Genomic DNA, 57,435 nt, shown 5'->3' with positions numbered 1-57,435 from the left:
TCGATGATGTCGCCTTCCTCGACCAGGCCGATCAGGCCGCCTTCGGCGGCTTCCGGCGAGACGTGGCCGATCGACAGGCCGGACGATCCGCCGGAGAAGCGGCCGTCGGTGATCAGCGCGCAGGCTTTTCCGAGGCCCTTCGACTTCAGATAGCTGGTCGGATAGAGCATCTCCTGCATGCCGGGGCCCCCGCGCGGACCTTCATAGCGGATCAGCACGACATCGCCGGCCTTCACCTTGTTGCCCAGGATGGCTTCGACCGAAGCATCCTGGCTCTCGAAGATGCGGGCCGGGCCGGAGAACTTCAGGATGCTCTGATCGACGCCGGCGGTCTTCACGATGCAGCCGTCCTCGGCGAGGTTGCCGAACAGCACGGCGAGGCCGCCGTCCTTGGAGTAGGCGTGCTCGGCGTTGCGGATGACGCCCTTGGCGCGATCGACATCGACGTCGTCGAAGCGGCGGTCCTGGCTGAAGGCTTCCTGGGTCGGCACACCGCCCGGCGCGGCGCGGTAGAAATTGCGCACCTTGTCGCTCGTGGTCCGCACCACGTCCCAGCGGTTCAGGGCGTCCTCGAGCGTCGCGGCGTGCACGGTCGGTCCATCCGTCGTGAGCAGCCTGGCGCGATCAAGCTCGCCGAGGATCGCCATGATGCCGCCGGCGTGATGCACGTCCTCCATGTGGACGTCCTGCACCGACGGCGCCACCTTGCACAGCACCGGGACCTTGCGCGACAGCCGGTCGATGTCGGCCATGGTGAACGGCACCTCGCCCTCGCGCGCCGCGGCGAGCAGATGCAGCACGGTGTTGGTGGAGCCGCCCATCGCGATGTCGAGCGTCATCGCGTTCTCGAACGACTTGAAGTTCGCGATGTTGCGCGGCAGCACCTTGGCGTCATCCTGCTCGTAATAGCGGCGGGCGAGATCGACGATCAGATGGCCGGCCTCGACGAACAGGCTCTTGCGGTCGGCATGCGTCGCCAGCACCGAGCCGTTGCCGGGCAGCGCGAGGCCAAGCGCCTCGGTGAGGCAGTTCATCGAATTCGCGGTGAACATGCCGGAGCAGGAACCGCAGGTCGGGCAGGCCGAGCGCTCGATCACCTCGACCTCTTCGTCCGACACGTTCGAATCGGCGGCCGCGACCATCGCATCGATCAGGTCGACGGCGCGCTTCTTGCCCTTGAGCAGGATCTTGCCCGATTCCATCGGGCCGCCCGAGACGAACACGGTCGGAATGTTGAGGCGCAGCGTCGCCATCAGCATGCCGGGGGTGATCTTGTCGCAGTTGGAGATGCAGACCATCGCGTCGGCGCAATGCGCATTGACCATGTATTCGACGCTGTCGGCGATCAGTTCGCGCGAGGGCAGGCTGTAGAGCATGCCGTCATGGCCCATCGCGATGCCGTCATCGACCGCAATGGTGTTGAATTCCTTGGCGACGCCGCCGGCCTTCTCGATCTCGCGCGCGACGAGCTGGCCGAGGTTCTGCAGATGCACATGTCCCGGCACGAACTGGGTGAAGGAATTGACCACCGCGATGATCGGCTTGCCAAAATCCTCATTCTTCATGCCGGTGGCGCGCCACAGGCCGCGTGCACCCGCCATGTTGCGGCCGTGGGTGGTTGTGCGGGAGCGATAGGCGGGCATCGTAAATCCTTCTCAAATCCTTGGGCTATGGGCGCTTTTTAAGGAGATGGCAGCCCTTATGCCCGCCCGCAGCAGCCGATTCAAGCGCGGAACCGCATGGCTGAACCCCGCAATTCGGGCAATGCCGGGTGGTCGGCTTGATATCGGTTAGCCCAGTGCATTAGGTGGACGCACGAACAGCAAGAACAACGAACAAGGGAGAGACGCGTGGCAAGGCTGCCTCTGATTGATCCGGATACCACGAGCGGCGACATCCGCGCGGCGTTCGACCGCATGCCGGTCAAGCTCAACATCTTCCGCATGATGGCCCATGCGGAGGCCAATGCGATGCCCCTGATGCGGCTCGGCAATTCGATTCTGCACAAGCAGAAGCTGTCGGCGGTCAACCGCGAGCTCCTGATCCTGCAGGCCGCGCAGCTCGAGGGCGGCGCCTATGAGTGGCGGCAGCATGTGCCGATCGCGCTCGGCGTCGGCGTTACGCAAGCGCAGATCGATGCCGTCGAGCGCGGCAGGTACGACGATGCCGCGCTCAATGCGGCCGAGCGCGCGCTGCTCGGCTTCGGCCGCGAGGTGGTCGAGAAGGTCCGCGTCGGCGATGCAGCCTTTGCCGCTATGCGCGAGCATTTCAGCGATCAGGAGATCGTCGAGGCGATCGTCACGCTCGGGTTCTACATGATGATGGCGCGGCTGACGGAGGCGACCGAGACCGATCTCGATCCGGCCGCCGGCATGGCTGTCTATGAGGGTGGCAAGAAGCGGGGTTGATGGGATGTCCGAGACTTCGCAAGAGGCCAAGCAAGACACGAAGCCGGAGCGCTATGTCCGTCCGCTGAGCGCTGAGTCCTCGGGCATGGCGCCGGGCAGGGGACGCCTCAACGGCCGCCGCGTTCTGGTGGTCGGCGGCGGCCAGCGTGTGTTCGATGCCGCGACCGATCCGATCGGCAATGGCCGCGCCATGAGCCTGCTGTTCGCGCGCGAAGGCGCCCATGTCGCGGTCGCCGACCTCAACCGTGGCTCCGCCGAGGATACGGTCGCGCGTATCGCGGCTGACGGCGGTCGCGCATCCGCAATCGCCGCCGACGTTACCAAAGAGATGGATGTCATCAGGATGATCGACGAGGCGCATCACGCCATGGGCGGGCTCGACGGCATGGTGCTCAACATCGGCACCTTCGGCAAGACCGGGCTCGACAATGTCAGCGCGGAGGAATGGAACAGGATCTACGACGTCAATGTCCGCGGCCCGATGCTGTGCTGCCGCGCGGCTCTGCCGAAATTCGAAGATGGGGGCTCGATCGTCTTCATCTCCTCGATCGCGGCGCTGAAGGCGGGATCGCAGATGGCGGTCTACGATTCCTCCAAGGCCGCGCTCGGCGGTTTGATGCGCAACATCGCCCATACCGGCGCGCGGCGCGGCATCCGCGCCAACCTGGTCTATCCCGGCTTGGTCGACACTCCGAACGGCCGCGAGGCCGGTGCGGGCCGGCCATCGCGCGGCAAGAGCCATGTCCCATTCGGCCGCCAGGCGACGGCGTGGGAGATCGCCTATGCGGTGCTGTTCTTCATGTCCGATGAGAGCGTCTACGTCACCGCACAGACGCTCGCGGTCGATAGCGGACTGAGTGGGATGTAGCGCATGATGAAGTCAGGTTGAATACCGGCCACGACGGCGCTGCGCTCCCTCGCCCCGTTCTTACGGGGAGAGGGGTGGGGTGAGGGGCTGCTGCCGCATACTTCGGTAACAGCTGGATTTGCGGAGGCTCCCCTTCGCCCGGAACGCATCTAACGATGCGTTCCGCCCTCTCCCCGCAGGCGGGGCGAGGTGAAGTGCGGTCCGCTGAGCGCTTCGGAGCAAATTCGATGCGGCGCTCCGCTATTCCGCGGCGAGGCCGGTCGGCACCGGAATGCTTACCTTCGGCCGCGCCTTGGCCGCACGCCGGTTCTTCTTGCTGAAGCGGCTGCCGGCGAGCAACGCCGCGGCGGCGCGCAGCTGCTCGCGCAGCCATTGATTGGTGGTGTCGCCCTCGGCGGTGGCATGCCAATAGAGATAGTTGACGTGCGGGCTGATCGGGAACGGGCAGGGGAAGCACTGCAACAGCCCGGGATTCTCCAGCACGGAGGCGGCGCTCTCCGATGCCGTCAGCAGCATGTTGCTGCGGCTCACCACATGGCAGGCAGTCGCGAAGTTCTGGCAGGTCAGGCGCACGGTGCGCGTCAGGCCGAGCCGCTGGAACTGGAAGTCCTCGAACGACAGGCCGCTGCGCCGCGACGTCACGCAGACATGTTCCATGCGCAGGTAAGCCTTCTTGTCGAGCCGTGTGCCGAGCTCGGGATGGCCGCGCCGGGCGAACACCGCGATATGCTCGGTCAGGATCTGCTCGCGCCGCACCTCGGTGGAGAGCGGCAGCAGCGTATCGATCGCGACGTCCAGCGTGCCGGCGGCAAGCTCCCGCTCCAGATTGTTGCGCTCGCTGCGCACTGTGGCGATCTCGACCAGCGGCGCGACGGCGCTGATCCGGTTGATCAGCGCGCTCAGCATCGGCGCCTCGAGATTGTTGCGCAGGCCGATCACGAAGCGCTTCGGCGTCCTGGCCGGATCGAAGCGGTTGGTGTGGGTCAGCGTCGTCTCCAGGCCGTTGAGGGCCTGGCGCACGGTGGTGATGATCTGGCGTGCCAGCGGGGTCGGCGTCATCACGTGATGGCGGCGCACGAACAGCGGATCGTTGAACATCGCGCGCAGCCGGCTCAGCGCATGGCTGACCGCGGGCTGGGTCAGATTGAGGCGGAAGCAGGCGCGGCTGACGCCGCCCTCGGTGTAAATCGCGTCGAACACGACGAACAGGTTCAGATCGATATCGCGCACATGCATGGAAATAATCAATCCGTATCCGCCGAATGCATTTGACGAATATGAGTTGGCGCTCTTAAAGTCTCAAGCAAAATAATACCTGGAGGAAACGATGAGCGTGCAATCGCCATCGCGCGGCGTTGCTGTCCCTGCGGCATCATCTCGCTCGGGCACAATGTTCGCAAAGCCGAGTCAGGAGCAGATCGTGCTCCTGATCACGATCGCGCTTCTGGTCGTGTTCGGCCTGACCCTGAACGGCTTTGCCAGCGTTTCCAATCTCCTGAATCTGTTGCGCAGTATCTCCATCCTTGGCGTGCTCGGCCTCGGCATGGGGCTGATCGTAATCAGCCGCGGCATCGACCTCTCCGAGGTCGCGATCATGGCGGGTTCCTGGGCGATCGCCCTGATCTACATGCAGAACGGCATGCCTGTGTTCACGGCAGTGCTGCTGGCGCTGGCCATTGCCGTGCTGATCGGCGTCGTCAACGGCGTCATGGTCGCCTTCGTCGAGGCGCCGGCGCTGTTCGTGACGCTGGCCGCCGGCTTCGTGATCTATGGCCTCGCGTTCTGGATCGCGCCGGCCTGGGTGGTCTACGCGCCGAAGGACGCGCCGGGCCTGATGTATCTCGGCGCCGGGCGGCTGTTCGGCATCCCGGTTCCGATCCTGGTGTTCGCGGTCTGCGCGATCGCGATGCACCTGTTCCTGTCGCGCACCTCGATCGGCCGCTTCATCTATTCGCAGGGCGACAATCCGGAGGCCGCGCGGCTGACCGGCATTCCCTTGCGTCCGTTGATCGTGCTGGAGCACGTCTTGGTTGCGCTGCTCGCCTGGATTGCAGGCCTGGTCTGGGTCGGCACCACGGGCAGCATGCAGATGGCGATCACGCAAGGGACCATGATCTTCGACGTCGTGCTGGTCGTTGTGATCGGCGGCATCAGCCTGATCGGCGGCCGCGGCAGCGTGTTCAGCGTCGTGGTCGGCTGCGTCCTGATCGGCACGCTGCTCAACGCCTTCACCATCATGGACGTCAACAGCGAGGTGCAGAACATCATCAAGGGCGTGGTGCTGCTGGCCGCGATCGTGCTCGACAACTGGCTGCATCCCCGCGACGAGGAGACCGCGCGGCAAGGAGACTGATACAAGGCGCCGAGCGCGCTGCGCCAATGCAAAGAATTCCAAATCAATCAAAAGAATTTTGTGTGGAGGAGACGATGAAGACGACCAAGTTCTGGACGATCCTGCTCGCCGGGGTGACGCTTGCCGCGATGCCGCTTGCGGCATCGGCGCAGGAGGAAGGCACCAAGGCCGGGCGCGAATTGCGCGCCGCCTACGACAAGTCGCTGCAGGGCAAGACCATCGCCTATCTGCCGATCGCGCTCGGCGTGCCGCTGTCCGATGAGTGGGGCCGCGTGGTGCAGGAAGAGGCCGAGTGGCGCGGCATGAAGTACATCGTGCGCGATCCCAACAACAATCCATCCGCCATGCAGCAGGCGCTGACCGCGCTGGTCGACCAGAAGCCCGACGTCCTGATCGTGCAGAATCCGAGCGTGACGCTCCTGATGAAGGACCTGAAGCGCGCCGAAAGCCAGGGCACGCATGTGATCCAGGTCAATATGGCCTCGAACTACAAGTCTGGCGCCTTCGTCGGCGTCGACTGGCGCGAGATCGGCAGGATGCTCGCGAACGAAGCCGTCAAGGCCTGCGGCACCGGCTCCGGCAAGTCGGGCAAGGTGCAGATCGTGCAGGGCGAATTGACCGCGGCCGCCAGCGTCGATCAGGTCGGCGCCATCATGGAGGTTCTGAACAAGGATCCCAACATCAAGGTGGTGTCGAACCAGGCGGCGAACTGGGATGCCAACACCGCGCTCAACATCACCGCCACCGTGATCCAGCAGCATCCCGATCTCTGCGCCTCGATCGGCTTCTGGGGCATCATGGAGTCGGGCGCCGCGCAGGCGATCCGCAATGCCGGCAAGATCGACGACGTGAAGGTGTTCGCCTCGGGCGAGGGCTCGCAGCTCGATTGCGACCAGGTCACATCAGGCAACTTCAGCAAGTTCCTCAGCTACAAGGCGACCGAGCAGGGCCACGACCTGATGTTCGCGGCCGAGACGCTGCTGATGTCCGGCGACAAGCCCGGCACGAAAAACCTGTCCTATTACACGCGGCCGATCTGGATCGATAAGTCGAACGCCTCGCTCGGCGGCACCTGCTTCGCGCTACCCAAGAAAAACTAACAAGGCGCGAGACAGCCGGCGCGGGGGGCATTCCCGCGCCGGCTGTATCACGGGTCAGAATCCGGAAACGTTGAAACCGGATCAGGAGTGCTTTGACGATGTCGATGGCAGTTGATTCCTTTGCCGCATCGGTGCGGCGGTTTTCACCCCGGCTCCTGCTGTCGGAGCTGTTGCTGAAGCAGTGGTTCGAGCCGGTCGTTCCCTTCACCGTGATGATCGGGCTGTGGGCCTATTTCGCGCTCACCATTCCTGACTACGCCTCGGTGCAGAACTCGGTGTCGCTGCTGCGGCTGTTCGCCGAATTCGGCTTCGTCGCGCTCGCGATGGGCTTCTGCCTCGTCACCGGCGGCATCGACCTGTCGGTCGGCGCGATCTTCGCGCTGTGCAATTTCGCGGCGCTCTATTTCCTCCTGGTGCGCGAATGGCCGGTCGGCCTTGCCGTGCCGGCGACGCTGCTGGTCGGCGCGGTGCTCGGCAGCATCAACGGCTTCCTGATCGGCTTCCTCAAGACGCGGCCGTTCCTGACCACGCTGGTGACGCTGATCATCCTGCGCGCCTCGGTCAATCTGCTCAACACCAGCTATGCCCAGGTGTTCGCGACCAACTCGGTCGAGAGCGACGCCTGGGATTTCATCGGCGGCGGCAGCGTGCTCGGCATTCCCGTCAATGCGGCGACGCTGTTCGTGGTGCTGCTGATCTGCCACATCTTCCTGTCGCGCTCGCGCTATGGCTGGCATCTCACCGCGATCGGCGCCAGCCGCAAGGCGGCGCGTCACGCCGGCATCCGCGTCCGTCTGATGCTGTTCATGACCTATGTTCTGTCGGGCACGCTGTGCGCGGCGAGCGGCATCTTCTATGCCGCACGTCAGGCCTCGACGGATTCCACCACCGGCGTCGGGTGGGAGTTCCAGGCGCTGACCGCCGTGGTGCTCGGCGGCGTCTCGCTGGCCGGCGGCAAGGGCACGGTGTGGCGGGCGATGATCGGCGCGCTGATCATCTTCCTCTTGATCAACGGCCTCGTGCGGATGGGCATCCCGGGCTACGTCACCTCGGCGGTGACCGGCATGATCCTGCTCGCTGCGGTCGGCATCGACGTCAAATGGTCGAAGAACCGCGGCAAGGCGATCCAGAAGATCTATGTCAATCCCGCTTATGTGGCGTTGGCGCCAGCGCCGTCGGTGCAGCGCGGCTCCGGTTCGCCATTTGCCCAGAACGACCGGCTGATCAACGCGCAGGCAATCGGCGTCGACCAGGTCGAAGGGCCCGAGGACGTCATTCTCGATCGCCAGGGCCGGGTCTACGGCTCGACCCGCGACGGCAACGTGATTCGCTTCTCGGGACCGAACTTCGAGACCCGTGAGGTGTTCGCCCATATCGGCGGCCGGCCGCTTGGCATGCAGTTCGACCACGACGAGAACCTGATTGTCGCGGTGGCCGGCATGGGTGTCTACGGCATCGCGCCTGATGGCAAGGTGTTCAAGGTCACCGATGAGACCAACCGTACCTGGTACAAGCTGAACGACGACAGCCGCCTGCGCATGGCCGACGATCTCGACATCGCGCCGGACGGCAAGATCTATTTCAGCGACTGCACTACGCGCTACGAGATGACGACCAACACCCTCGATATCCTCGAGGCGCGGCCGAATGGCCGCCTGGTCTGCTATGATCCCAAGACCAAAACAACCCGCACTGTCATCAACCATTTCTATTTTCCGAACGGCGTCTGTGTCTCGCATGACGGCCAATCCGTGCTGATCGCAAGCACCTCGCTGTGCAAGATCTTCCGTTACTGGATCGCGGGGCCGAAGAAGGGCCGCACCGAAGTCCTGATCGACCAGCTGCCGGGCAACCCTGACAACATCAATCGTGCCTCCGACGGCAATTATTGGCTCGCCCTGGTCGGCATCCGTACGCCGACCTTCGATCTCTCCGTGCGCAAGCCCGGCTTCCGGCTGCGCATGGTGAAACAGGTGCCGACCGACGAATGGCTGGCGCCGGGGCTGAACCACGGCTGCGTGCTGAAGTTCAACGAGAGGGGCGAAGCGCTGGAGTCCTGGTGGGACCCGACCGGGACCTCGCATTCGGTGCTGACGTCGATGCGCGAGCATGAGGGCTATCTTTATCTCGGCGGGCTCGAGAACAACCGGATCGGCCGCATCAAGCTCGACGGCGTCGACGAGAGCTGGACCGGATACGATGCTTATTGGGGCGCCAAAAGCAGGGTGATCAGCTAATGGGACTGTTCGACCATCTGTTGCGCGATATCAGAAGCGTCGTTGATCGCGATGGCGTCGAGAAGTCGATCCCGCCGCTCGACGGTGCGATGAGCCCGAACGACCGGCTCGACACCGCCGTGCCGATCGGCGCGCCGCTGCCGGGCGTCGACGACGTCATCGCCGCCGGCGACGGTGCGATCTTCGTTTCCGCCGGCCGCCAGGTGCTGAAGCTCAGCGGCGCGGATTTTGCGACCCGCGCGGTCGTCGCCGAGTTCGAGGATGATGCCGGCGGGCTCGCGCTGGATCCGGACGGCCGCTTGCTCGTCTGCGTTGCGGGCAGGGGACTTGCAGCGATCGATCCCGCCAAACCCGCGCCGCGCTGGCTGGAAGCCGCCGGCGGCAGCGCGCTCACGGGGCTGCTGTCGGTGACGGCGTCGCCCGATGGCCGCATCTATGCGGTCGAAGGCAGCGCCGGCCGCCGTCCGAGCGAGTGGCGGCACGATCTGATGGAAAAGCGCGCCGGTGGGCGCCTGATCAGCTGCGGTGCCGGTCTCGACAATCCGCAGGTGCTGCTGCGCGATCTGCCACATCCCTATGGCGTGATGGTCTCGGCCGACGGCAACAGCCTGTGGCTCACCGAAAGCTGGGCGCATCGCCTCAGCCGGTTCGCGCTCACTGCCAACGGGCTCGGCCCGCGCGAGACGATCACCGCTAACATGCCCGGCTATCCGGCGCGGCTGCATCCGGACGGCCATGGCGGGGTGCTGCTCGGTATCTTCGCCCGCCGCACCCATCTGATCGAGTTCGTGCTCAAGGAAGACGATTTCCGCGAGGAGATGATGGCGACGATGCCGCCCGACTACTGGGTGGCGCCGGCGCTCGCCGGCGGCAGCGATTGCCTGGAGCCGATGCAGATCGGCAGCGTCAAGGCGCTTGGCATCCAGAAGCCGTGGGCGCCGCCGCGCTCCTATGGCCTGCTGGTGCATCTCGATGACGAGGGCGAGGCCAGCGACAGCCTGCACAGCCGCGCCGGCGGCCGCTTCCACGGTATCACCGCCGCCTGTGCGACGCCCTCCGGCATCGTGATCGCGGCGCGCGGCGCCGGGCGGCTGCTGCGCTACACGGGAGAGCTGCGATGAATGACGGCGTGACGCAGGCGGCACCCGCCACCCAGTCCGCAACCCGCGAGCCGGTGCTGCGGATCAGCAACGGCTCCAAGGTCTATGGCGGCGTCCACGCCATCGAGGGCGTCAATTTCGATCTCTATCCCGGCGAGGTGCATGCGCTGGTCGGCGAGAACGGCGCCGGCAAGTCGACGCTGTGCAAGGCGATCGCGGGTGCGATCAATCTCACCTCCGGCGACTATCTGCTCGACGGCAAGCCCGCCAATTTCGAGCAGCCGCGCGACGCGCTCGATGCCGGGATCTGCATGGTCTATCAGGAGACCAGCCTGGTGCCGACCATGACCGCGGCGCAGAACATCGAGCTCGGCAACGAGAAGCTGCTGACGCGTTTCCGCACGCTGAACATCCAGGCCCAGCAGCTGCTGCAGTCGCTCAACTTCCACGTCGATCCGGCGACGCCGGTGGCGCTGCTCGGCACCGCCAAGAAGCAGATGGTGGAGATCGCGCGCGCGATCTACAACAAGGCGCGCATCATCATCTTCGACGAGCCGACCGCGTCGCTGACGCCGGAGGAGATCGTCCACTTCTTCCATCTGGTGCGCGATCTGCGCGCCCGCGGCGTCTCGATCATCTACATCTCGCATGCGCTGGAGGAATCGCTCCAGATCGCCGACCGCATCACGGTGCTGCGCGACGGCAAGCTGGTGATCACGGCGCCCGCCAAGCAGCTCACCCGCGATGCGCTGGTGCAGCACATGGTCGGGCGCGAGGTAGCGCAAGCGGTCTATGGCGGCAAAGCGAAGACCCATCAGCGCCGCGAGAAGGTGCTGACGGTCGAGAACGTCACCATGGGCATGGCGGTCAAGAACATGTCGTTCTCGGTCTATGCCGGCGAGGTGGTCGGCATCGCCGGCCTGATCGGCTCCGGCCGCACCGAGATCGCCAAGATCGTCTACGGCGCGTTGAAGCGCAACCTGGTCAATGGCGGCACCATCCGGCTGCGCGGCAAGCCGATCCGTTATCGCGTGCCGCGGCAGGCGATCAATGACGGCATCGCCTACATCACCGAGGACCGCAAGGCCAACGGCTTCTTCGAGACCATGGTGGTCGACGACAACGTCTATATCGGCAGCCTCGCCACGCGGAAGGGCTGGAGCTTCCTGCTGTCGCGCGCAAGGCGCAGCAAGCTCGCCAACTACTGGGTCGAGCGGCTCAAGATCAGCGCGTTGCAGCGCAAGGCCAAGATCATCGAGCTGTCCGGCGGCAACCAGCAGAAGGTGGTGCTGGCCAAGACCCTCGTGCAGGAACCGTCGATCATCTTCTTCGACGAGCCGACGCGCGGCGTCGACGTCGGCACCATCCCGCACATCCACGGCGAAATCCGCCGTCTCGCCGACGAGGGCAAGGCGGTGGTGGTGATCTCGTCCTATCTGCCGGAGATCCTCGCCGTCTCCGACCGCATCCTGGTCGCCCGGACCGGCCGCATCGTCGCCGAGTTCGATGCCGCGGACGCCACGCAGGACAAGATCCTGTACGCCGCGGTGCATTGAGGACGCACGGCGCTCCACAAACTCACTGGCGTCCCTGCGGAAGCAAGGACCCATAGTCACCTATTGCTGTTGGTTACAGCGCTGGGGCCACATCCCATTTCAGCAACGCGATCCTTTGGTTATGGGTGGGTCCACGCCGCCCTTGACAATTATTTTAAGTATAAAATATTATCCCTCATCGGCTCCCTGGGGAAAGCGACCCCTGCCGAAGCCAACGGGAGAACGCCATGCGCATCGTTTGCATTGGAGGCGGGCCGGCCGGGCTCTACTTCGGCATCCTGATGAAGATGCTTGATCCCGCGCACCAGATCTCCGTGGTCGAGCGCAACCGGCCCTATGACACGTTCGGCTTCGGCGTGGTGTTTTCAGATGCGACCATGGACAACATGCGCAAATGGGACCCGGTCACCGCTGACACGATCGAGCAGGCCTTCAACCACTGGGACGACATCGAGGTCCTGATCAAGGGCCGCCGGATGCGCACCACCGGCCACGGCTTCGTCGGCATCGGCCGCAAGCGGCTGCTCAACATCCTGCAGGCGCGGGCCGAGGACCTCGGCGTCGAATTGATCTTCGAGCGCGAGGTCAATTCCGATCTCGAGTTTCCGGATGCCGATCTGATCGTGGCGTGCGACGGCGTGAACTCGAAGGTCCGCGCCAAATACGCCGAGACCTTCCAGCCCGACATGCTGATGCGGCCGAACCGCTATATCTGGCTCGGCACCAACCGCCCGTTCGATGCCTTCACCTTCGACTTCCGCAAGACCGAGCATGGCTGGTTCCAGTCGCATATCTACAAGTTCGAGGAGGGCGCGGCGACCTTCATCGTCGAGACCACCGAGGAGGCCTATCTCGCCCACGGCCTCGACAGGATGGATCAGGCCGAATCCATCGCGTTCTGCGAGAAGGTGTTCGCGGAAATCCTCGAGGGGCATCATCTGGTCTCCAACGCGCGGCATCTGCGCGGCTCGGCCTGGCTGTCGTTCCCGCGGCTGATCTGCGGCAAGTGGACCGCGTTCAACGGCAACAGCCATGTCGTGCTGATGGGCGATGCCGCCCACACCGCGCATTTCGCGATCGGCTCAGGGACCAAGCTCGCGCTGGAAGATGCGATCGAGCTGACCAACCAGTTCAAGACCCACGGCGCGACCAAGGACAGCATTCCCGCCGTGCTGAAGGCTTACGAGGAGCTGCGCCGGGTCGACGTGGCTCGGATCCAGAATGCCGCGCGCAATGCGATGGAATGGTTCGAGGTGGTCGGCTCGCGCTACGCCGACACGCTGGAGCCCGAGCAGTTCATGTATTCGCTGCTGACCCGCTCGCAGCGCATCAGCCACGAGAATTTGCGGCTGCGCGACAGAACGTGGCTCGAGGGCTATGAGCGCTGGTTCGCCGAGCGCAGCGGCGTGCCCGCGACCAACGACCGCGTCACGCCGCCGATGCTGACGCCGTTCCAGATCCGCGGCCTGTCGCTGCACAACCGGATCATCGTCTCGCCGATGGCGATGTATTCGGCGGAAGAGGGCGTGCCGAACGACTTCCACCTCGTGCATTTCGGCTCCCGCGCGCTCGGCGGCGCCGGCCTGCTGTTCACCGAGATGACCTGCGTCTCGCCGGAGGCGCGGATCACGCCCGGCTGCTGCGGCCTGTGGAACGACGAACAGGCCGTGGCCTACAAGCGGATCGTCGAATTCGTGCATCGCAATTCGCAAGCCCGGATCGGCATCCAGCTCGGCCATGCCGGCCGCAAGGGCTCGACGCGCGTTGCCTGGGAAGGCATGGACGAGCCGCTGCCCGACCATAACTGGCCGCTGGTGTCGGCCTCGCCGGTGCCTTATCTGCCCGACGGACAGATCCCGGAGCCGATGAGCCGCGCCGAGATGGACGAGGTGCGCGACCAGTTCGTTGCCGCCGCCAGGCGCGCCGCCGCCGCGGGCTTCGATATTCTGGAACTGCACTGCGCCCACGGCTATCTGCTGTCGAGCTTCCTCTCGCCGCTGACCAATCGCCGCAGCGACGCCTATGGCGGATCGATCGAGAACCGCGCGCGTTATCCGCTGGAAGTGTTCCGCGCCATCCGCGCGGTGTGGCCGGAGGACAAGCCGATGTCGGTCCGCCTGTCCTGTCACGACTGGGCCGAGGGCGGCAACACGCCCGAGGATGCGCTCGCCTTCGCAAGACTGTTCAAGGCGGCCGGTGCCGACCTGATCGACTGCTCCTCGGGCCAGGTCTGGGCCGACGATCGTCCGATCTATGGCCGGCTTTACCAGACGCCGTTCGCCGACAAGATTCGCAACGAGGTCGGCATCGCCACGATCGCGGTCGGCGCGATCTCGGAGGCTGACCACGCCAATTCGATTATCGCCGCCGGCCGCGCCGATCTCTGCGCGATCGCGCGGCCGCATCTCGCCGACCCGGCCTGGACGCTGCACGAGGCCGCGAAGATCGGCGTCAAGCAGGTCGCCTGGCCGAAGCAGTATCTGTCGGGCAAGTCGCAATACGAGGCCAATCTCGAACGCACAGCCGCGGGAGCGAAGGCATGACACGCTTCTGGCCCAACGCCCATGCGTTCGTGACCGGTGCCGGTTCCGGCATCGGGGCCGCAACCGCAATCGCGCTCGCAAAAGCCGGGGTACGCGTCAGCATCGCCGGACGCCGGATCGATGTGCTGAAGGCGACGGCTTCGCTGCTCGGTGAGCGCGCTGGCGCTGTTGTCGCGATCGACGTGACCGATGAAACGGCGGTGACCAAGGGTATCACGCAGATCGAGGCCGAGGCCGGCCCGATCGATATTCTCGTCAACAATGCCGGCAAGGCCGCAAGTGCGCCGTTCGACAAGACGAACGCAGCGCTATGGGCGGACATGCTGGCGAGCAATCTCTCCAGCGTGTTCCTGGTGACGCACGCCGTGCTGCCGGCGATGGCGCAGCGCGGCCGCGGGCGGGTGATCAACGTGGCCTCGACCGCGGGCCTCACCGGCTACGCCTATGTCTCGGCCTATGTCGCCGCCAAGCACGGCGTCGTCGGCCTGACCCGCTCGCTGGCGCTGGAGTACGCCCGGCGCGGTGTCACCGTGAATGCGGTCTGCCCCGGCTACACCGATACGCCGCTGGTGGCGGATGCGGCCGCCAACATCGTCGCCAAGACCGGGCGCAGCGAGCAGGAGGCGCGGGCTGCGCTCGCCAAGGTCAATCCAATGCAGCGGCTGGTCACGCCGGAGGAGGTCGCCGACAGCATCCTCTGGCTTGCCTCCGAGGGCGCATCGTCAATCAACGGACAAGCCGTGGCGGTCGCCGGCGGCGAAGTCTTTACCGGGTGAAGGAACACATCATGTCCGAGATGACAGCAAAGCTCCGTCCGTTCAGGGATTATCCTGCAAAACACTTCCGTTGGTCGACCGACGCGAGCGGCCGTGTCGCAACCATCACGCTGAACCGGCCGGACAAGAAGAACCCGCTGACCTTCGAGTCCTACGAGGAGCTGCGCGATCTCTTCACCAATCTCAAATATGCCTCCGACGTCCGCGCCATCGTGCTGACCGGTGCCGAGGGCAATTTCTGCTCCGGCGGCGACGTGTTCGAGATCATCGAGCCGTTGACGCGGATGGCGATGCCCGACCTGCTCGCCTTCACCCGGATGACCGGCGAGGTGGTGCGCGCGATGCGCAAATGCCCGCAGATCATCGTGGCCGCGATCGACGGCATCTGCGCCGGGGCGGGTGCGATGCTGGCGCTGGCGTCCGACCTGCGGCTGGCGACACCGCAGGCCAAGACCGCGTTCCTGTTCACCCGCGTCGGCCTCGCCGGCGCCGACATGGGCGCGTGCGGGCTGCTGCCGCGCGTGATCGGGCAGGGCCATGCCGCCGATCTGCTCTACACCGGCCGCGCGATGAGTGCCGACGAAGGCTTTGCGTGGGGCTTTCACAATCGCCTGGTGCCGCCGGCCGAGCTCGCCGCCGCCGCGCTTGAGCTGGCGCGCTCGCTCGCGGATGGACCGTGGTTCGCCCATGGCGTGACGAAGACGATGTTCAACCAGGAATGGGCGATGGGCGTCGACGAGATGATCGAGTCCGAAGCGCAGGCGCAGGCGATCTGCATGGTGACGGGCGATTTCCGCCGCGCTTTCGAGGCCTTCGCCGCCAAGCAGAAGCCCGCCTTCGAGGGCAATTGAGATGATCGAGATCCTGCAACCGGACGGATGGGCGAAGCCGATCGGCTACGCCAACGGCATGGCCGCGCGCGGCAAACAGCTCTTCATCGCGGGCCAGATCGGCTGGAACGGGCAATGCGTGTTCGAGAGCGATGACCTCGTGGCGCAGATCGGCCAGACCCTGCGCAACATCGTCGCGGTCGCCGCCGCCGGCGGGGCCGGGCCGGAGCACATCGTGTCGATGACCTGGTTCTTGCTCGATCGCAAGGAATATTCCGCGCGGCTGAAGGAGATCGGCGGGGTCTATCGCGACGTGATCGGCCGGCGGTTTCCGGCGATGACCGCGATCCAGGTTGCGGGCCTGATCGAGGACCGCGCCAAGGTGGAAATCCAGGCGATCGCGGTGGTGCCGGATTAATGGAGGCGCGATCTAGCTGATCCCGTCATCCTGAGGAGCGCGGAACGCGCGTCTCGAAGGGTGAACGGCCCCGGCCGGTGGCCGTCGACCCTTCGAGACGCCGCTTCGCGGCTCCTCAGGGTGACGGAGATAGATGGAGTTCGCTGAAGCAATGTTAAGCCTAAGCCCAATCATCGCGGGACCGTCCAGCCCCCGGCCGTCAAACCCGCTTGCGGCCGAGCAACCGGCCATGCGACCCTAGGCCAAAGCGTAAAGACGTCCTGTTGTGAGTGGAGTAAGGGACGATGAAGGCGATTATCGTCGGAGGCGGAATCGGAGGCCTCACCACTGCGTTGATGCTGCGGTCGCGCGGCATCAGTTGCGAGCTGTACGAGCAGTCGGAGACGATCCGCGAGCTCGGCGTCGGCATCAATACGTTGCCGCATGCGATCCGCGAGCTGGCGGGGCTTGGCCTGCTCGACAAGCTCGACGAGGTCGCGATCCGTACCTATGAGCTGTTCTATCTGACGCGGCACGGCCAGCAGGTCTGGCACGAGAAGCGTGGGCTCGATGCCGGCCACGACGTGCCGCAATTCTCGGTTCATCGCGGCCGCCTGCAAAGCGTGATCCATCAGGCCGTCATCGACCGGCTTGGCGCGGATGCGATCCGCACCGGCTGCCGGCTCGGCTCCTTCACGCAGGACGAGGGCGGCGTGTCGGCCTATTTCTTCGATCGCAGCGGCAGCCACGTCCACACCGCGCGTGGCGACATCATGATCGGCGCCGACGGCATCCACTCCAAGGTGCGCGAGATGCTGTTTCCCGATGAGGGCGGGCCGTGCTGGAACGGACTGATGCTGTGGCGCGGCGCGACCGATTGGCCGGTCTTCCTGACCGGCCGTTCGATGATCATCGCCGGCGGCTTGAATGCCAAGGCCGTAATCTATCCGATTGCGCCAGGCTCGAGCCCGGCAAGCCGCCTCACCAATTGGGCGGTGCTGGTGCGGATCGGCGACGGCTCCTCGCCGCCGCCGCGCCGCGAGGGCTGGTCCAATCTCGGCCGCCGCGACGAGATGATGCCCTATGTCACTGGTTTCACGATCCCGCAGGTCGACTTCGCCGGCCTGATCAACGCGACGCCGGAGTTCTGGGAGTATCCATGCTGCGACCGCGATCCGCTGCCTTATTGGTCGAGCGGCCGCGTCACGCTGCTCGGGGATGCCGCGCATCCGATGTACCCGGTCGGCTCGAACGGCGCGTCGCAGGCCATTCTCGATGCGCGCTGCCTCGCGGACATGCTGGCGCGAGCGGAGCATCCGCGCCAGGCGCTGGCGGCTTATGAGCGGCAGCGGCTGCCGATGACCGCCGACATCGTCGCCTCCAACCGCCGCGGCGGGCCGGAGGGCGTGATCGACGCCGTCGAGCAGCTCGCGCCGCAGGGCTTTACCGACGTCGACACCATTATGAATTACGAAGCGCGCGAGGCGATCGTGCGCGGCTATGCCGCGAAGGCCGGCTTTGCCGCGCGCGTCGTGGCGCGGCAGTAGTCATCTTCGAGAGGGAGATACGCCACGGGCCATCTCCACATCATCATTGCGAGCGAAGCGAAGCAATCCATCGATCCGCGCATGCGCTGGAATGGATTGCTTCGTCGCTTCGCTCCTCGCAATGACGAGGGCGGCCTACGCCGGAGGCGGCGGCAGGAAGTGGATGTTGTGCTCGGCGGCGAGCCGCACCACGTCGTCCGGGTTCTGCTCCTTCATGTTGTGGATCGCCCAGAACAGGTCGTAGAGCCTGCGGGTCGGCGACACCCAGAACAGCGTCTTGGCCGGCTGCTGCGATTTGTTGAAGATGCCGTGCGGCTTGCCCATCGGCAGCCGCACCAGATCGCCTGGAGTTGCTGACTCATCGGCGCCGTCGAGCATGAAGTCGAGCTTGCCCTCGAGAATGTAGAGATACTCGTCCTGGTCGGGATGGATGTGCGGCGGAACGAAGGTGCCCGGCGGGAAGGTGGCATGCCAGGAGAAGGAATGCTCGGTGCGGCTCTTCGGCACGTAGGTCTGGCCGAGGATGCTCCAGGAAATGCCCTGCATGCCTTCATTGGCGCGGGTGACGCCGGCGATCTCGTCTTTCATGTTTGTACTTCCTCCATGTTTCAATTTTGCGCGTTTTCTTCACGCGAACCGGTATCCACTTCGCTTGAAAACGCTTCGTGTGAGCTACTTGGCCGCGCAGTCCTTGGCGTAGCGGTCGCCGTAATTCGAGAACACCTTCTCGACGATCTCGGTCTGGAATTTGCCGTCCGGCCGCTTCGCGACCTTGGTGAGGTAGAAATCCTGGATCGGATAGCCGTTGTTGTTGAACTTGAAGTTACCGCGCAGCGAGGTGAAGTCGGCTTTTCTCAGCGCCGCCGCGACGGCGTCCTTGTTGGAGAGATCGCCCTTGACAGCCTTGACCGCGCTGTCGATCAACAGTGCAGCGTCATAGGCCTGCATGGCGTAGGTGCCGGGCACGCCGTTGTAGGCCGCCTCATAGGCCGCGACGAACTTCTTGCTCTGGGGATTGTCAAGGTTCGGCGCCCAGTTCGCACCGCCGAACATGCCGACGGCGGCGTCCTGCTGCGCGGGCAGGGTCGATTCGTCGACGGTGAAGGCGGAGAGCACCGGCACGGTGGCGCCGGCCTGCTTGTACTGCTTCACGAGGTTCACGCCCATGCCGCCCGGCATGAAGGTGAACAGCGCGTCCGGCTTCAGCGAGGCGATCTTGGAGAGTTCGGGCTGGAAATCCAGCGTGTTCAGCGGTGTGTAGGATTCCTCGACGATCTCGCCCTTGTAGTCGAGCTTGAAGCCGGCGACGGAGTCGCGGCCGGCCTGATAGTTCGGCACCAGCAGATAGACGCGCTTGTAGCCGCGGTCCTGTGCCACCTTGCCGAGGACCTCGTGCACCTGGTCGTTCTGGTACGACGTCACGTAGAAGAACGGGCTGCACTCTTTGCCGGCATAGCTGGAAGGGCCCGCATTCGGGCTGATCAGGAAGGTCTTGCTCTCGGTGACCGGGCGGTGGATCGCCTGCAGGATGTTGGAGAAGATCGGACCGACCACGAAATCGACCTTGTCGCGCTCGAGCAGGCCGCGCACCTTGACCACCGCACCGTCGGGCTTCAGCTCGTCATCGGCATTGACGATCTCGACCTCGCGGCCGGCCATCTTGCCGCCGAGGTCCTTGACCGCGAGCGCAAAGCCGTCGCGGACCTGCTGGCCAAGCGCTGCAGCCGGGCCGGAGGTCGTCACCAGCACGCCGATCTTGATCTTCTCCTGCGCGGTCGCCGGGGTCACCGCGATACCGAGCAGCGCCGCCAGTCCCACGAGCTTCGTCAATTGCTTCATGTCTCTCCCCCAACCACCGGCTTGCTGCCGTTGTCTCAGCCTCAATTGGCCTCAATTTGTTTGACCTCAGCTTAGTCTGACGCGCGCGACCGCTGCAAGCGATGTGGCATTGCGTCAGGGCGATCGCCGCGCACCTTCCAGGTGTTGCACATGCAAGCGCCGCGCCAATTGCTTGAAGTTTAAAGAAATTGCAGGATCGGCCGGGCGTGTCGGGCAGGATTCGCAATTGTCCTTGCGGGGCGGCGCGAATTGCTTGAAGCTGAAAGCAATAGGTCCGACCGAAACCCGCCGCGGAGGAACGATCGCCGCATGATCCTCGATTCCGAAACCAAAGCCGTCGAACTGCCCGACGATCATGGCACCGAGCTCAGGCTGTGGCTGCGTCTCTTGACCTGCACCACGCTGATCGAAGGCGAGGTGCGCAGCCGGCTGCGTGAGAAGTTCGACGTCACGCTGCCGCGCTTCGACCTGATGGCCCAGCTCGACAAGGTGTCCGACGGCATGACGCTGTCGGACCTTTCGAAGCGGATGATGGTGTCGAATGGCAACGTCACCGGGCTGGTCGAGCGCCTGGTCGAGTCCGGCCATCTCGATCGCCGCACCTCGGAGACGGACCGCCGCGTGCAGTTCATCCGGCTGACCAAGCTCGGCCGCGCCGAATTCCGTAAGATGGCCGCCGAGCACGAGAAATGGATCGCCGATATCTTCGGCGACCTGTCACCGAAGGATATCCGCGAACTGATGCGGCTGCTCGCCAAGGCCAAGGGCTCGGCGCAGCGCTCGGCGAGGGCGAGGACTGCTTAAGCGGTGAGCGGGATCGATTACGAGGTCGAATACAACAACCGGGCGCGGGTGCCGGAAAATCCGGCGCTGATGGCCGGCTGGGCGAGGGACTCGGCGGCGTATCGTGAGCAGCACCCGCCACGGCGGCTGAGCTATGGTCCCGGCAGCCGTAACGTCATCGACCTGTTCGAGGGTAACGGCGACGGGCCGCTCGTAGTCTTTATTCACGGCGGCTACTGGCAGGCGCTGGACGGCTCATCATCGAGCCACTGCGCGCGGGGCCTCAATGGCCACGGCATCAGCGTCGCGGTGCCGAGTTACGACCTCTGCCCCAACGTCACGGTCGCCGACATCATCGCCGAGATGCGCGCGGCGTCCCGCGAACTGGCGAAGCTCGGCCGGCCGCTGGTCATGTCGGGACACTCCGCAGGCGGGCATCTTGCCGCCTGCATGCTTGCGACCGATTGGCCGGCCTACGATGCGTCGCTGCCGGCTAGTCTGGTCAGGGCTGCTTACGCGATCTCCGGCCTGTTCGAGCTCGAGCCGCTGGTCGGCACCTCCATCAACAAGGCGCTCGGTCTTGACCGCGACGCAGCAAGGGCAGTGAGCCCGCTGCTCTGGAAAGCGCCCGCAGGCGCGACCCTCGACGCGGTGGTCGGCGGCGCCGAGAGCGCCGAATATCACCGGCAGAGCCGAACCATTGCCGACGTCTGGGGCAAAGCGGGCGTGGCAACGCGGTTCGGCACTGTGCCCAATGCCAATCATTTCACCGCGATCGCACCGCTCGCCGACCCGGACTCGGCGATGGTTGCGCGGCTGAAGCAGCTCACACAGATCTGAGGTTTGCGGGACCGCGCCATTTCCGTGCGACATCTACCCTTGCGCCAAATTATTTTAAGTATAAAATGATTGGCGATCGGAACGCTGCCGCTTCCTCTGGTCTTCTCGATGTTGATCTTGGCCTTTCTGAATGGAAAGCGAGGGCAATCGAATGTCAGGTGAATTTCCCGGGCTCGGTCCATCCGGGCATGTCGACGATTTCGCGCGGCGCAACCTGCCGCCATCAGAGCAGTGGCCGCAGCTGCTGCTCGACCGGCCGGAGTTCAAATATCCCGATTATCTGAACGCCGCGGTCGAGCTGACCGACCGCATCGTCGAGCAGGGCATGGGCGATCGCATCGCGCTGATCGGCAACGGACGCCAGCGCACCTACAAGGAATTGACCGACTGGTCGAACCGCCTGGCGCATGCGCTGGTGGAGAATTACGGCGTCAAGCCCGGCAATCGCGTCCTGATCCGCTCGGGCAACAACCCGGCGCTGGTCGCGGCCTGGCTGGCGGCGACCAAGGCCGGTGCTGTCGTCGTCAACACGATGCCGATGCTGCGCGCCGGCGAACTGGCCAAGATCGTCGACAAGGCCGAGATCTCGCTGGCGCTGACCGACAGCCGCATCGCGGACGAGCTGGTGGCGTGCGCCAAGACCAGCAAATTCCTCAAGCAGGTCGTCAATTTCGACGGCACGCAAAATCACGATGCCGAGCTCGACCGGATTGCGCTGAACAAGCCGGTCAAGTTCGATGCGGTGAAGACCGGCCGCGACGACGTCGCGCTGCTCGGCTTCACGTCGGGCACCACGGGCGAACCGAAAGCGACGATGCATTTCCACCGCGATCTCCTGATCGTGGCGGACGGCTATGCCAGGGAAGTGCTCAAGGTGACGCCAGACGATGTATTCGTCGGCTCGCCGCCGCTCGCGTTTACGTTTGGCCTTGGCGGGCTCGCGATCTTCCCGCTGCGCTTCGGCGCCACCGCGACACTGCTGGAGAACGCGGCGCCGAGCGAGATGATCCGGATCATCGAGACCTACAAGGCGACGATCTGTTTCACCGCGCCGACCGCCTATCGGGCGATGATGGCCGCGATGGACAAGGGCGCGGACCTGTCGTCGCTGCGGCTCGCGGTCTCGGCCGGCGAGACGCTGCCGGCGCCGGTGTTCGAGAGCTGGACGAAGAAGACCGGCAAGCCGATCCTCGACGGCATCGGCAGCACGGAGCTGTTGCACATCTTCATCACCAACCGCGCCGGGAGCGCCGTCGCTGGCACCACGGGCACCCCTGTTACCGGCTACCAGGCCAGGATCGTCGACGAGGACATGAACGAGCTGCCGCCGGGCCAGGTCGGCAAGCTGGCGGTTCGCGGCCCGACCGGCTGCCGCTATCTGGCGGATTCCAGGCAGACCAAATATGTCCGCGATGGCTGGAACATCACCGGCGATGCCTTCGTCAGCGACGAAAACGGCCGGCTGTCATTCGTGGCGCGCGCCGACGACATGATCATCTCGGCGGGCTACAACATCGCAGGTCCCGAGGTCGAGGCGGCGCTGCTCGGGCATCCCGATGTCGCGGAATGCGCGGTGATCGGCGCGCCCGACGAGGAGCGGGGGCAGATCGTCTCGGCTTTCATCGTCCTGAAACAGGGCGCGCGCAGCGACGATGTCGAGGTCAAGCTGTTGCAGGATCACGTCAAGGCGACGATCGCGCCGTACAAATATCCCCGCGCGATCTCTTTCGTCGAGGCGTTGCCGAAGACCCAGACCGGGAAGATCCAGCGCTTCAAATTGCGCGAGGCGAGCTGAGAGGGGACGACGGCCGCTGGCCGTCGCCCCGGCGGATCAACGAGAGGTCAATGCGCCGCGCCGCCGCCGGCGGTGTTCTTCGGCTTGCCGGTCAGCACGATCGCGATCGCGGCAAGCACCAGCACCACGCCGATCACCGCGAAGGCGTCACTGAAGCCGAGCACCAGCGCCTGGCGCTTCACGATATTGCCGATCGCCACGATAGCCTGGCTATGTGCCGTTGCGGGGTCCGAGATGCCGTGGCTGAGGAAGTAGTTGGTGACCTCGGCGATCCGGGCGCGTACCTCCTCGCGGCCCAGATGCACGGACTGGCCGATGATGTTGGAGTGGAACTGCTCACGCTTGGTGACGATGGTGCTGAGCAGCGCGGTGCCGATCGCGCCGCCGAGGTTGCGCATCATGTTGGAGATGCCGGAGGCCGCCGGCGCATCCTGCGGCGCGACGCTGCCGAGGCTGACGGCCGACAGCGGTGCCAGCATGATCGCCTGGCCGACCGCACGGACGATATTCGGGACGAAGAACTGGTCGCCGGAGTAGTCGAGCGACATCTGGATGTTCATGAAGGACGAGATCGCGAACAGCAGCATGCCGGTGAAGGCGATGAAGCGGGCATCGAAGCGCTGCATCAGCTTCGGGACCAGCGGGATCAGGATCAGCTGCGGCAGGCCGGTCCAGGCCAGCACCTGGCCGATCTGCTCGGCATTGTAGCGCTGCACCTGACCGAGATAGGCCGGCAAGAGGTAAACCGAGCCGAACAGCGCGAACCCGACGAACACCGCCGAGATGGTGCCGAAGCCGAAGCTGCGCTGAGTCAAGAGCCGCAGCCGGAGCAGCGGCTTCTCGACCACGAGCTCGATCCAGACGAACAGGGTCAGGCTGACGGCGGCGATCACCGCGAGCTTGACGATGAAGGGCGAGCCGAACCAGTCGTCCTTGTTGCCTTCCTCGAGCACGGCCTGCAGCGAGGCGAGGCCGATCGCCATCGTGATGATGCCGAGCCAGTCGCCCTCGCGCAGCAGATGCATCTGCATCGGCTGGCGTTCCAGGGTGAAAGAAAGGGTGATGACCATCACCGCGGTCGGAATCACGTTGACGAAGAAGATGGTCTGCCAGCCGTAATTCTCGGTCAGGTAGCCGCCGATGGTCGGGCCGATCGCCGGCGCAAAGGTCACGGCGAGCGCGAACATCGCAAGGCCGATCGGCTGCTGCACCTTCGGCAGCTTGGTGAAGACCAGCGTGAAGGCCATCGGGATCAGCACGCCGCCGAAGAAGCCCTGCAGGCCGCGCATCGCGATCATCGACGGCAAATCGTGGGTGAAGGCGCAGGCGACCGAGAAGATCGCAAACAAGGTGGCGAAGGTGATGATGATCCTGCGGAAGGAAAAGACGCGGCTGAGATAGTCGGTCAGCGGAATGACCACGATCTCGCCGATCAGATACGACGTCGAGATCCAGGAGCCGTTGTCGACCCCGGTTCCGATGCCGCCCTCGATGTTGAGCAGCGAGGCGTTGGTGATCTGGATGTTGAGGATCGCCATGAAGGCGCCGATCATCGCGGCGACGATGGAAATCCAGACGGCCATGCTGGCGCGGTTGGGATCGACCGCTGCGGCTGCCGCGCGGGGCGCAGCAGCCGGGGAGGAGAGCGCGAGATCGGACATGACATCACCTATTTGAAAGAGGCGACAGCGAGCTTCGGAGAGGCGCTGGAGCGCGGAGCTTCCTCGGCAGGATGCGACAGCGTCGCGATGGAGGGGATCACCGACATGCCCGGCCGCAGGTCGACATTGGTTGCGTCGAGCACGATCTTCACCGGGATGCGCTGCACCACCTTGGTGAAGTTGCCGGTGGCGTTGTCCGGCGGCAGCAGCGCGAACTCCTGACCGCTCGCCGGCGCAAGGCTGTCGACATGACCGCGTACGACCTGACCGGGGAACATGTCGACCTCGATCTCGACCGGCTGGCCCTTGCGGACATTGGTGAGCTGCGTCTCCTTGTAGTTCGCGATCACGTAGGCGCCGGTGGTCGGCACCAGCGACATCAGCTGCGTGCCGGCCTGGACGTACTGGCCGGTCCGCAGGGTACGGTTGCCGACCACGCCGTCGATCGGCGCGGTAATGGTGGTGTAGCCCAGGTTCAACTCGGCCTGATTCTGGAGCGCGGTCGCCCGTCCCAACGCTGCAACCGCCTGGGCGATCTCGGCCTTGAGCAGTTCCACCTGGCGCTCTGCGGAGGCCAGGTTTGCGGTGTCGCGGGCGATGGCGGCCTGCGCGCTGGCATAGCGCGACTGCGCCTGCTGCGCGTTCTGCACACTGCCGTAGCCGGTGCCTGCGAGGTCGGTGTAGCGCTTGTTCTCCTGCTCGGCGAAGGTCTGCGTCGCGGTGTCCACCGCAAGCGTCGCGCGCGCCGCCTCGATCACCGAGTGCTGCACGTCGAGCTGTGCGCGTTTGCTGGTGATCGCGGCTTCGGCGGCAGCGACGTCGGCCTTCGACTGATCAAGCGCGACCTTGAAATCGCGCTCGTCGATCCGCGCCAGGATCTGGCCGGCGCGCACATGCTCGTTGTCGCCGACCAGCACCGCGCTAAGATAGCCGGACACCTTCGGTGCGATCGTGGTGTTGTCGGCCTTCACATAAGCGTCGTCGGTCGAGACCTGAAAGCGGCCGACCGTCCAGTAATCCCAGCCATACCAGGCGCCGCCCGCGAGCAGGGCGAGTGCTGCGCCGGTCATGAGCAGGCGGCGAAGCTTGCCCTTGGCTGTGGGGGGCTTGGCCGCCTCCGGATTTGCGATCAACTGCTTGGCGGTCTCGGCCGGAACCTGGCTCTCGGCCTTGAAGGACGTTTCGTGCTGGCTCATGGCAGGCGCTCCTGATCGTTCTATCCCGCTGGGAAACCGTAGGAATCTTGATTTCGACGGCCGGGATAATTAGGAAACTTGATGTTTTCCAAAATAGAGCCCATATTGGGACTGTCAATAGAATGACAGTCATCATCTAAAAGCATGGCTCGCGGATGAACCGGAATGACAAAGACCAGACAGAGCAGACCGCGTCGGCGCCGGAACGGCGCGGCCGCGGGCGGCCGCAGCTTCGTTCCGACGACGAGACGCGCGCGCTGATCTATGAGGCCGCGCGGCGCGAATTCTCGGAGCGCGGCTTCGCCGCGGCCAGCATCGCCGACGTGGCCTGCCGCGCCGGCGTGTCCACCAAGACGCTCTATCGTTTGATCCCGACCAAGCTGGCGCTGTTCGAAGGCATGGTGACCGACCGGGTGGAGCGGTTCGTGTCCATCGTGAATCTCGGCGCCTGCGATGGCCGCAATGTTGCGGCGGCCCTGGAGGCCGCGCTGCTGACCTGCGCCGAACTCATTCTCGATGCCGAGGTCATCGCGCTGCAGCGGATCATCCTGGCCGAGAGCGACAAATTCCCTGACATAGCCGAGACGTTCTACGAAAAGGCCATGCAGCGCTCGATCGCCGCGCTGGCGAATTGGCTGGGCGTCCAGCAGCGGCGAGGGCGGATCGTGCTCGACGACACCGAAGCCGCAGCAGGCATGCTGCTCGGCATGCTGGTGTTCAAGCCGCAGCGCGACGTCATGTTCGGGCACAAGCCAGCGCCGACGCGCAGCGAGATCGAAGCGCGCGCCAAGGCTTGCGCCGCACTGTTCCTGTCCGGATGCGCCCTGCCGGCCGACCGGACCAACAAGCAAAGCGGAGGCGTGTGATGCCGGAGCCGGCTGCGACCTATACTGTCGAGGCGCAGATCGCGCGCGACGACCAGGCCAAATGCGAGGATGTGCTGACGCGCTGGATGGCGGCGCTCAATCGCCATGACGCATCCGCCATGGATGCGTTGATGCACTTCCCGCACGTGCGGATCGCCGGTGGCACGGTTACCGTCTATCAGCAGAGCGGCAACAATCCGATGGATCTGTTCGAGCGGCTGCGCAAGCAGGACGGCTGGCATCACAGCGCCTGGAACGAGACCAAGCTGGTGCAGTCCTCGCCGGCCAAGGCGCATTACGCCGTCCGCTATACGCGCTACCGCGAGGACGGATCGGTCATCGGGGTCTACGATTCCCTCTATGTGCTGAGCCTGCTCGGCGGCGCCTGGAAAATCCAGAGCCGCTCGAGCTTCGGTCCCTGATGTCGCCGCGCTATTTGGCCGCCACTGCCGATGCGGGAGGCTGGGCCAGCACCTGCCGGATCATTCGGGCGAGGTCGGATTTGCGGTAGGGCTTGGGCAGCAGCGTGACGTCGGGGTCGAGACGGCCGTGATGAATGATCGCGTCCTCGGTATAGCCCGAGGTGAACAGCACGCGCACCGAGGGCAGCTTGGCGATCACGGCATCGGCCACCTGGCGGCCGTTCATGCCGCCGGACATGATGACGTCGGTGAACAGCACGTCGCAGACGAAGCCATTCTCGACCGCGGCCAGTGCCTCCGGGCCGTTGGCGGTGACCATGGTGCGGTAGCCGAGCTGCTCGAGTTGGGCGGCGACGTAATTGCGGACCAGCGGATCGTCCTCGACGACCAGGATGGATTCGTGGCCGCCGCGCGTGTCGACCGGAGGAGGCGGCTCGACGTCGACCACGTCGCCCATGCTGCGCGGCAGATAGAGCTTGATCGACGTGCCGTGGCCTTCTTCGGAATAGATCTTGAGATGCCCGTCGGACTGCTTGATGAAACCGTACACCATGCTGAGCCCGAGGCCGGTGCCCTTGCCGGTGTCCTTGGTGGTGAAGAACGGCTCGAACACCTTTTCGCGGATCCCCTCCGGGATACCGCCGCCGGTGTCGCTGACCGCGACCATCACATATTCACCTGCCCGCACATCCAGGTTGGTGGCGGCATAGGTCTCGTCGAGGATGACGTTGCTGGTCTCCAGCATCAGCTTGCCGCCATCCGGCATCGCATCGCGGGCATTGAGGGCGAGATTGAGCAGCGCGGTCGACATGTGGTTGGGGTCGATGAACGCCGGCCAGGCGTCGGGTTCGAGCGCGGTTTCGATTTCGATCTGCTCGCCGAGCGACGGGCGCAGCAGCCGCGCGGTGTCCTGCACCAGCGTGTTGAGATTGGCTTCTCGCGGTTGCAGCGGCTGCTGCCGCGAGAAGGCCAGCAGGTGCTTGGTCACCTCGGCACCGCGAAACGCGGCGTCGCTGATCATCTTGGTGACGGATGACAGCGCGGCATCGTGTTCGACGGCCTCGGCAAGGATGTCGATCAGGCCGGTGATGACGGTCAGGATATTGTTGAAGTCGTGCGCGATGCCGCCGGTGAGGTGCCCGACGGCTTCCATCTTCTGCACCTGGCGCAGCTTCTGCTCGGCTTCGAGCTGCTCCCGCGCGGCCTCAACCTCGCGGGCGCGCGTGAAGATTTCCGCTTCCATCTGCTCGGTGCGCTCGCGCAGCCGGTCCGCCACCTGGTCTTGCTCGGCCCCGCGCCGCTTCAGCTGAACGAAGCCGGTGACGTCTTCGACCCGATGCATGATGTAGGTGAACTGACCATTCGGTCCGAACACCGGCGTGTTGCGCGGGCTCCAGTAGCGCTCTTCGAATCCGCCGCCCTCCGACTCGGGCTTGCGGATATCGTATTTCTGCACCGGCATGGTATCGGGGCGGCGAAACTGGACCACGCGTTCCAGCGAGGCGCGCAGGTTGCGCACGCCGTCGGCGGCCGGATCGTCCGGATTATCAGGAAATACGTCGAACAGCCCGCGCCCAAGGATCGCGGCGCGCTCGGTCTTGGTGGCGCGCAGATAGGCGTCGCTTACTGCCACGATGCGGAAGTCAGGCTGCGTCAGCACCAGATAGAGGCCGGGCGCCGCCTCGAATAACGCCTTGAAGTCAGGCATCGGCGGGGACTGGTTCTGCAGTTCATCCTCCCTCGCAGGGATACGATCCGCGCGCGACCGCAGTCAAGGTGTGGCACGCGTTTGCGGGAACTTCAATGCTTAACATACGGCGTTAACTCGATTTTTTCGATCGAACGGGCATTGCAACGTCGCGGCGCTAGCGCGAATTCGGCAGATAGCGCCAGCCCTCCTTGCCCAGGAAGTCCAGCATCGCCTGAGCGGGCGGCAGCAGGATCTTGTCGGTGCGCCTGATTGCGTGCCACTGCCGGACGATCGGCAGGCCCTTCACCTTGAGCACCACCAGCCGGCCGTCCTCCAGCTCATGGAACACGGTGTGCTGGGAAATGAAGGCGATGCCGAGCCCGGCCATGACCGCCTGCTTGATGGTCTCGTTGCTGTCCATCGCCATGCCGAGCTTCGGCTCCAGTCCGACCCGCTCGAAATATTGCTGCATCAGCATCCGCGTGCCCGATCCCTGCTCGCGGGTGATGAAGGTTTCATTGGCGAGCTCCGATGTCGCGACGTGCCGCCGCCGCGCCAGCCGGTGATCGGGTGCGGCGATGATGAAGTGCGGATGCCGGCCGAGCGGCTTCATCTCGACTTCGACATCGGCCGGTGGCCGGCCCATCACCGCGATGTCGAGATCGTAGCCGCGCAGCGCGTCGCGGATTTCCTCGCGGTTGCCGATTCTGAGCGTGACCTCGATCTTGGGAAAGCGGCGCGAGAACGCCGCGATCGCGAACGGCACGAAGTATTTCGCGGTGGAGACCGCGCCCATCGCGACGCGGCCGCCGCTGCGGCCGGCGATCATGTCGAGCGATTGCTCGCAGTCCTTCAGTGCCGCCTCGATCCGCTCGATGAGCGCCAGCACATGCGCGCCGGCATCGGTCAGCGCCATCCCGTCGCCGGTGCGCTGGATCAACGGCAGTCCCGCGAGCGCCTGCAGGTTGCGGAGCTGCAGCGTCACCGCCGGCTGCGTCAGGTTGAGCTGGTTGGCCGCCGACGTGATCGAGCGGGCCGCGTGCACGGCCGACAGCGCGCGCAGCTGGCGGATGGTGAGGTCCCGCGAAAAGTTGCCGGCCATCACAAGCTCCATAAGAAATACTTTGCCCAGACCCAAGATAATGAAATTTCCCTAATTGGGCAATTCGCGCGTTGATAGGCCGAAGGCGACTCCCCTGAGGTCGCCTCTCGACGCCTCGGGACAGAGAGCGCGATCAAAGGGAGTGGCCGGTGGAGATTCGTCCTGCATTGCATGCCCATCTGGAGTGGCCGGCGCAGCACAACCCGTTGCGCGCCGCGACCGTTACGGTGATCAAAGCCCTCGCCGGTGCCGCGATCGAGCTCTCGCGCATCATCGCCGCGGGTCCGCTCGCCGGCATCGGCGGCGAGAGCGGTGGAAGCAATCCCGACGGCGATCGCCAGAAGACCATCGACATCGTCGCCGACCGCCTGATGCGCGAGGCGTTGCGCACCGCGCCGGTCGCCGCGGCTCTCTCCGAAGAGGTCGAGCTGCCGGAGACGCTCGATACCGATGCGCCGCTCTGCGTCGCGATTGATCCGCTCGATGGATCCGCCAATCTCGAAAACAACATCTCGATCGGCACGATCTTCTCGATCCGGCCGAAGGGAAACGACATCATCTCGACCTTCTTCGAGCCCGGTACGGCGCAATGTGCCGCGGGCTGCTTCATCTACGGTCCGCAGACCGTGCTGGTGCTGGCGCTCGACCAGTGCGTCGACTGCTTCACGCTGGATCCGCGAGCCGGCGAGTTCGTCCTGACCGCGCGTGACCTGCGGGTGCCGCAGGATGCTAAGGAATTCGCCATCAACGCCTCGAACCGGCGGCACTGGAGCGGCCCGGTGCGCAACTATATCGACGAGTGCCTTGCCGGCGTGAACGGCGAGCACGGGCAGGATTTCAACATGCGCTGGATCGGTTCGCTGGTGGCCGAGGCCTACCGCATTCTGATGCGCGGCGGCGTGTTCCTGTATCCGGCCGATGCGCGCCAGGGCTACCGCGAAGGCCGGTTGCGTCTGCTCTATGAGGCGCATCCCATCGCACTGATCATGGAATGGGCGGGCGGTGCTGCCTCGAGTGGCCGGTCGCGCATTCTCGAACTCTCGGCACGTACGCCGCATCAGCGCGTGCCGCTGATTATGGGATCGGCGCGCGCCGTGCGCGACGTCGATGCGATCCACCTGACCGTCGAGCCGTTGTTCGAGAGCAGCGATGCCCCGCTGTTCGCGCGCCGCGGCCTGTTCCGCTGAGGGGGGAGCGCATGTCTCGTCGACATCCCATCATCTCGATCACCGGCTCGTCCGGTGCCGGCACCACCTCGGTGAAGAAGACGTTCGAGAACATCTTCCGCCGCGAGAATGTGGTCGCAGCCTATATCGAAGGCGACGCGTTCCATCGCTACGACCGCGCCGAGATGCGCAGCCAGATGCTGGAGAAGGCCGAGCGCGGCGACAAGCATTTCAGCCATTTCAGCCCCGAGACCAATTTGTTCGAGGAGCTGGAGAGGCTGTTCAGCGACTATGCCGAGACCGGCACCGGAACGACGCGGCACTATGTGCACGACGAAGAGGAATCGCGGCTCTACGGCGCCAAGCCCGGCACCTTCACCGCGTGGGAGGCGCTGCCGGAGAATTCCGACCTCTTGTTCTACGAGGGCCTGCACGGCGCCGTGGTCACCGACAAGGTGAACGTCGCGCAGCACGCCGATCTCAAGATCGGGGTCGTGCCGGTGATCAATCTCGAATGGATCCAGAAGCTGCATCGCGACCGCAGCCATCGCGGCTACTCCACCGAGGCGGTGACCGACACCATCCTGCGCCGCATGCCCGACTACGTGAACTACATCTGTCCGCAATTCAGCGAAACCGACATCAACTTCCAGCGCGTGCCGACGGTCGATACGTCGAACCCGTTCATCGCGCGCTGGATCCCGACGCCGGATGAATCGATGGTCGTGATCCGGTTGAAGAACCCGCGCGGCATCGACTTTCCCTATCTGCTCTCGATGATCCCGAACAGCTTCATGTCGCGCGCCAATTCGATCGTGATTCACGGCGCCAAGCTCGATCTCGCGATGCAGCTCATCCTGACCCCGCTGATCCTGCAATTGATCGAACGAAAGAGGCGAACGATATGACCGCACTTGCGTCCGTTGCCAGCCGGCCCGAAATCAGCCACGACGAGATGGCCAACGCCATCCGCTTCCTCGCCGTCGACGCGGTCGAGCAGGCGAAATCCGGCCATCCCGGCATGCCGATGGGCATGGCCGATGTCGCCACCGTGCTGTTCGCCGACTTCCTGAAGTTCGACCCGGCCGATCCGGCCTGGCCTGACCGCGACCGTTTCGTGCTGTCGGCCGGGCACGGCTCGATGCTGCTCTACGCGCTGCTCTATCTGACCGGCTACGAGCGCATGACGCTCGATCAGCTCAAGGCGTTCCGGCAATGGGGATCGCAGACTCCGGGACATCCCGAATACGGCCATACGCCTGGTGTCGAGACCACGACCGGGCCGCTCGGGCAGGGCATCGCGACCGCGGTCGGCATGGCGCTCGCCGAGCGCTTGATGAACGCCCGCTTCGGCGATGATCTCGTCGATCACTACACCTATGTGATCGCCGGCGATGGTTGCCTGATGGAAGGCCTCAGCCATGAGGCGATCTCGCTCGCCGGCCATTTGCGGCTGAACCGGCTGATCGTGCTGTTCGACGACAACCAGATCTCGATCGACGGCGCCACCTCGTTGTCCTGCTCGGACGACCAGACGACGCGGTTTGCGGCGAGCGGCTGGAACGTCTGCCGCATCGACGGCCACGATCCGCAGGCGATCTCTGCGGCGATCAGGCAGGCACGAGCGAGCGATCGTCCGTCGCTGATCGCCTGCCGCACGGTGATCGGGTTCGGTGCGCCGAACCGGCAGGGCAGCGAGAAGGTGCACGGCGCGCCGCTCGGCGCCGACGAGACGGCGAAGACCCGCAGCGCGCTGCGCTGGCCCTATCCGGCCTTCGAAATCCCCGACGCCGTGCTGGCCGAATGGCGCGAACTCGGTGGTCGCGGCCGTGACGCGCGGCGCGCCTGGATCGAGCGCTCGCGCAGCACCTGCAAGGCGGACAAGGGCGAGCGGTCTCCGTTCCACGACGCGCTGAACCGGAAATTGCCCCGCGCCTATGCCGAGGCGATGGGGAAGCTGGTGGAGCGGTTCGCGACCGAGCGACCGAAGCTCGCCACGCGGCAGGCCTCGCAGCAAGTCATCGACGTGATCGCCGAAGCCTTGCCCAATCTCCTGGGGGGATCGGCCGACCTCACGCACTCCAATCTGACGCTGGCGAAGTCGCAGGTCTCCGTGCGGCCGGAAACGCTCGACGGCAGCTACATCCACTACGGCATTCGTGAGCATGGCATGGCGGCCGCGATGAATGGCATCGCCCTGCATGGCGGGTTCATTCCCTATGGTGGCACCTTCCTCAGCTTCGCCGATTACAGCCGGCCGGCGATCCGCCTCGCAGCGCTGATGGGCATCCGCGTCGTCCACGTGATGACCCATGATTCGATCGGGCTCGGTGAGGACGGGCCGACGCATCAGCCGGTCGAGCATCTCGCGGCGCTGCGGGCGATCCCGAACCTGCTGGTGTTCCGTCCGGCCGATGCTGTCGAGACGGCGGAAGCCTGGGACTGTGCGCTGAAGGCGGAGACCTCGCCGTCGATCCTCTGCCTGTCGCGGCAAGCGCTGCCGACGGTCCGCGACGGCGGCAAGGACAACCAGGTCGCGCTCGGCGCCTACGTTCTCGTCGAGCCGACCTTCGGGCGTGACGTCACCCTGATTGCAACGGGTTCGGAGGTGTCGATCGCGCTCGAAGCCGCAAAGCTGCTGGCGGAAGCAGGGGTGAAGGCCGCGGTCGTCTCGGCCCCATGCTTCGACCTGTTCCGCCAGCAGCCGCGCGACTATCGGACGAAGGTGCTGGGTAGCGCCCCGCGTGTCGGTGTCGAAGCCGCGGTCGAGGGCGACTGGGCGCGCTGGCTCGGCGACGACGGCGTATTCGTCGGCATGAGCGGCTTCGGCGCATCCGCGCCGGCCGATGTGCTCTACCGCGAATTCGGCATCACGCCTGCGGCGGTTGCCGCGGCAGCAAAGCAGCTCATGCAACGAGCGAATTGAAAGGAGGATGCCACCATGGCGCGGATTACCCTGAGGCAGTTGCTGGATCACGCCGCCGAACGCGGCTACGGCGTGCCGGCCTTCAACATCAACAACATGGAGCAGGGCCTCGCCATCATGGAGGCGGCGGCTTCCTGCGATGCGCCGGTGATCATCCAGGCTTCGCGCGGCGCGCGGTCCTATGCCAACGACATCATGCTGGCGAAGATGATCGATGCACTGGAGGAGATGTATCCGCAGATCCCGCTCTGCCTGCATCTCGATCATGGCAACGAAGAGGCGACCTGCGCCACCGCGATCCGCTACGGCTTCACCTCAGTGATGATGGACGGCTCGCTCAAGGCTGACGCCAAGACCGCTGCCGACTATGACTACAATGTCGATATCACCCGACGGGTGGTGGACATGGCCCACTGGGTCGGTGCGTCGGTCGAAGGCGAGCTCGGCGTGCTCGGCTCGCTCGAGCACGGCGGCGGCGAGCAGGAGGACGGTCACGGCGTCGAAGGCAAGCTCAGCCACGACCAGCTGCTCACCGATCCCGACCAGGCGGTCGATTTCGTCCGCGCCACCAAGGTCGATGCGCTCGCGATCGCGATGGGCACCTCGCACGGCGCCTACAAGTTCACGCGCCGCCCCGACGGCGAGATCCTGGCGATGCGCGTGGTCGAGGAGATCCACACGCGGCTGCCCAACACGCATCTGGTGATGCACGGCTCGTCCTCGGTGCCGCAGCCGCTGCAGGACATGTTCAACCAGTTCGGCGGCGAGATGCCGCAGACCTGGGGCGTCCCGGTCGAGGAGATCGTTCGCGGCATCAAGCACGGCGTTCGCAAGGTCAATATCGATACCGATTGCCGCCTGGCGATGGCGGCGGCCTTCCGCAAGGTCGCCGTGCAGTCGAAGAGCGAGTTCGATCCGCGCAAATTCCTCAAGCCCGCGATGGATGCGCTGCGCGAACTCTGCCGTGACCGGTTCGAGCAGTTCGGCACCGCCGGCAACGCCGCCAGGATCAAGGTGGTCGCGTTGCCGGAGATGGCCAGACGCTATCGCGCCGGCACGCTCGATCCGCAGATTGGAAAGATGACCCAGGCCGCCTGAGCAAATGGCCGCGAACGACAGGAGATTTTGATGAATATTCAGCCGTCGATCACCGTGCGTGGCAAGGATCGCTACAAGTCCGGCGTGATGGAATACAAGCGGATGGGCTATTGGGAGCCGAACTACGAGCCCAAGGACACCGACGTCATCGCCCTGTTCCGCGTCACGCCGCAGGACGGCGTCGATCCGACTGAAGCCTGCGCGGCGGTGGCGGGTGAATCCTCGACCGCGACCTGGACCGTGGTGTGGACCGATCGGCTGACCGCCGCGGAGAAATATCGGGCGAAGTGCTATCGCGTCGATCCGGTGCCGAACTCGCCCGGCAGCTACTTCGCCTATATCGCCTATGATCTCGACCTGTTCGAGCCGGGTTCGATCTCGAACCTGACCGCCTCGATCATCGGCAACGTGTTCGGCTTCAAGCCGCTGAAGGCGCTGCGGCTCGAGGACATGCGGCTTCCGGTCGCCTACGTGAAGACGTTCCAGGGCCCGGCGACCGGCATCGTCGTGGAACGCGAGCGGCTCGACAAGTTCGGCCGTCCCTTGCTCGGCGCCACCGTGAAGCCGAAGCTCGGCCTGTCCGGTCGCAACTATGGCCGCGTTGTCTATGAAGCCTTGAAAGGCGGGCTCGACTTCACCAAGGACGACGAGAACATCAACTCGCAGCCCTTCATGCACTGGCGCGAGCGCTTCCTGTACTGCATGGAGGCGGTCAACCGCGCGCAGGCCGCGACCGGCGAGATCAAGGGCACCTATCTCAACGTCACTGCGGCGACGATGGAGGACATGTACGAGCGCGCCGAGTTCGCCCATGAGCTCGGTTCAAACATCGTCATGATCGACCTCGTGATCGGCTACACCGCGATCCAGTCGATGGCGAAGTGGGCGCGCCGGAACAACATGATCCTGCATCTGCATCGCGCCGGCCATTCCACCTACACCCGGCAGCGCAGCCACGGCGTCTCGTTCCGCGTGATCGCGAAATGGATGCGGCTCGCAGGTGTCGACCACATCCATGCCGGCACCGTGGTCGGCAAGCTCGAGGGCGATCCGAACACCACGCGCGGCTACTACGACATCTGCCGCGAGGATTTCAATCCGATGCAGCTCGAGCACGGCGTGTTCTTCGACCAGAACTGGGCGAGCCTCAACAAGCTGATGCCGGTGGCCTCCGGCGGCATTCACGCCGGCCAGATGCACCAGCTGCTCGATCTGCTCGGCGAGGACGTCGTGCTGCAGTTCGGCGGCGGCACGATCGGCCATCCCCGCGGCATCCAGGCCGGCGCCACTGCCAATCGCGTTGCGCTGGAAGCGATGATCCTCGCCCGCAACGAGGGCCGCGACTACGTCCATGAAGGGCCGGAGATCCTGGCGAAGGCGGCGCAGACCTGCACGCCGCTGCGCGAGGCGCTCGACGTCTGGAAGGACGTGACCTTCAACTACGAGTCGACCGACGCCCCCGATTTCGTTCCCACGCCGAGCATGGCGGTCTGACAGGAGTTTCTCATGCGCGTGACCCAAGGCTGCTTCTCTTTCCTGCCCGATCTCACCGATGAGCAGATCGCCGCGCAGGTGCAATACTGCCTCGACAAGGGCTGGGCGGTGAACATCGAGTTCACCGACGATCCGCACCCCCGCAACATCTATTGGGACATGTGGGGCCTGCCGATGTTCGACCTGCGCGATGCGGCCGGCATCATGAAGGAACTCGCCGACTGCCGGCGCGTCTATGGCGAGCGCTACATCCGGATCTCCGGCTTCGATTCCAGTCATGGCTGGGAGTCGGTTCGCATCTCCTTCATCGTCAACCGGCCGCGCGAGGAGCCGGGCTTCCGGCTCGATCGCCAGGAAGTTGCCGGACGCAACCTGCACTACGCGACCCAATCCTATGCGGCGGCGCGCCCGGAGGGCGACCGCTACACCGATCGTTGACCGCGTCCGGCTTGCAAGCCAGGCGGATTGCTCCCTCGACCGTCCTGGTCCGGATGCACTTCTCCGTCGTCGCCGCCGCGGCGACGGAGCTTTTCGAAGTGAGAGGATGATGACGCAACCGCAAGAACAGATCCGAGAGACGCCGCTCGAGACCATCGACCTCCGCCATGAATTCGCCGACCTCGGCATTGGCGACGTGCTCGACCAGCTCGATTCCGAATTGATCGGCCTCAAGCCGGTGAAGACCCGCATCCGAGAGATCGCCTCGCTGCTCCTGGTCGAACGCATCAGGCGGAAGATGGCGCTGGCGACGACATTCCCTACGCTGCACATGTCGTTCACCGGCAATCCCGGCACCGGCAAGACCACGGTCGCGCTGCGGATGGCCGGCATCCTGCACCGGCTCGGCTTCGTGCGCCGCGGCCACGTCATCAGCGTCACGCGCGATGACCTCGTCGGGCAATATATCGGCCACACCGCGCCGAAGACGAAAGAGATATTGAAGAAGGCGATGGGCGGCGTGCTGTTCATCGACGAGGCCTATTATCTGTATCGCCCCGAGAACGAGCGCGACTATGGACAGGAGGCGATCGAGATCCTGCTGCAGGTGATGGAACAGCAGCGCGAGGATCTGGTGGTGATCCTGGCCGGCTATGGCGACCGCATGGAGAAGTTCTTCCAGAGCAATCCGGGGTTCCGCTCCCGCATCGCGCATCACATCGACTTCCCCGACTATTCCGACGGCGAGTTGCTCTGGATCGCCGAACTGATGTTGCAGCAGCAGAATTATCGTTTCTCCCCGGAAGCACGCGAGGCCTTTACCCGGTACATCGGCATCCGCAAGGAACAGCCGGTGTTCTCCAATGCGCGCTCGATCCGCAACGCGCTCGACCGCATCCGGCTGCGCCAGGCCAACCGGATCGTGGCGAAGCTCGACCGCACGCTCACGACCGACGACGTGATGTCGATCGAGGCCGGCGACGTGCTTGCCAGCCGCGTGTTCGCAAAAGGGGCGGGCGAGGCACGATGAACCAGGCGCTCGCCGGCATCAGGAACGCCGGGATGCGCCACATCATTGCGGGCGCCCACGCCTTGATCTTCGATGTCGACGGCACGCTCGCCGAAACCGAGGAAGTGCATCGCCGCGCCTTCAATGAGGCGTTCGCCGAGGCCGGTCTCGATTGGTTCTGGGACCAGGTCACCTACGCGCGGCTGCTTCGGGTCGCCGGAGGCAAGGAGCGCATCCGCGCCTTCGACCAGCGCAACGCGGTCCCGTCGCTGACGTTTGCCGACATCGCCGACCTGCATGGAATCAAGACCAAGCGCTACGCCGCGCTGATCGCGGCGGGTGACTGCCCGTTGCGGCCGGGCGTGAGGGCCTGGCTCGCCGGCGCGCGCAGCCGCGGCCAGCGTCTGGCAATCGCCACGACGACCTCGCATGGCAATATCGATGCGCTGCTGTCGGTTGCGCTGGGGCCGGCCTGGGCCGATCTGTTCGAGGCGATCGTCGCCGGCGACGACGTGCCGCGGAAGAAGCCGGCACCCGATGTCTATGTCGAGGTGCTGGCGCGGCTCGCGCTTGGCCCGGCGGATTGCATTGCCGTCGAGGATTCCGGCAACGGCCTCATCGCGGCTGCGCGGGCGGGCATCCCCGTGGTCATCACCCGCAGCACCTATTTCGGCGACGACGATTTCGCCGGAGCGTTGCTTGTTGTTGACGATCTGTCTGACATCGACGCCTGAAGGCCGCTGCCGCCGGCCGACAGCGCCGATTAATTTATTCTGGAAGTTAAATAAATGATGCTTGCCTCCATTACATAGTAGGGGCACAATCTCACCAAAGGTTGTCAGAAGTAACGCCGCACCTAGCGAATGGTGGGGGCTTGCTCAATTATTTCGGGAGATGACGTCTCGTGACCCCTCCACGTCGCCGCTCAATTTATTTTGGTATCTAAATAAATGGCCAGTCAGTGCGCGCATATAGTGGGGGTGGCATCCACCAAAGGTTGCTCGAGACGGTGACGTACCACCAGAAATTCTGGCGGGTGGTAGCGCTTGCCAACTGTTCCGGGAGATCGGCGCCTCATGACCCTCCACGTCATTCCGACATCTCGTTCATCCCACGACATGACGCGCGGGTGAACTTGGTATTGCAGGATCGAGATGGCTGACTGTGCGGAGTGAGCATTGGCGCTGTTGACGGGTTCAATCGACATTCCGCTATTTCGGATCGTGACGGTCCTGGCGCCGATCCGGCATCGCCGTAGATCTGCGGCCGGCCCACGAATGATAGCCGTCGATTGACGCGGTCCGCGGCAACGGTACCCTCAACTCAAAAAACCAAGGGAGCGAAGCATGTTCAAACTGAAGGTCTCGTTGATCGCACTGGCGTTGGCAGGTCTTGCTGCGACCGCACCGGACGCACGCGCCCAGAGCAAGCCGACCATCGGCATCGCGATGCCGACCAAGTCCTCGGCGCGCTGGATCGACGACGGCAACAACATGGTCAAGGTGCTGAAGGAACGCGGCTACGGTACCGACCTGCAATATGCCGACGACGACATCCCGAACCAGCTCTCCCAGGTCGAGAACATGGTGACCAAGGGCGCCAAGGTCCTGGTCATCGCGGCAATCGACGGCACCACGCTGTCCGATGTGCTGAAGCAGGCCAAGGCCCAGGGCATCACGGTGATCGCTTATGACCGCCTGATCCGGGACACGCCGAATGTCGACTATTACGCGACCTTCGACAATTTCCAGGTCGGCGTGCTGCAGGCAGGGTCGATCGTGAATGCGCTCGGGCTGAAGGACGGCAAGGGGCCCTTCAACATCGAGCTGTTCGGCGGCTCGCCCGACGACAACAACGCCTATTTCTTCTACGACGGTGCGATGTCGGTGCTGAAGCCGTATATCGACAGCGGCAAGCTTGTCGTGGCGAGCGGCCAGACGGGCATGGGCAAGGTCGCGACCTTGCGATGGGACGGCGCGACGGCGCAGGCACGGATGGACAATCTGCTCAGCGCCTTCTACGGCAAGAAGCGCGTCGACGCGGTGCTGTCGCCCTATGACGGCCTGTCGATCGGCATCATCTCCTCCCTGAAGGGCGTCGGCTATGGCAGCAAGGACCAGCCGATGCCGTTCGTCAGCGGCCAGGATGCCGAGGTGCCCTCGATCAAGGCCATGCTGCGCGGCGAGCAATATTCGACTATCTTCAAGGACACCCGCGATCTCGCCAAGGTCACGGCCGACATGGTCGATGCCGTGCTGAGCAAGAAGGAAGTCAGTGTCAATGACACCAAGACCTACAACAACGGGGTCAAGGTGGTTCCGTCCTATCTGCTGAAGCCGGTCGTGGTGGATAAGACCAATTGGGAGAAAGTCCTGATTGACAGCGGCTACTACAAGCGTTCGCAATTCGACTAGGGCGGACGAGCGGGGCTGATGGCGCCGAGGCCTAGTGACGTTGCGGGATGTGATCCGATGACGGCGATGCTTGAGATGCGTAACGTCAGCAAGAGCTTTGCCGGCGTACAGGCACTGCGCGACGTCAATTTCACCGTGCAAGCCGGGCAGATCCATGCGCTGGTCGGCGAGAACGGCGCGGGCAAGTCGACCCTGATGAAGGTGCTGAGCGGGGTCTATCCCGCCGGCAGCTATGAAGGGTCGATCCTGTTCGACGGCGAGGAGCGCCGGTTCCGCGACATCAACGACTCCGAGGCGCTGGGGATCATCATCATCCACCAGGAGCTGGCGCTGATCCCGCTGATGTCGATCGCCGAGAATATCTTTCTGTCGCGCGCGCCGTCGCGGTTCGGGGTGATCGACCGCAACGCGGTGTACCGACGGACGGCAGAGCTGCTGGCGCAGGTCGGCCTGCGGGAATCGCCGGACACTCTGGTCACCGATCTCGGCGTCGGCAAGCAGCAGCTGGTCGAGATCGCCAAGGCGCTGTCGAAGAAGGTGCGCCTGCTGATCCTGGACGAGCCGACCGCGAGCCTCAACGAGGCCGACAGCGCCGCGCTGCTGGACCGGCTGCTGGTATTCCGCGAGCAGGGCATCGCCTCGATCCTGATCTCGCACAAGCTGAACGAGGTCGCGCGGGTCGCCGACCGGATCACGGTGCTGCGCGACGGTCGCACCGTCGACAGCCTCGATTGCAGGACAGAGCAGGTCGACGAGGACCGCATCATTCGCAGCATGGTCAACCGCGATCTCGCGCATCGCTTCCCGGAGCGAAACGTTGCGATCGGCGTTCCCGTGATGACGGTGGAGAACTGGTCGGTGTATCACCCACTGCATACCGCCCGGCAGGTGATCAAGAACGTCGATTTCTCGGTGCGCCGCGGCGAGGTGGTGGGCATCGCCGGCCTGATGGGCGCCGGCCGCACCGAGTTCGCCATGAGCCTGTTCGGCAGGGCCTGGGGCTACAATATCTCCGGCAGAATCCGCCTTGACGGACGCGAGGCCAACCTTGCCAGCGTGCCGGCCGCGATCCATGCCGGCCTCGCCTATGTCACCGAGGACCGCAAGCAGCTCGGCTTGATCCTCGCCGACGACGTCCGCAAGAACGTGACGCTGGCGAGCCTGCGCCAGGTGTCGGACCGCGGCGTGATCGACGATGTCGTCGAGCTGAAGGCCGCGAGCGATTACCGCAACCGGATGCGGATCCGCTGCTCCGACGTCTATCAGGAAGCCGGACAGCTCTCGGGCGGCAACCAGCAGAAGGTGGTGCTGTCGAAATGGCTGATGACCGATCCGCAGGTGCTGCTGCTCGACGAGCCGACCCGCGGGATCGATGTCGGCGCGAAATACGAGATCTACTGCATCATCAACGAGCTCGCGGAGGCCGGCAAGGGCGTCGTGGTGATCTCGTCGGAAATGCCGGAATTGCTCGGCATCTGCGACCGGATCTGCGTGATGAATGACGGCGCCTTCGTCGGCGAGTTCGCGAAGGACGACGCGACGCAGGAGAAGATCATGCGCGCCATCATGCGCAATCTCAGGATGTCTGGAAACGGTGCCCACGACAGCGGCGTACGGGCGGGAGACGGAGCACAATGACCGACAAGACGGTGTCGCTTCCCGAGACCCCCAAGCATTCCGGCTTCATCAAGAACAATCTGCGCAACTACGGCATGCTGCTGTCGCTGCTCGCGATCATGTTGTTCTTCGAGATCGTGACCGACGGCACGCTGTTGCAGCCGGTCAATCTCACCAATCTCGTGCTGCAGAACAGCTACATCGTGATCATGGCGCTCGGCATGCTGCTGGTGATCGTCACCGGGCATATCGACCTGTCGGTCGGCTCGGTCGCGGGATTCGTCGGCGCGGTCGCGGCGGTGCTGATGGTGAGCTATCATGTCGACTACCCGATCGCCTTCATCGTCTGTCTCTTGATCGGTGCCGCGATCGGCGCGGCGCAGGGCTACTGGGTCGCCTATTTCAAGATTCCGTCCTTCATCGTGACCTTGGCGGGCATGCTGGTGTTCAAGGGCCTTGCGCTCGCGGTGCTGCAGGGCCGGTCGGTCGGGCCGTTTCCGCCGACCTTCCAGAAGCTGTCGTCGGGCTTCATCCCCGAGCTGCTTCCGAGCGCCGGCACGCTCTATCCGACCTCGCTTCTGATCGGCGTCGTGCTGGCGTTCGCGCTGGTGCTCGCGAGCGCCAAGAGCCGGGCGCGCGAGCAGTCGCACGGCATCGAGGTCGAGCCCTATGCGTTCTTCATCGCCAAGAGCATCGCGCTGGCGGGCGCTGTGCTCTATTTCACCTATCTGATCGCCTCGCATCGCGGCCTGCCGAACGTGCTCGTCATCATGACGGTGCTGATCGCGCTGTACGGTTTCGTCACGCGGCGGACCGTGATCGGCCGCCAGATCTATGCGGTCGGCGGCAACGCCAAGGCGGCGAAGCTCTCGGGCGTCAAGACCGAACGGCTGACCTTCTTCACCTTCGTCAACATGGGCGTGCTGGCGGCGCTCGCCGGGCTGGTGTTTGCCGCCCGCCTCAACACCGCGACGCCCAAGGCAGGCCTCGGCTTCGAGCTCGACGTGATCGCCGCCTGCTTCATCGGCGGCGCCTCGGCCTATGGCGGCGTCGGCCGGGTCGGCGGCGCGGTGGTCGGTGCCATGATCATGGGCGTGATGAACAACGGCATGTCGATCCTCGGCATCGGCATCGATTACCAGCAGGTGATCAAGGGCCTCGTTCTGCTGGGCGCAGTCTGCATCGATGTCTACAACCAGCGCCGTTGATTGCCGCGCAGTCATGATCCTGCGATAGGATGGCGGCGCAACGCAGGAGAATGCCGCGTGAAACTGTTCCATGCCGATGCGCTGAACATCGGAAACATCCTCGCCGAGGTCGGCCGCACCGAGATCATGCCGCGGTTCCGCCGCGTGCGGGAGATCGAGGTCCGCACCAAAACATCGGCATTCGACGTGGTGACCGAAGCCGATGAGCTCGCCGAGCAGGCGATCTCGGCCGCGCTGCTCCGGGCGTTTCCGAATGCGGTCGTGATCGGCGAGGAGGGCACGGCACGCGATCCGGCCGCGCTCGATCAGGTCGGAACCGCTGAGCTTGCCTTCATCATCGATCCGATCGACGGCACGAGGAATTTTACCTCGAGCCTGCCGCTGTTCGGCACCATGGTGGCCGCCACGATGCGCGGCGAGATCGTGTTCGGCGCGATCCATGATCCGGTCAGCAACGACACTGCGTTCGCGCTGCGCGGCGATGGCGCGTGGCTCGAGATGCCGGACGGCAGGCGGCATGATTTGAAGGTTGCCCCGGCCGTGCCGGTCAAGCAGATGGACGCGGTGATCGGCGTCAACTTTCTGCCTGAGGCGGTGCGGCCAATCGTTGCCGGCAATCTCTCCAAGCTTGGCGTCAGCGCCTGGCTCCGATGCGCCGCGCATGAGTATCGCATGGCGGCGTCCGGCCATTGCCATCTCTTGTTCTACAACAAGCTGATGCCGTGGGATCATGCCGCGGGCTGGCTGTTGCATCGCGAGGCCGGCGGCTACAGCGCACATTTCGACGGATCGCCCTACAAGCCGATCAATCTGACCGGCGGCTTGCTCTGCGCGCCCGACGAAGAAAGCTGGCATGCGGCACAGCAGGCGATCCTGACGCCGGCCGGGTAGAGCCGAGAGATGCGCTAGGGTATTGAGTTTCGAGCTGAACTGTCGAACAACCCGCTCGGTGTCGTCCCTGCGAAAGCAGGGACCCATACTCCGCGGCGGGTGTTGTGATTGGGACTCCTCGTTCCGGCGTCGCGCAATAACGACCGTTTGTGGTTATGGGTCCCTGCTTTCGCAGGGACGACATCGAATTTGTTGCGCGGCCTGTGAGTCATACTTGCGCGCTCTCGCGACGCGAATTGCCTCAGCTTTGCGTCTCGTCCCACCCTCTCATTGAACAGAGCGCGCAGGCGCACTATTCGCTGCCGACTTCGCCGGTGATGATGTTGCCGAACAGCTTCCAGCTCTCGCCTTCGAACCGCATCAGCTGCGACTGCTCGATCGGACGGAAGTCAGTCGCGCTGGTGTTGATCCTGATCCCGGGCAGGATCATCTTCGGCGCAAAGTTCTTCAGGCCGGCGGCCTGCTTCATCACGTTCTCGCGTGTGAGATCATCGCCGCACTGCCTCAGCACCTGCGCGAGCGTTTGCGCTGCGGCGTAGCCATAGACGTGATTGCCGTTGGTCTTGTCGCCGTCGGGCATGTACTTGTCCATGAACGCCCGCCATTCCCTGGTTTCGGCATCGTCGTTCCAGATCGTGTCGGTCGGATCCTTGAGGTAGGCAACCGAGATGATGCCCTGCGAATGCTCGATGCCGGCGGCGCGAATCACCGAGGCGACCGAGGTCGCGGTCGAGGTCAGGAAGAAGGTCGGCTTCCAGCCGAGTTCGGCGACCTTCTTGATGGTCTGCGCCGCGCCCTTCGGCGCCGCCCAGGTGAACAGGATGTCGGCGCCGGAGGCGCGCAGCGCCACGATCTGCGAATCCAGCGTCGGATCGGTCAGCTCGTAGGACTTGTCGGCGACGATCATGCTGGCTGCCTTGTCACCGAGGCCGTCGCGCAACCCCTTGAGCGCATCCTTGCCGGCATCGTCGTTCTGCCAGAGCACCGCGATCTTGCCGTTCGGGAATTTGTCGAGGATGTATCTGGCGTAGATCCGCCCTTCGCTCTGGTAGTTCGGCTGCCAGCCCATCGTCCAGGGAAAGCCCTGCGGATCACCGAAGCGCGTCGCACCCGATGCGACGAAGAGGTGAGGGACCTTCTTGCCGTTGAGATATTTCTGGATCGCGACATTGGGCGCGGTGCCGAGCGGCTGGAACACCAGCAGCACCTCGTCGCCCTCGACCAGCTTGCGTGCCTGCTCGACCGATTTCGGCGGCGAGAAGCCGTCGTCGTAGCTGACGAAGTTGATCTTGCGTCCGTTGATGCCGCCCTGGTCGTTGATCATCCTGAAATAGGCAGCCTCGGTCCGGCCGATCGCGCCGTAGGCCGAAGCCGGGCCGCTATAGGGCATGATGTTGCCGATCTTGATCTCGGTATCCGAGACCCCTGGGCCGTAGCTCTTCTGCGCGAGCGCCGGCGACAGCGCGCCGATCGTTACCGCGGCCGCCAGCCACGCGCGAAGACAAAATCCGTCCAACATCCCTCAGTCACTCCCTGATTGTCCGCTGATCGCCTTGTGACGTGCGCGCGGTTCCCCTTGTCGATGGCCGGTGCGTTGACGCCCGGCGACAATTATCGTATGCGCTTCCAATCTGGAAACGTTTCCAGACTAGCGCGCGTTCCCACCGATGGCAATATCCTGCGGCCGGAGAGATGTGACAAATGAGCAGACTGGAGCAGACGAGCCCGGACCATGGCGCGAGGCCGCCGCTGGTCGCCGAATGCGATGCCGTCGTGGTCGGCGCCGGCTTCGGCGGGCTCTATGCGATCTATCGGTTGCGCGAGCTCGGGCTGAAGGTGATCGGCATCGAGGCGGCGTCCGACGTCGGCGGCACTTGGTACTGGAATCGCTATCCCGGCGCGCGCTGCGACATACCGAGCCTGTTCTATTCCTACAGTTGGTCGGAGGAGTTGCGGCAGGAATGGCGCTGGAGCGAGAAATACGCCGCCCAGCCAGAGATCCTGCGCTACGCGCAGCACGTCGCCGACCGGTTCGATCTGCGCTCCCTGATCCGCTTCGACACCCGTGTGACGGGCGCCGACTGGGACGAGGAAGGCGAGAGCTGGACGTTGCGTACCGATCGCGGCGATTGCATCGTCGCATCGACTTGCGTGATGGCGACCGGCAATCTCTCGGTCCCCAACAAGCCGAAGCTCGCGGGCCTCGAACGCTTTCGTGGGCCGGTCTATCACACCGGGCAGTGGCCGCATCGGGAGATCGATTTTTCCGACTTGCGCGTTGCCGTGATCGGCACCGGCTCGTCGGGTGTACAGACGATTCCGATGGTCGCGAAGGCGGCGAGCCGTTTGACCGTATTCCAGCGCACGCCGAACTACTCGGTGCCTGCACGCAATGCGCCGCTGTCCGAAGCCGACATCGCTGCCGCCGAGCCCGTGATCGCGAAATATCGCGAAAGCCTCGAGACGCCGGAGTTCGGGCGGGTGCCCGCGAATGCCTTCGACGCACCGGTGCCCGGGCGGGACGTGCAGTGGGCGCGCTATGAACAGCTGTGGGAGCAGGGCGGCGGCGGCATCCTGACCGCGTTCCCGAACATCCTGACCGACGAGGCCGTCAACGACGTCGCCTGCGACTTCGTGCGCGACAAGATCCGCGGCATCGTGCACGACAGGGTGACGGCGGAGGCACTGTCACCGAAGGATTATCCGCTCGGCGTCAAGCGCATCTGCATCGATACCGGCTATTTCGCGACCTACAATCTGCCCCATGTCGAGCTGGTCGATTTGCGCGTGGAGCCGCTTACGACAGTCACCGAGACCGGCGTCGAGACCGCGACGCGGTCCTTTACGCTCGATGCGCTGGTGCTGGCGACGGGCTATGACGCGATGACCGGGGCGCTCGCCGCGATGCAGATCCGCGGGCGGGACGGCGCGACCCTGAAGGAGGCCTGGGTCGACGGCCCGAGCGCCTATCTCGGCCTGATGGTGTCGGGCTTTCCGAACCTGTTTATCGTGACCGGGCCGGGCAGCCCGTCGGTGATCGGCAACGTGATCCATGCCTGCGAGAACCATGTCGAGTGGATCACGGCCTGTCTCGACAACATGCGCGCCAAGGGATTGACGCGGATCGAGCCGGAACGCGACGCCGAGCAGGCCTGGATGGCGCATGTCGCCGACGCCGCCAGCCGCACGCTCTATCCGAAGGCGAATTCCTGGTACCAGGGCGCCAACATCGCGGGCAAGCCGCGCGTGTTCATGCCCTATGTCGGCCAGGGCTACCGCCACCGCATCGCGCAGATCGCGCAGCGCGGTTATGAGGGTTTTGTGCTGCGCTGAGAGTAGTGCGGCCGCGTCTCGCTCTGTCATTTGGAGGCGCGATAGCCAGGAATGACGAAATTCTGGAACCGTTTCCAGCTCGGATAGATGAGAGGATTGCGAATGGACATCAAGCGCGCAGGATCGATCGCAAGCCGGCGCGGCAGCGCCGATTGGTTCAGCGGCACGGTATGGGCTGACGGGATCGTCAATGCACCCGCTCCCGCGCGGGTGCAGGCCGCGCGCGTCACCTTCGAGCCGGGTGCGCGTACGGCGTGGCACACTCATCCGCTCGGCCAGACGCTCTACGTCACGGCCGGCGTCGGATATGTGCAGAGCTGGGACGGCCCGATCCGCGTGATCCGTCCAGGTGACGTGGTATGGATTCCGCCGGGCGAGAAGCATTGGCACGGCGCGGCGCCAACCACGGGCATGAGCCATATCGCGATCCACGAAGCGCTCGACGGCGACTACGCGACCTGGATGGAGCACGTCTCCGACGCGCAATACGCATCGGCGCCGCTGGCCGATTGATCGCCGCGGCGTTACTTCCGCCCCCGCGCGGGCGTTGCCGGCGCGGCGCAGGAATGGCGCAGGATGAGCCGCGTCGGCAGGAACACCGGGGCGCTGCTGCCGGCCTTGTCGGGCTCGCGGATCCGCTCCAGCAACAGCCGCGCGGCGGTACGGCCGACCTCGTTCATGTCCCAGCTCAGGGCTGAGATCGCGGGCGTCGCATGGCGGGCGAGGTCGGTGTCGCCACTGCACACGATCGAGACATCCTGCGGGTAGCGCAGGCCGTTGCTGGTGATCGCCTCCAGCACTTCGGCCAGCATGCTGGTGCCGAGCGAGATGATCGCGGTCGGCGGTTTTGTCATTTGCAGCAGCTGGCACACCGAGCTGAAGGCGGTGTTGGCGCCTTGCATGTGCGGACGGATCAGGGTCGGGTCGACCTCGATCTTCGCCTCCTGATGCGCCTGCCGGTAGCCCGCAAGCCGTTCCGAGCTCGGCAGCACTGCGGCGCTTCCGGTCAGCAACGCGATCCGGCGATGGCCGAGGCCGATCAGATAGCGCGTTGCCTCCAGCGCGCCGCCGCGGTGATCGACGCGAACCATGACGCTATTGGGTACCTCGCGGTCGACGGTGACGCAGGGCAGGTCGAGCGTCGCCAGCCCCTTCATGAAATCCTTGTGGGAATTGTCGCCGGCGAACAGCAGCAGTCCGTCCATCTGGCGCCGCCGCACCGCCGACAGGAACGCCGCCTCGCGCGCCTCCTCATGCTTGGTCGCCGCCAGCATCAGGAGGAAGCCGGCGCGCTGGAATTCCTCCTCCGCGGCGCTCACCATGCCGGTGTAGTGCGGATTGGAGAAATCGGCGACCATGCAGCCGATTGTGTTGGAGGCCCGCGAGCGCAGCGCCTGCGCCGCCTGGTCGGGCTCGAACCCGAGGCGCTTCACCGCGCGCATGATGCGCGCATGCAGTTCCGCGCTGGTGTAGATGCCGCCGTTGAGCGTGCGGCTGACGCTTGAGACGGAGACGCCGGCCTCGGCCGCGACGTCACGAATCGTCGGTCGTGTCCGTCGTGCTTTGGTCATCGGTGGTCGGGCCCTGTCGGTTCGGCATCGTCAAACCTAATCAGGCCCCGCTGCGAATCTCAAATGATTCCTGCGCGAGCGAAAAGCACAAAGCCGATCGCGGTCGGGATATTCGCCGACGCCGGCCGAGCTTGGTCAGCGTCGGATGGTGAATTCATCCGGACCTCGCCGCGATTCCCACTTGGCCTGCTCGAGTTCCGGACGGTCGCATTCCGCCTCGGGGTAACCGATGCAGAGGTAGCCGATGAACTTCCACGTATCGGGTATCTCCAGGATCTCGTGAACGCGGCCTGGATTGAAGATCGAGACCCAGCCGAGTCCGATGCCTTCCGCGCGCGCGGCAAGCCACATCGAGCAGATCGCGGCGACCACCGAATATTCTGTCGTCTCCGGCATCGTCGCGCGCCCGAGACCGGAGCCGATCTGGTCGGTCTTTTCGGCAAACACGGCCAGATGGCCGGGCGCCTCTTCGAGGCCCGATAGTTTCAATGCGGCATATTTGGCTGCACGCTCGCCGGAATAGGATCGCAGTGCGTCGGCGTTGCAACTCTTGAAGTCGTCGATGACAGCGCGGCGCCGTGCCGCATCGTCGACGATGACGAACCGCCAAGGCTGGCTCAACCCGACCGAAGGCGAGAGGCAGGCGATCTCGATCAGCCGCTCGATCGTGCCGTCCGGCAGCGGATCGGCCCGGAAGCGGCGCACGTCGCGCCGCCACACGAACAGTTCGTGCAGTTGCCGGCGAAACGTCTCGTCGAACGAGATCATCGCGGAGCCTTTGGCGGGATCGATCGTGTTGCTCATTTCAGCTTCATCGGCAGGCCCGCAACGACCAGCTCGACTTCGTCCGCCGCGCCGGCAATGCTCTGGTTCATGAGACCTGCGGCGTCGCGGAAGGCCCGCGCCAGTGCGTTGTCAGGCACGATGCCGAGGCCCACCTCGTTGGTGACCATGATGACCGGGCTGCGCTGGCGCGGCAGCGCATCCACCAGCCGCGTCACTTCCTGCGACCAGTCGCGCTCCGCATGCAGCAGGTTGGACAGCCAGAGCGTCAGGCAATCGACCAGCCTTGCGCCGCCGCCATCGGTCTCGGCGAGTGCCGCCACGAGGTCGAGCGGCACCTCGCGTTCGATCCAGTCGCAGCCGCGGCGCGCGCGATGCTTGGCGATCCGCTCATCCATTTCCGCGTCGAGCGCCTCGGCGGTCGCAACATAGACCGGCTGACCTGGAAAGCTGCGCGCGCGAAGTTCGGCGCGCCGGCTTTTTCCGGACCGGGCTCCGCCGGTGATCAGAATGACGGCCATATGGTCTCCTGTTGCGAACCGGTATCCGCTTCGCCTCGAAAACGCTCTAACCACCAATCGCGGCAAAAGACAAAGCCGAAATCCGCCATGGAGGGCTTGCACTCGGCCGACGTCTTGCGCATCAGGGGGATCGCGCGCATCAGGGGGATCGCGGCGAGGAGAGGTGCGTGGGTTTTGCGGGAGCAATGGCGGTGGCGATGGCTGTGGACGCCTTGATCGGCTGGCCGGCTTGGCTGTTTGCCCGCATCGGCCATCCCGTGACCTGGCTCGGCCGGCTGATCCATCTGGTCGATACCGCCTGGAACCGGGCCTCCGATCCGCCGGCGTTTCGTCGCGTCACCGGTGTCGCGGCTGCCATCCTGGTGATCGCGCTGGCGACGGCGCTGGGTTGGACCGTTCAATCTTTGCTCCCGTCCGGATGGGGTCACGTCGTCCTGGTCGGTGTGCTGGCGTGGCCGCTGGTGGCGCTGCGCTCGCTGCACGACCATGTCGCCGCAGTGGCGCATCCGCTTGCGTCCGGCGACATCGCGGCTGCGCGTTCGGCGGTCGCGCAGATTGTCGGACGGGATCCGGCAACGCTCGACGACGCCGGCATCGCGCGCGCGACCATCGAGAGTCTTGCCGAGAATGCCTCCGACGGCATCGTGGCGCCGGTGTTCTGGGGTGCGCTGTTCGGCCTGCCGGGAATCCTCGGCTACAAGGCAATCAACACGCTGGATTCCATGATCGGTCATCGCACCGAGCGGCACGAGGCCTTCGGCTGGGCCGCTGCCCGGATCGACGATCTCGCCAATCTCGTTCCGGCGCGGCTGACCGGACTGCTGTTCGTGCTGCTTGCCCCGGGCTTCTCGCAGGCGTGGTCCTGCATGCTGCGCGACGCGCGGCGCCATCGCTCGCCGAATGCGGGCTGGTCGGAGGCGGCGATGGCCGGCGCACTCGGTGTGCGGCTCAGCGGGCCTCGCACCTATCACGGCAGCATCGCGGATGAGCCCTGGCTGAACGAGGGGGCGCGCGATCCGGCTGCCGCTGATGTCCTCGCCGGGCTGAAGCTCTATCGTTACGCCATGATGCTGTTGGCCGCGGCGTTCGTGGCCCTGGCGCTGGCGTGAAGGAGCGGCGCATGCGCGAGCATGGCGGAAATCTCGATGTCGCCCAGCAGCGCTTCGGCGGGGCTGCGGAAGACTGGATCGACCTGTCGACCGGGATCAATCGGGTGCCGTATCCTGACGTCGATGTCGAGCCGCGGCAGTGGAGCGCGTTGCCGTCGCGCTCCGATATCGAGTCGCTGCACAACGCCGCGCGGCAGGCCTACCGCACCGACGCGCCGATCGTGGCGATGAGCGGTGCGCAGGCCGCGATCCAGTTGCTGCCGCATCTGCCGCCGCGCGGGCGGGCACGGATTCTTGCGCCGACCTACAACGAGTATGCCGGGATGTTGTCGGCCGCCGGTTGGGACGTGACCGAGGTGTCCGATCTCGCAGCGCTTGCGGGAGCGGACATTGGCATCATCGTCAATCCGAACAATCCCGATGGCAGACGCCATGATCGGCACGAACTGCTCGCGCTGCTGCCGCGCGTTGGCCGGCTCGTGATTGACGAGAGTTTTGCGGATGCGGTACCCGACCTGTCGCTTGCGGGGGCGGCCGGACAGCCGGGGCTGCTGATCCTGCGCTCATTCGGCAAGTTTTACGGACTTGCCGGCCTGCGGCTCGGTTTCGCCGTCGGCAGCGCGCCGGATATCGCCGCGCTTGCAGCAATGGCGGGACCATGGCCGGTTTCAGGAGCGGCGATCGCAATCGGGCGGCGCGCCTTGCTCGATCGCGACTGGGCAACGGCGACGATTGAGCGGCTCGCGGACGATTGCGCCAGGCTCGATGCGGAGGCGCAATCGCGCGGCTGGACGCTGCTCGGCGGCACGCCGCTGTTTCGTCTCTACGAGACCGGCGACGCGCTGGCCGCGCAGGACAAGCTTGCCCGCGGCCAGATCTGGTCGCGCGTCTTTCAGCAAAAGCCGGGATGGTTGCGCCTCGGTCTGCCGGGCAGCGAGGCTGAATGGTCCCGTCTCGCCGCCGTGTTGTCGTGTTGATGGTTTAGCGTGCCAGCGCGAGCAGGCCCTCGACATCGAGATGGGCCTCGATGTGCTCGGCGAGTGCGTCGAGCGCGCTCTCGACCCTGGCGCCATACGGCTGATCCGTCGCAGGGATATCGAGCCGCGCAAGGAACGCCTTGCGAAATCCGTCCGAGGCGAACAGGCCGTGCAGATAGCTGCCGTGAACGCGCCCATCACGCGACATGGCACCTTCCGGCGAGCCGTCAAGCATTGAAAAGGGCCGCGCGCGATCCGGGCCATCGGTGCGTCCGATGTGGATTTCGTAGGCGCTGATCGGCTGACCCGTCGCAGCATGCACAGCGCTGACGCGCGTCAGCGTCTTCTGTTCGGTCATGGTCGTTGTGACATCGAGCAGCCCGAGGCCGCGCGTTTCGCCGGCGAGCCCCTCGATCCCATCGGGATCGGCAACGCTCTGCCCAAGCATCTGGTATCCGCCGCACAGCCCAAGGATATGGCCGCCGCGGCGATGATGCGCCAGCAGGTCGATGTCCCAGCCTTGCGCGCGCAGAAAGGCGAGGTCGCCGCGGGTCGATTTCGAGCCGGGCAGGATGACGAGCTTCGCGTCGCCCGGAATGGCTTCGCCCGGCCGCACCATCACGAGATCGACGCCGGGTTCGAGCTTTAGCGGATCGAGGTCGTCGAAATTGGCGATCCGCGACAGCGCCAGAAACGCGATCTTGCACTGACCGGGCTTGCGCGCCTCGCCAAGCCCGAGTGCGTCTTCGGCCGGAAGCTCGCCGGCGCGAACGAACCAGGGCAGCACGCCGAAGGCGCGCCAGCCGGTGCGGGCTTCGATCAGCCGGTAGCCGTCGTCGAACAACGTCGGATCGCCGCGGAATTTGTTGATGACAAAGCCCTGGATCATCGCGGCATCATCGGGATCGATCACCGCCTGGATGCCGACGAGCTGCGCGATCACGCCGCCGCGGTCGATGTCGCCGACCAAGACCACGGGCACGCCAGCTTTGCGCGCAAAGCCCATGTTGGCGATATCGGACTTGCGCAGATTGACCTCGGCGGGGCTGCCGGCGCCTTCGACCAGCACGAGGTCGGCGCGCTGTTTCAGGCGCCCAAAGCTCTCCAGCACCGCGCCCATCAGCGACGGCTTCATGGCGGCATATTCGCGCGCGCGTGCGGTCGCGATCCGTTTGCCGTGCACGATGACCTGGGCGCCGAGGTCGGTCTCGGGCTTCAGCAGCACCGGGTTCATGTCGGTGTGCGGCTCGACGCCGGCGGCAAGCGCTTGCAGCGCCTGCGCGCGCCCGATCTCGCCGCCGTCGACGGTCACGGCGGCGTTGTTGGACATATTCTGCGGCTTGAAGGGCAGCACGCGCAGGCCGCGTCGTCTCGCGGAACGCGCGAGGCCGGCGACGATGAGCGACTTGCCCACGTCCGAGCCGGCTCCCTGGATCATCAATGCGCGCGCCATGGTGCTGACAGTCAGAACTCGACGCCCGGCTGGGCCTTGATGCCGGAGCGGAACGGATGTTTCACCAATGTCATCTCGGTGACGAGGTCGGCAATCTCGATCAGCTCCTCCTTGGCGTTGCGTCCGGTGAGCACGACATGCGTCATCGGCGGCTTCGACGTGGTCAGGAACTCGACGACATCGGCGATCGCCAGATAGTCATACCGAAGCGCGATGTTGATCTCGTCGAGCACCACCATCCGCAGGCTCGGATCCGCGATCAGCTGCTTGGCTTTTTCCCAGCCGGCCTGCGCCGCCGCGATGTCGCGGGCGCGGTCCTGCGTCTCCCAGGTAAAGCCTTCGCCCATCGCATGGAATTGACAGAGATCGCCGAAATGCCTGGTGAGCAGCCGGCGCTCGCCGGTATCCCAGGCGCCCTTGATGAATTGCACCACGGCGCAGGGAAAGCCGTGCGCCACGCAGCGCACGATCATGCCGAAGGCGGAGGAGGATTTTCCTTTGCCGGCGCCGGTATGAACGATGATCAGGCCCTTTTCACCGCTCTTGGTCGCCATGATCTTGTCGCGGGCGACCTTCTTTTTCGCCATTTTGGCCGCATGGCGTGCATCCAGCGAAGGGTCGGTGCCGACGTCGCCATCGTCAGCGTCGTTTCCATCAGAAATCATCACGTTCCTTCGGCTTGACAAGTGCGAGGCCAGGACGAATGGTGGCCATGCGTTGGTTCCTGTCCTACGACAGGCGAAGAGGGAATGCGATAGGGCTTGGACCGCAAGGTTTGCCCGAAGCGCAGCCGCCCCCGCGACCGTGACCGGAGAGATGCCCAAGCCACTGATTCCCTGATGGAGTCGGGAAGGTGGGCATCACGGGAGAAATCCTACTCCGCAAGCCGGGAGACCTGCCGACGCAGTGTGTTTGAGACCGGCGGACGGGGTGTTCCGCGACGGGGAACGAACCTGCTCACGTCAGGTTCGTGTGCCTCATCGCTTCCCGCAGTCAATCCAGGAAGGGCGATGAGCGTTACACTTCATGTCTGTATCACCTGTCGCGCCGGCCAGACGCTGGCCGAAGGCGACCTCGCGCCCGGTGCGCGCCTGCATGCCGCGCTTGTTGAGGCCGGCGTGCCCGATGACGTCAATCTGGTTCCGGTCGAATGCCTGTCGGCTTGCAGCCAGGGCTGCTCGGTCGCACTCAGCGCGCCGGGGCGATGGTCCTATGTCTACGGCCGCCTGTCCGCTGACAATGCCGGGGATGTGATCGCCGGCGCCTCCGCCTATGCCGCGGCGCCCGACGGCATCGTGCCGTGGCGCAGCCGCCCGGAAATCTTTCGCAAGCAATCGCTTGCCCGCATTCCGCCCATCGCCGTCGTGCCGGAGGCCGCAGAATGATGACGCTCGCCAAGGTTCCGGTCACCGTCGTGACCGGCTTTCTCGGGTCCGGCAAGACGACGTTGATTCAGCATCTGATCCGGAATGCCAACGGCAAGAAGCTCGCGGTGCTGGTGAACGAATTCGGCAGCGAAGGCGTCGACGGCGAGATCCTGAAGTCCTGCGCCGACGCCAATTGCCCGACCGAGAACATCGTCGAGCTCGCCAATGGCTGCATCTGCTGCACCGTCGCCGACGATTTCATCCCGGCCATGGAGCAGTTGCTCGCGCGCCCTGTGAGGCCCGATCACATTGTGATCGAGACGTCGGGTCTCGCGCTGCCGAAGCCGTTGCTGAAGGCGTTCGACTGGCCGGAGATCCGCTCGCGGATCACGGTCGACGGCGTGATCGCGCTGGCCGATGCGGAGGCCGTTGCCGCCGGCCGCTTTGCGCCTGATCCCGCCGCGGTGGATGCGCAGCGCGCGGCCGACGACAATCTCGATCACGAGACGCCGCTGTCCGAAGTGTTCGAGGACCAGATCGCCTGTGCCGATATCGTGCTGCTGACCAAGGCCGATCTCGCCGGAGCCGAGGGCATCAAGGCGGCCAAGGCAGTGATCGCGGCCGAGATGCCGCGCGAGGTGCCGATGTTGCCCATCGTCGACGGCGCCATCGACGCCCGCGTGATCCTCGGTCTTGAAGCCGCGGCAGAGGACGACCTCGCGTCCCGGCCGTCCCACCATGACGGCGAGGACGACCACGAGCACAACGACTTCAATTCCGTGGTGATCGATCTTCCGGAGATCGCCGATGTCGATGCGCTCGTCGCCTCGATCAAGGGGCTGGCACGCGAGCAGAACGTGCTGCGCGCCAAGGGCTATATCGCGGTCGAAGGCAAGCCGATGCGGTTGCTCGTGCAATCGGTCGGCGAGCGGGTGAGGCATCAGTTCGACATGCCCTGGGGCGCGCGGGCGCGGCAGTCGAAGCTCGTCGTGATCGGCGAACACGGCGACATCGATGAAGCCGCGATCCGGGCGCGACTAGGTGTCTGATGCACGTCGTCTTCCGCGAGAGCCGCGGCCTTGAGGAGACCGCGACGCCAAGGGACCTCGGCCAGGATCCGGCCGATCTCGTGGTGTTGTCGTTTTCCGACAGCGATCTCGCCGCGTTCGCGGCCGGCTGGCGGCGGGGCCGCGCCGCGCTGCCGTCGCTGCGGCTCGCCAATCTCGCGGAGCTGCGCCACCCGCTGTCGGTCGATACCTATATCGAGCGAACGCTGTCGCAGGCGCGCGGCATCCTGGTGCGGCTGATCGGCGGCGAGCCCTATTGGTCGTACGGGCTGGCCGCGGTGCATCGTCTGGCGAAGGAACATGGCATCGCCCTGGTGGTGCTGCCGGCGGATGGCCGCGACGATTTGCGGCTGGATGAATTTTCAACGCTGCCGGTCTCGACGCTCCGGCGGCTCAAGGTGCTGTGCGACAAGGGCGGCCCGGTTGCCGCACAGGCCGTGATCGCGCAACTGGCGCTGGCGTCTGGCCTTTATGCCGGGCCGGTCGTCGGCGAGATCGATCTTCCCGAGATCGGCGTCTACGATTCGCGGCGCGGTGCCGTTGCGGCGCTGCCGGCATCGGATGGCCGGCCGCTTGTGCTGGTGACTTTCTATCGCTCCTATCTGGCGGCCGGCGATACGGCACCGGTCGATGCATTGATCGATGCCTTGCGCGCGAAGGGATTCGATGCCCACGGCGTGTTCGTCACCTCGTTGAAGGCGGCGGGCGCCGCCGATTGGCTGCGCGCTCAGTTCGCGCAATGCAGCCCGGCCGCCATCGTCAACGTGACCGCGTTCTCCGCGGCGGGTGACGACGGTACGACGCCGTTCGATGCCGCATCGTGCCCGGTGTTCCAGGTCGCTCTGTCGACGGCGCAGCGTGAGGATTGGGCCTTGTCGCTGCGCGGCCTGTCGCCCAGCGATCTCGCGATGCATGTGGTGTTGCCGGAGGTCGACGGCCGCCTGTTCACAGGTGTCGTGAGCTTCAAATCGCCCGGTGAGCGCGATCCCGATCTGCAGTTCGCGCATCTTGCGCATCGGCCGGATGCCGAGCGCGTCGCAGCGGTCGCTGCCCGCGTGGCAGCCTGGCATCGGCTTGCCGGCAA

49 protein-coding genes, 1 pseudogene and 1 riboswitch (2 of these 51 only partly in view) are annotated in these 57,435 nt (G+C 65.1%); of the genes and pseudogenes, 36 read left to right on the top strand and 14 right to left on the bottom strand.

Annotated elements, in window-relative coordinates:
- Window positions 1–1,643, bottom strand: partial view of a dihydroxy-acid dehydratase gene (gene ilvD / locus ACVW1C_RS05925; RefSeq protein ID WP_456757603.1) — the 5' portion only. It extends 202 nt beyond the left edge of the window; only the first 1,643 of its 1,845 coding nucleotides appear in the window; it begins with the start codon at window positions 1,641–1,643; the stop codon falls past the left edge of the window.
- Window positions 1,644–1,850: 207 nt separating this feature from the next.
- Here ilvD and ACVW1C_RS05920 point away from each other — a divergent pair, with 207 nt between their 5' ends.
- Together ACVW1C_RS05920 and ACVW1C_RS05915 are read left to right on the top strand one after the other, a co-directional pair.
- Entirely contained in the window at window positions 1,851–2,408 is a 558-nt protein-coding gene (locus ACVW1C_RS05920) for a carboxymuconolactone decarboxylase family protein (protein ID WP_173641902.1), read from the top strand.
- A 4-nt stretch (window positions 2,409–2,412) separates the two neighbouring features.
- Window positions 2,413–3,276: an SDR family NAD(P)-dependent oxidoreductase gene (locus ACVW1C_RS05915; protein ID WP_456757602.1), complete on the top strand. Its 864-nt coding sequence runs from the start codon at window positions 2,413–2,415 to the stop codon at window positions 3,274–3,276.
- A 240-nt stretch (window positions 3,277–3,516) separates the two neighbouring features.
- Here the strand turns inward: ACVW1C_RS05915 and ACVW1C_RS05910 are convergent, their stop codons facing one another.
- Window positions 3,517–4,524 carry a LysR family transcriptional regulator gene (locus ACVW1C_RS05910; protein WP_456757601.1) on the bottom strand — a complete coding sequence of 336 codons (1,008 nt, stop codon included), beginning with the start codon at window positions 4,522–4,524 and terminating at the stop codon, window positions 3,517–3,519.
- Window positions 4,525–4,696: 172 nt separating this feature from the next.
- On the opposite strand from ACVW1C_RS05910, the gene ACVW1C_RS05905 reads away from it, so the two are divergent.
- The 10 genes from ACVW1C_RS05905 (at window position 4,697) to ACVW1C_RS05860 (ending at window position 17,715) form a co-directional block, all read left to right on the top strand.
- Window positions 4,697–5,629 carry an ABC transporter permease gene (locus tag ACVW1C_RS05905; protein WP_224924343.1) on the top strand — a complete coding sequence of 311 codons (933 nt, stop codon included), beginning with the start codon at window positions 4,697–4,699 and terminating at the stop codon, window positions 5,627–5,629.
- A 74-nt stretch (window positions 5,630–5,703) separates the two neighbouring features.
- The gene (locus tag ACVW1C_RS05900) at window positions 5,704–6,729 is read left to right on the top strand and encodes a sugar ABC transporter substrate-binding protein (RefSeq protein WP_456757600.1); all 1,026 of its coding nucleotides are present in this window, start codon (window positions 5,704–5,706) and stop codon (window positions 6,727–6,729) included.
- Between the two features lie 98 nt (window positions 6,730–6,827).
- A complete protein-coding gene (locus ACVW1C_RS05895; protein WP_456757599.1) occupies window positions 6,828–8,966 on the top strand; it encodes an ABC transporter permease in 2,139 nt (712 codons plus the stop codon).
- The gene (locus ACVW1C_RS05890; RefSeq protein ID WP_456757598.1) at window positions 8,966–10,087 is read left to right on the top strand and encodes an SMP-30/gluconolactonase/LRE family protein; all 1,122 of its coding nucleotides are present in this window, start codon (window positions 8,966–8,968) and stop codon (window positions 10,085–10,087) included. Before ACVW1C_RS05895 ends, ACVW1C_RS05890 begins: the two co-directional genes overlap by 1 nt.
- Window positions 10,084–11,622, top strand: coding sequence for a sugar ABC transporter ATP-binding protein (locus ACVW1C_RS05885; RefSeq protein ID WP_456757597.1), 1,539 nt, complete (start codon window positions 10,084–10,086; stop codon window positions 11,620–11,622). The genes ACVW1C_RS05890 and ACVW1C_RS05885 overlap by 4 nt, the downstream gene beginning before the upstream one ends.
- 227 nt (window positions 11,623–11,849) lie before the next feature.
- Complete coding sequence (locus ACVW1C_RS05880) at window positions 11,850–14,165, top strand: bifunctional salicylyl-CoA 5-hydroxylase/oxidoreductase (RefSeq protein WP_456757596.1); 2,316 nt, start codon at window positions 11,850–11,852, stop codon at window positions 14,163–14,165.
- On the top strand, window positions 14,162–14,941 hold the full coding sequence (locus ACVW1C_RS05875) for an SDR family NAD(P)-dependent oxidoreductase (RefSeq protein WP_456757595.1): 780 nt from the start codon (window positions 14,162–14,164) through the stop codon (window positions 14,939–14,941). Before ACVW1C_RS05880 ends, ACVW1C_RS05875 begins: the two co-directional genes overlap by 4 nt.
- Window positions 14,942–14,952: 11 nt before the next feature.
- Window positions 14,953–15,792 (top strand): enoyl-CoA hydratase family protein, encoded by an 840-nt coding sequence (locus ACVW1C_RS05870; RefSeq protein ID WP_456757594.1) that lies wholly within the window; start codon window positions 14,953–14,955, stop codon window positions 15,790–15,792.
- A 1-nt stretch (window position 15,793) separates the two neighbouring features.
- Window positions 15,794–16,189, top strand: a complete 396-nt coding sequence (locus tag ACVW1C_RS05865) for a RidA family protein (protein WP_176532380.1) — start codon at window positions 15,794–15,796, stop codon at window positions 16,187–16,189.
- 284 nt (window positions 16,190–16,473) lie between these two features.
- Window positions 16,474–17,715 carry a flavin-dependent oxidoreductase gene (locus ACVW1C_RS05860; protein WP_456757593.1) on the top strand — a complete coding sequence of 414 codons (1,242 nt, stop codon included), beginning with the start codon at window positions 16,474–16,476 and terminating at the stop codon, window positions 17,713–17,715.
- A 135-nt stretch (window positions 17,716–17,850) separates the two neighbouring features.
- On the opposite strand, the gene ACVW1C_RS05855 is transcribed toward ACVW1C_RS05860, so the two are convergent.
- On the bottom strand, window positions 17,851–18,303 hold the full coding sequence (locus tag ACVW1C_RS05855) for a cupin domain-containing protein (RefSeq protein ID WP_456757592.1): 453 nt from the start codon (window positions 18,301–18,303) through the stop codon (window positions 17,851–17,853).
- An 84-nt stretch (window positions 18,304–18,387) separates the two neighbouring features.
- Window positions 18,388–19,554 (bottom strand): ABC transporter substrate-binding protein, encoded by a 1,167-nt coding sequence (locus ACVW1C_RS05850; protein WP_456757591.1) that lies wholly within the window; start codon window positions 19,552–19,554, stop codon window positions 18,388–18,390.
- A 309-nt stretch (window positions 19,555–19,863) separates the two neighbouring features.
- Here ACVW1C_RS05850 and ACVW1C_RS05845 point away from each other — a divergent pair, with 309 nt between their 5' ends.
- The 3 genes from ACVW1C_RS05845 (at window position 19,864) to ACVW1C_RS05835 (ending at window position 22,972) form a co-directional block, all read left to right on the top strand.
- On the top strand, window positions 19,864–20,358 hold the full coding sequence (locus ACVW1C_RS05845) for a MarR family winged helix-turn-helix transcriptional regulator (protein WP_456757590.1): 495 nt from the start codon (window positions 19,864–19,866) through the stop codon (window positions 20,356–20,358).
- A gap of 3 nt (window positions 20,359–20,361) precedes the next feature.
- Window positions 20,362–21,177, top strand: coding sequence for an alpha/beta hydrolase (locus ACVW1C_RS05840; protein WP_456757589.1), 816 nt, complete (start codon window positions 20,362–20,364; stop codon window positions 21,175–21,177).
- Window positions 21,178–21,328: 151 nt separating this feature from the next.
- Window positions 21,329–22,972 (top strand): benzoate-CoA ligase family protein, encoded by a 1,644-nt coding sequence (locus ACVW1C_RS05835; RefSeq protein WP_456757588.1) that lies wholly within the window; start codon window positions 21,329–21,331, stop codon window positions 22,970–22,972.
- Window positions 22,973–23,019: 47 nt separating this feature from the next.
- On the opposite strand, the gene ACVW1C_RS05830 is transcribed toward ACVW1C_RS05835, so the two are convergent.
- Together ACVW1C_RS05830 and ACVW1C_RS05825 are read right to left on the bottom strand one after the other, a co-directional pair.
- On the bottom strand, window positions 23,020–24,633 hold the full coding sequence (locus tag ACVW1C_RS05830) for a DHA2 family efflux MFS transporter permease subunit (protein ID WP_456757587.1): 1,614 nt from the start codon (window positions 24,631–24,633) through the stop codon (window positions 23,020–23,022).
- An 8-nt stretch (window positions 24,634–24,641) separates the two neighbouring features.
- The gene (locus ACVW1C_RS05825; RefSeq protein WP_456757586.1) at window positions 24,642–25,829 is read right to left on the bottom strand and encodes an HlyD family secretion protein; all 1,188 of its coding nucleotides are present in this window, start codon (window positions 25,827–25,829) and stop codon (window positions 24,642–24,644) included.
- Between the two features lie 155 nt (window positions 25,830–25,984).
- Here ACVW1C_RS05825 and ACVW1C_RS05820 point away from each other — a divergent pair, with 155 nt between their 5' ends.
- Window positions 25,985–26,695, top strand: a complete 711-nt coding sequence (locus tag ACVW1C_RS05820) for a TetR/AcrR family transcriptional regulator (RefSeq protein ID WP_456757585.1) — start codon at window positions 25,985–25,987, stop codon at window positions 26,693–26,695.
- Window positions 26,695–27,117 (top strand): hypothetical protein, encoded by a 423-nt coding sequence (locus ACVW1C_RS05815; RefSeq protein WP_456757584.1) that lies wholly within the window; start codon window positions 26,695–26,697, stop codon window positions 27,115–27,117. The genes ACVW1C_RS05820 and ACVW1C_RS05815 overlap by 1 nt, the downstream gene beginning before the upstream one ends.
- A gap of 10 nt (window positions 27,118–27,127) precedes the next feature.
- Here the strand turns inward: ACVW1C_RS05815 and ACVW1C_RS05810 are convergent, their stop codons facing one another.
- A complete protein-coding gene (locus tag ACVW1C_RS05810; RefSeq protein ID WP_456757583.1) occupies window positions 27,128–28,825 on the bottom strand; it encodes an ATP-binding protein in 1,698 nt (565 codons plus the stop codon).
- 157 nt (window positions 28,826–28,982) lie between these two features.
- Entirely contained in the window at window positions 28,983–29,909 is a 927-nt protein-coding gene (locus ACVW1C_RS05805) for a LysR family transcriptional regulator (protein WP_207836700.1), read from the bottom strand.
- Window positions 29,910–30,058: 149 nt separating this feature from the next.
- Here ACVW1C_RS05805 and ACVW1C_RS05800 point away from each other — a divergent pair, with 149 nt between their 5' ends.
- The 12 genes from ACVW1C_RS05800 (at window position 30,059) to ACVW1C_RS05745 (ending at window position 44,170) form a co-directional block, all read left to right on the top strand.
- Entirely contained in the window at window positions 30,059–31,096 is a 1,038-nt protein-coding gene (locus ACVW1C_RS05800; protein WP_456757582.1) for a class 1 fructose-bisphosphatase, read from the top strand.
- 11 nt (window positions 31,097–31,107) lie between these two features.
- Entirely contained in the window at window positions 31,108–31,983 is an 876-nt protein-coding gene (locus tag ACVW1C_RS05795; protein WP_456669741.1) for a phosphoribulokinase, read from the top strand.
- Window positions 31,980–34,001 carry a transketolase gene (tkt, locus tag ACVW1C_RS05790; protein WP_456757581.1) on the top strand — a complete coding sequence of 674 codons (2,022 nt, stop codon included), beginning with the start codon at window positions 31,980–31,982 and terminating at the stop codon, window positions 33,999–34,001. Before ACVW1C_RS05795 ends, tkt begins: the two co-directional genes overlap by 4 nt.
- A gap of 15 nt (window positions 34,002–34,016) precedes the next feature.
- Window positions 34,017–35,099, top strand: a complete 1,083-nt coding sequence (gene fba, locus ACVW1C_RS05785; RefSeq protein ID WP_456757580.1) for a class II fructose-bisphosphate aldolase — start codon at window positions 34,017–34,019, stop codon at window positions 35,097–35,099.
- Between the two features lie 30 nt (window positions 35,100–35,129).
- On the top strand, window positions 35,130–36,593 hold the full coding sequence (locus tag ACVW1C_RS05780) for a form I ribulose bisphosphate carboxylase large subunit (protein ID WP_229166022.1): 1,464 nt from the start codon (window positions 35,130–35,132) through the stop codon (window positions 36,591–36,593).
- A 12-nt stretch (window positions 36,594–36,605) separates the two neighbouring features.
- Window positions 36,606–37,031 carry a ribulose bisphosphate carboxylase small subunit gene (locus ACVW1C_RS05775; protein ID WP_456757579.1) on the top strand — a complete coding sequence of 142 codons (426 nt, stop codon included), beginning with the start codon at window positions 36,606–36,608 and terminating at the stop codon, window positions 37,029–37,031.
- A 109-nt stretch (window positions 37,032–37,140) separates the two neighbouring features.
- Entirely contained in the window at window positions 37,141–38,061 is a 921-nt protein-coding gene (gene cbbX, locus ACVW1C_RS05770) for a CbbX protein (protein WP_456757578.1), read from the top strand.
- A complete protein-coding gene (locus tag ACVW1C_RS05765; RefSeq protein WP_456757577.1) occupies window positions 38,058–38,774 on the top strand; it encodes an HAD family hydrolase in 717 nt (238 codons plus the stop codon). Before cbbX ends, ACVW1C_RS05765 begins: the two co-directional genes overlap by 4 nt.
- Before the next feature lie 612 nt (window positions 38,775–39,386).
- On the top strand, window positions 39,387–40,454 hold the full coding sequence (gene chvE, locus ACVW1C_RS05760; RefSeq protein WP_456757576.1) for a multiple monosaccharide ABC transporter substrate-binding protein: 1,068 nt from the start codon (window positions 39,387–39,389) through the stop codon (window positions 40,452–40,454).
- Window positions 40,455–40,511: 57 nt separating this feature from the next.
- On the top strand, window positions 40,512–42,092 hold the full coding sequence (mmsA, locus tag ACVW1C_RS05755; RefSeq protein ID WP_456757575.1) for a multiple monosaccharide ABC transporter ATP-binding protein: 1,581 nt from the start codon (window positions 40,512–40,514) through the stop codon (window positions 42,090–42,092).
- Window positions 42,089–43,279 (top strand): multiple monosaccharide ABC transporter permease, encoded by a 1,191-nt coding sequence (gene mmsB / locus ACVW1C_RS05750; protein WP_456757574.1) that lies wholly within the window; start codon window positions 42,089–42,091, stop codon window positions 43,277–43,279. The genes mmsA and mmsB overlap by 4 nt, the downstream gene beginning before the upstream one ends.
- A gap of 57 nt (window positions 43,280–43,336) precedes the next feature.
- Window positions 43,337–44,170, top strand: a complete 834-nt coding sequence (locus tag ACVW1C_RS05745; protein WP_456757573.1) for an inositol monophosphatase family protein — start codon at window positions 43,337–43,339, stop codon at window positions 44,168–44,170.
- 292 nt (window positions 44,171–44,462) lie between these two features.
- Here the strand turns inward: ACVW1C_RS05745 and ACVW1C_RS05740 are convergent, their stop codons facing one another.
- Window positions 44,463–45,689, bottom strand: coding sequence for an ABC transporter substrate-binding protein (locus tag ACVW1C_RS05740; RefSeq protein WP_456757572.1), 1,227 nt, complete (start codon window positions 45,687–45,689; stop codon window positions 44,463–44,465).
- Window positions 45,690–45,871: 182 nt separating this feature from the next.
- Between ACVW1C_RS05740 and ACVW1C_RS05735 the strand changes: the two genes are divergently transcribed.
- Both ACVW1C_RS05735 and ACVW1C_RS05730 read left to right on the top strand, forming a co-directional pair.
- Window positions 45,872–47,503 (top strand): flavin-containing monooxygenase, encoded by a 1,632-nt coding sequence (locus tag ACVW1C_RS05735; protein WP_456757571.1) that lies wholly within the window; start codon window positions 45,872–45,874, stop codon window positions 47,501–47,503.
- A gap of 102 nt (window positions 47,504–47,605) precedes the next feature.
- Window positions 47,606–48,016, top strand: a complete 411-nt coding sequence (locus tag ACVW1C_RS05730) for a (R)-mandelonitrile lyase (RefSeq protein WP_456757570.1) — start codon at window positions 47,606–47,608, stop codon at window positions 48,014–48,016.
- 11 nt (window positions 48,017–48,027) lie between these two features.
- On the opposite strand, the gene ACVW1C_RS05725 is transcribed toward ACVW1C_RS05730, so the two are convergent.
- From ACVW1C_RS05725 to cobU, 3 genes are all read right to left on the bottom strand, one after another.
- A complete protein-coding gene (locus tag ACVW1C_RS05725; protein WP_456757569.1) occupies window positions 48,028–49,074 on the bottom strand; it encodes a LacI family DNA-binding transcriptional regulator in 1,047 nt (348 codons plus the stop codon).
- 135 nt (window positions 49,075–49,209) lie between these two features.
- A complete protein-coding gene (bluB, locus tag ACVW1C_RS05720) occupies window positions 49,210–49,842 on the bottom strand; it encodes a 5,6-dimethylbenzimidazole synthase (RefSeq protein WP_456763000.1) in 633 nt (210 codons plus the stop codon).
- 32 nt (window positions 49,843–49,874) lie between these two features.
- Window positions 49,875–50,378 (bottom strand): bifunctional adenosylcobinamide kinase/adenosylcobinamide-phosphate guanylyltransferase, encoded by a 504-nt coding sequence (gene cobU / locus ACVW1C_RS05715; RefSeq protein WP_456757568.1) that lies wholly within the window; start codon window positions 50,376–50,378, stop codon window positions 49,875–49,877.
- Window positions 50,379–50,545: 167 nt separating this feature from the next.
- Here cobU and cbiB point away from each other — a divergent pair, with 167 nt between their 5' ends.
- Both cbiB and cobD read left to right on the top strand, forming a co-directional pair.
- Window positions 50,546–51,487, top strand: coding sequence for an adenosylcobinamide-phosphate synthase CbiB (gene cbiB, locus ACVW1C_RS05710; RefSeq protein WP_456757567.1), 942 nt, complete (start codon window positions 50,546–50,548; stop codon window positions 51,485–51,487).
- 11 nt (window positions 51,488–51,498) lie between these two features.
- Window positions 51,499–52,464 (top strand): threonine-phosphate decarboxylase CobD, encoded by a 966-nt coding sequence (gene cobD, locus ACVW1C_RS05705; protein ID WP_456757566.1) that lies wholly within the window; start codon window positions 51,499–51,501, stop codon window positions 52,462–52,464.
- Window positions 52,465–52,468: 4 nt separating this feature from the next.
- Here the strand turns inward: cobD and ACVW1C_RS05700 are convergent, their stop codons facing one another.
- Together ACVW1C_RS05700 and cobO are read right to left on the bottom strand one after the other, a co-directional pair.
- Complete coding sequence (locus tag ACVW1C_RS05700) at window positions 52,469–53,917, bottom strand: cobyric acid synthase (RefSeq protein WP_456757565.1); 1,449 nt, start codon at window positions 53,915–53,917, stop codon at window positions 52,469–52,471.
- 11 nt (window positions 53,918–53,928) lie between these two features.
- On the bottom strand, window positions 53,929–54,582 hold the full coding sequence (cobO, locus tag ACVW1C_RS05695) for a cob(I)yrinic acid a,c-diamide adenosyltransferase (protein WP_456757564.1): 654 nt from the start codon (window positions 54,580–54,582) through the stop codon (window positions 53,929–53,931).
- 36 nt (window positions 54,583–54,618) lie between these two features.
- A riboswitch (cobalamin riboswitch) is annotated at window positions 54,619–54,834 on the top strand.
- A 93-nt stretch (window positions 54,835–54,927) separates the two neighbouring features.
- On the opposite strand from cobO, the gene ACVW1C_RS05690 reads away from it, so the two are divergent.
- From ACVW1C_RS05690 to cobN, 3 genes and pseudogenes are all read left to right on the top strand, one after another.
- Window positions 54,928–55,302 (top strand): DUF1636 family protein, encoded by a 375-nt coding sequence (locus ACVW1C_RS05690; protein WP_456757563.1) that lies wholly within the window; start codon window positions 54,928–54,930, stop codon window positions 55,300–55,302.
- Window positions 55,299–56,333: a cobalamin biosynthesis protein CobW gene (gene cobW, locus ACVW1C_RS05685; RefSeq protein ID WP_456757562.1), complete on the top strand. Its 1,035-nt coding sequence runs from the start codon at window positions 55,299–55,301 to the stop codon at window positions 56,331–56,333. Before ACVW1C_RS05690 ends, cobW begins: the two co-directional genes overlap by 4 nt.
- Window positions 56,333–57,435 (top strand): annotated as a pseudogene (gene cobN, locus ACVW1C_RS05680) (cobaltochelatase subunit CobN) (it continues 2,148 nt past the right edge of the window). Before cobW ends, cobN begins: the two are co-directional and overlap by 1 nt.

Source organism: Bradyrhizobium sp. USDA 4011, from assembly GCF_054063415.1.
Note: the sequence above shows the minus strand (reverse complement) of the source record. Positions and strands in the feature narration are given on the sequence as shown.

Excerpts from the sequence above, each read along its gene's own strand:
- ACVW1C_RS05915 (WP_456757602.1), top strand. The coding sequence starts at position 2,413 with ATGTCCGAGACTTCGCAAGAGGCCAAGCAAGACACGAAGCCGGAGCGC.
- ACVW1C_RS05900 (WP_456757600.1), top strand. The coding sequence starts at position 5,704 with ATGAAGACGACCAAGTTCTGGACGATCCTGCTCGCCGGGGTGACGCTT.
- ACVW1C_RS05895 (WP_456757599.1), top strand. The coding sequence starts at position 6,828 with ATGTCGATGGCAGTTGATTCCTTTGCCGCATCGGTGCGGCGGTTTTCA.
- ACVW1C_RS05890 (WP_456757598.1), top strand. The coding sequence starts at position 8,966 with ATGGGACTGTTCGACCATCTGTTGCGCGATATCAGAAGCGTCGTTGAT.
- ACVW1C_RS05885 (WP_456757597.1), top strand. The coding sequence starts at position 10,084 with ATGAATGACGGCGTGACGCAGGCGGCACCCGCCACCCAGTCCGCAACC.
- ACVW1C_RS05880 (WP_456757596.1), top strand. The coding sequence starts at position 11,850 with ATGCGCATCGTTTGCATTGGAGGCGGGCCGGCCGGGCTCTACTTCGGC.
- ACVW1C_RS05875 (WP_456757595.1), top strand. The coding sequence starts at position 14,162 with ATGACACGCTTCTGGCCCAACGCCCATGCGTTCGTGACCGGTGCCGGT.
- ACVW1C_RS05870 (WP_456757594.1), top strand. The coding sequence starts at position 14,953 with ATGTCCGAGATGACAGCAAAGCTCCGTCCGTTCAGGGATTATCCTGCA.
- ACVW1C_RS05865 (WP_176532380.1), top strand. The coding sequence starts at position 15,794 with ATGATCGAGATCCTGCAACCGGACGGATGGGCGAAGCCGATCGGCTAC.
- ACVW1C_RS05860 (WP_456757593.1), top strand. The coding sequence starts at position 16,474 with ATGAAGGCGATTATCGTCGGAGGCGGAATCGGAGGCCTCACCACTGCG.
- ACVW1C_RS05855 (WP_456757592.1), bottom strand. The coding sequence starts at position 18,303 with ATGAAAGACGAGATCGCCGGCGTCACCCGCGCCAATGAAGGCATGCAG.
- ACVW1C_RS05850 (WP_456757591.1), bottom strand. The coding sequence starts at position 19,554 with ATGAAGCAATTGACGAAGCTCGTGGGACTGGCGGCGCTGCTCGGTATC.
- ACVW1C_RS05845 (WP_456757590.1), top strand. The coding sequence starts at position 19,864 with ATGATCCTCGATTCCGAAACCAAAGCCGTCGAACTGCCCGACGATCAT.
- ACVW1C_RS05835 (WP_456757588.1), top strand. The coding sequence starts at position 21,329 with ATGTCAGGTGAATTTCCCGGGCTCGGTCCATCCGGGCATGTCGACGAT.
- ACVW1C_RS05830 (WP_456757587.1), bottom strand. The coding sequence starts at position 24,633 with ATGTCCGATCTCGCGCTCTCCTCCCCGGCTGCTGCGCCCCGCGCGGCA.
- ACVW1C_RS05825 (WP_456757586.1), bottom strand. The coding sequence starts at position 25,829 with ATGAGCCAGCACGAAACGTCCTTCAAGGCCGAGAGCCAGGTTCCGGCC.
- ACVW1C_RS05820 (WP_456757585.1), top strand. The coding sequence starts at position 25,985 with ATGAACCGGAATGACAAAGACCAGACAGAGCAGACCGCGTCGGCGCCG.
- ACVW1C_RS05815 (WP_456757584.1), top strand. The coding sequence starts at position 26,695 with ATGCCGGAGCCGGCTGCGACCTATACTGTCGAGGCGCAGATCGCGCGC.
- ACVW1C_RS05810 (WP_456757583.1), bottom strand. The coding sequence starts at position 28,825 with ATGCCTGACTTCAAGGCGTTATTCGAGGCGGCGCCCGGCCTCTATCTG.
- ACVW1C_RS05805 (WP_207836700.1), bottom strand. The coding sequence starts at position 29,909 with ATGGCCGGCAACTTTTCGCGGGACCTCACCATCCGCCAGCTGCGCGCG.
- ACVW1C_RS05795 (WP_456669741.1), top strand. The coding sequence starts at position 31,108 with ATGTCTCGTCGACATCCCATCATCTCGATCACCGGCTCGTCCGGTGCC.
- tkt (WP_456757581.1), top strand. The coding sequence starts at position 31,980 with ATGACCGCACTTGCGTCCGTTGCCAGCCGGCCCGAAATCAGCCACGAC.
- fba (WP_456757580.1), top strand. The coding sequence starts at position 34,017 with ATGGCGCGGATTACCCTGAGGCAGTTGCTGGATCACGCCGCCGAACGC.
- ACVW1C_RS05780 (WP_229166022.1), top strand. The coding sequence starts at position 35,130 with ATGAATATTCAGCCGTCGATCACCGTGCGTGGCAAGGATCGCTACAAG.
- ACVW1C_RS05775 (WP_456757579.1), top strand. The coding sequence starts at position 36,606 with ATGCGCGTGACCCAAGGCTGCTTCTCTTTCCTGCCCGATCTCACCGAT.
- cbbX (WP_456757578.1), top strand. The coding sequence starts at position 37,141 with ATGACGCAACCGCAAGAACAGATCCGAGAGACGCCGCTCGAGACCATC.
- ACVW1C_RS05765 (WP_456757577.1), top strand. The coding sequence starts at position 38,058 with ATGAACCAGGCGCTCGCCGGCATCAGGAACGCCGGGATGCGCCACATC.
- chvE (WP_456757576.1), top strand. The coding sequence starts at position 39,387 with ATGTTCAAACTGAAGGTCTCGTTGATCGCACTGGCGTTGGCAGGTCTT.
- mmsA (WP_456757575.1), top strand. The coding sequence starts at position 40,512 with ATGACGGCGATGCTTGAGATGCGTAACGTCAGCAAGAGCTTTGCCGGC.
- mmsB (WP_456757574.1), top strand. The coding sequence starts at position 42,089 with ATGACCGACAAGACGGTGTCGCTTCCCGAGACCCCCAAGCATTCCGGC.
- ACVW1C_RS05740 (WP_456757572.1), bottom strand. The coding sequence starts at position 45,689 with ATGTTGGACGGATTTTGTCTTCGCGCGTGGCTGGCGGCCGCGGTAACG.
- ACVW1C_RS05735 (WP_456757571.1), top strand. The coding sequence starts at position 45,872 with ATGAGCAGACTGGAGCAGACGAGCCCGGACCATGGCGCGAGGCCGCCG.
- ACVW1C_RS05730 (WP_456757570.1), top strand. The coding sequence starts at position 47,606 with ATGGACATCAAGCGCGCAGGATCGATCGCAAGCCGGCGCGGCAGCGCC.
- ACVW1C_RS05725 (WP_456757569.1), bottom strand. The coding sequence starts at position 49,074 with ATGACCAAAGCACGACGGACACGACCGACGATTCGTGACGTCGCGGCC.
- bluB (WP_456763000.1), bottom strand. The coding sequence starts at position 49,842 with ATGATCTCGTTCGACGAGACGTTTCGCCGGCAACTGCACGAACTGTTC.
- cobU (WP_456757568.1), bottom strand. The coding sequence starts at position 50,378 with ATGGCCGTCATTCTGATCACCGGCGGAGCCCGGTCCGGAAAAAGCCGG.
- cobD (WP_456757566.1), top strand. The coding sequence starts at position 51,499 with ATGCGCGAGCATGGCGGAAATCTCGATGTCGCCCAGCAGCGCTTCGGC.
- ACVW1C_RS05700 (WP_456757565.1), bottom strand. The coding sequence starts at position 53,917 with ATGGCGCGCGCATTGATGATCCAGGGAGCCGGCTCGGACGTGGGCAAG.
- cobO (WP_456757564.1), bottom strand. The coding sequence starts at position 54,582 with ATGATTTCTGATGGAAACGACGCTGACGATGGCGACGTCGGCACCGAC.
- ACVW1C_RS05690 (WP_456757563.1), top strand. The coding sequence starts at position 54,928 with ATGAGCGTTACACTTCATGTCTGTATCACCTGTCGCGCCGGCCAGACG.
- cobW (WP_456757562.1), top strand. The coding sequence starts at position 55,299 with ATGATGACGCTCGCCAAGGTTCCGGTCACCGTCGTGACCGGCTTTCTC.